Here is a 50569-nt window from a genome sequence, read left to right on the forward strand (position 1 = left end):
CTTGGCCGGCAGCCACCGGCCAAGGCGCTAAGTCGCTTCCATCGCACAAATCATGCTCGTGCAGATACAAGGGGTGAACTCTCTCGTGGGACGTCAGTGGCTCCGTTCAGCCGCAAGCTTCTTGCGATACTCGAGCGCAGGCAGCCCGCCCCAGCCCCAATTGTCGGTGTCGACTTCCTCGATCACGACGAAGGTCGATTCCATGGGCTTGCCGAGCACATCGCGCAGCAGCTCGCTGGCACCCTTGATCAGCGCGGCCTTCTGTTCCGGCGTGGTGGACGACGCACCCGGCGCCGTCCCCTCACGCGTGACCTGGATGGTGACGATAGGCATCACACTCACCTGTCCCTAATGCCCGGCGCTCTGGCCGCCGTCGACATGCAGGATCTCGCCGGTGACGAAGCCCGCGCCTTCCAGGAACAGCACGGCATCGGCGATGTCCTTCATCTCGCCCATCCGCCCGACCGGATGCAGCTTGGCGAGGTAGTCGTGCGTCTCGGGCGCGTGCATCGGGGTCTTGATCACGCCGGGCGCCACCGCATTCACGCGGATGCCCTTGGCGGCGTATTCGATCGCGAGCGACTTGGTTGCGGCGGCCAGACCGCCCTTGGTCAGCGAGGCCAGTACCGAGGGTACGTTGCTGTTGGCATGATCGACCAGGCTGGTCGTGATCTGCACGATGTGCCCGGATCCCTGCTTCACCATCTCCTTGGCGACGCGACGGGTGATGTAGAAGAAGCCGTTGAGATTGGTCGCCAGCACCGCGGCGTAATCCTGGTCGGTGTGATCGGTGAACGGCTTGGCGACGAAGATGCCGGCATTGTTGACCAGCGTGTCGATACGGCCGAAGCGCCCAAGCGCCTGCTTGACGATGCGCTCGGCAACCTCGGGATCGCCGATGTCGCCCGGCACAGTCAGGATGTCCGAGTCCGACGATGGCTTGATGCTGCGGGAATTGGCGACGACGCGCCAATTGCGGTCGCGATAGCCCTTCACGATCGCCTCGCCGAGGCCCTGCGACGCGCCGGTGATGATGGCAACTTTCTGCTCTGCACCCATGATTTCTCTCCATCCGTTGCTGAAGCGACCCAGCGCCGCTTCGATGGAGAGCAAACTAGATACATCCGCTTTCCGCGCGAATGCCCGCTATTCGGCAGACACTCTTCCGCGGCGCGAACGACTGAGCATCGCCGGGAAAAGTCCGAAGCGGCCTTCCGGCGCGACAAACGCGCAACGCTTGCGCGGAGATCATGCTCAAACAGGAAATCAGACCGCGATGACGATTCAGCTTCGTCGCGTCAGCTTCGCCGCGCTTTGGCATTGGCCTTGCTGGCCTCGCGCGACAGCCGCTCGAAGTAGCGTTTCAGCCGCGGGCCGGCGAAATCGACGAAGGCGCGCACCTTCGGCACGTCGAAGCGGCCCTGCGGCGCCAGGAGATGCACCGGCAACGGCGGGGGTTCGTCACCGGCGAGCAGGATCTGCAGCCGTCCGTCGCGGATTTCCTCGGCGATATGATACGAGAACAGCCGCGTGACGCCGTAGCCCTCGCCGGCCGACGCAACCGCCGCCCGCACAGTGTTGACGACCAGCCGTGGCGTGAACTGGACCGCGCGCGCGATCTTCGACTTCGCGGCCGGCGGAAAACTCCAGGAGTCCAGCCCGAAATGCGTCATCGCGATGATCTGCTGTTTCGCCAGATCGGCCGGCTCGCGGATCACCGGATGCTGCGCAAGATACCCTGGCGAGGCCGCGACCACGCGGCGCACCTCGCCGAGCTTGATCGCGATGAAATTGGAATCGGCGAGATGAGCGATGCGCAACGCAACGTCGACGCCCTCGTCGATCAGGTTGACCGTGCGATCGAGCATCACGAGGCGCACGGTCACCGCCGGATGTTCGATCATGAAGGCATCGAGCACTGGCCGCAGCACGTCCTCGCCCACGACAATGGGCGCAGTGATGGTCAGCGTGCCGTGCGGCGCGGCCCGCTCACCGCCGGCCGAGATGTCGGCTTCATCGAGTTCGCTCAGGATGCGCCGGCACGCCGACGCATAGCGCTCACCGGCGTCGCTCAGCTTCAGCGAACGCGTGGTACGATGAAGCAGCTCAGCGCCCACGTGATGCTCAAGGAACGCGATCGCCCGGCTGACCGCCGCCGGCGAGCGCCGCAGCTTCCGCCCCGCGCCGGCAAGGCTGCCCTCGTCGACCGCGGCGACGAAGACCTTCATGGCGTCGATGCGGTCCATCGATCCTCCCGCTTCGCAGCAGCTGCTAACCTTTCACATCATATTGCTTGCTGAGGTGGTCGCCGATCTGCACCAGCATCGCGACGCATTCGGGATAGCCGGGCTTCGCCACCGTGGCCTCATTGGCGCTGGCGCGGAACTCCCAGCTGTCGCCGTCGCGCAGCACCGAGATGTCCATGCCGTCGGGGCAATCGGCATGTACCTTCAACTCGGCACGCGCCATCGCGATGAGTTCGGCTTCGGTCTTGATCGGCTTGCTCATGTGACGACGTCCTCCCAGCTGGCGACTTCAGCCATGGTTGCCGATTTGACGGCAGGATGTCGAGAGGACGCAGGCGATCACGGGCTGTTGCAATTGACAAATTGCGGGTCTGCGGCGAACATTCAGCCCGGGTCGATACCACCCGCCGCTTGCACCCCGCCCGGGGACGGTGAACGTATCAAGCCATGTTTCAGGCTTCCTTTGCCCGCGCGAACGGGTCAGCAACGCAAGCCCCTGACGCTTTCCGTTCGTCGATGCAAAGGACCATTCCATGCGCGACTTCCGTGATGCCAAGGCCATGGCGCAGACGCTGCGCGAAGCCCTCGGCGCCAAATCGATCCCCCTCACCCAAAGCGACAGCCTGGAGCTGATCGCCAGGTTGTTCGGCCAGCGTGACTGGAACACGCTGGCGGCGCGAATCCAGGCGGCCGGCGCAGCGTCTGACGTGGCGGCTCCCGTCCCGCAGCCGCCGCCGGATGCCGTGCGGCAAGAGATCGCAGTCGCGACGGCGGTTCTCGATCGTTATGCCGGATACTACCAGCTCAGCGAGCAGGCCGTCCTCAGCGTGACGCGCGACGGCCAGCACCTTTCCATCCAGCTCACCGGCCAGCGTGCCGTGCCGTTCTTTGCTGAAAGCCGGACCGAGTTTTTCGCCAAGGAGGTCAACGCGCAGATCAGCTTCGTCACCGGCGCCGATGGTCAGGTCACGTCGCTGATCCTGCATCAAAACGGCGACAAGCTGATGCCACGGATCGACGCCGCGGCCGCGCAGCAGATCGCCACCCGCACGACCGAGCGCGTGAAAAATCAATCGGCAGCCCCGGGGACTGAAGCTGCGCTGCACCGCCTGTTCGAATCGGTGACATCAGGGCACCCTAACTACGACGACATGACCCCCGCGCTCGCCGCAGCGACCCGCGAGCACCTGCCGAACATGCAGCGCAGCTTCGAGGATTGGGGCGCGATCGAGTCCACGCGTTTCCTCGGCGTCGGGGCCCAAGGCGAGGATGTCTACAGCGTGAGGCATGAGAACGGCGCGTCGCATTGGCGCATCGCGCTCGACGCCAAGGGAGTCATTTCGACCGCGTGGGTGTCACCAGGGCCGTAAGGCCGGCACCGCTAGCTAGGGCGACGCGCTGGCGCGGCGCTCGCCCTTGATCGCCGGCAGCGCGCCCACCGGCGCGGCCTTCGGCATGTCGGGCACCGATCCGGTCGACACCGGATCGGGCAGCGGCGCGCGAGCGGTGGCGTCGGGGAAGCGGGTCTTCATCTCGCGGATGAAGCCGTCCAGCGTGTCGACGCTTGCGGCCATCCGCGCGATCTGGGCGAACTCCGCGCTCGAAGTCGCGACCGGCTTGCTGGCCGCGTCGAACGCGAGCTTGTCGGCATCGCCGGACATCAGCGGCGCGTATTTCTCGCGGAACCGGGATAGCCCGATGGCGTCCTCGGCGAGCGCGTAGCCGACCACGGCGCGGATGACGTCGGCCTTCTCGCTCGGATTGAGCGGAGTGAAGTCGCGCCAGCGATCGCCGTAATAGAGCTCGATCTGCTCGGACGATTCGCGCCAGTGCCGCGAGGCCCAGTAGATGTCGGAGCGCAGCCGGATCGCCTCGCGCCCGGTGATGTTCGAGATGATGTCGAGCGCGAGGTCGTGCCGCCCGACGTCGCTCTGCGCGCGCGCTTCGAGCAGCAGCCGCTGCTGGCGCAGTTCGCCGGAGAGGTCCGCGATCCGGGTCGAGCGCAGCGCGCCGATGGCGCGGTCGGGCTTGCGGTTCATCAGATAGACCATCGCAAGCCGCGCGGCGACCTGCGCACGCGCCGCGCCTTCCAGCCGCTTGTCGACCTGGTATTGCAGGAGGTCGGCGGCCTGGTCGAGCAGATCGACGCCGACGAGGCGGTCGGCGAGACGGCGGATCATCTCGTCGCCACGGCGACCGATCGGCGTCAGTTCGCGATATTCATAGAATGTGCCGAGTGCATCGATCGGCGCCATCTCGTCGCCCTTGGGGCCGAGATAAAGCTGCACGAACAGCGCCGAGGCGGCGTCCTGCGCCTGCCGTGATTCCGGTGCGTTCGGCTGCAGCCGGGTCGCGGCACGCGTCACCGCGAAGGCGTCGGCGTAACGCGCGGTCTCGGCATAGATCTTCGACAGCACATAGAGCGTCTTCAATTCGATATTGTCGCCGCGCCACAGCATCGACAACAGCTCGAGTTCCTTCAGCACATCGTCGCGGCCAAGCTCGCCGCGCTTCTGCTTGAGCAGCGTCTCGAGCAGCTTGCCCTCGGCGGCGGCCTGGCGGTCGGCCGAATTGGCGGCGAAGCGGTAGGCGTCGAGCGCATCCTTTTCCTGGCCGAGCGCTTCGGCGAGCCGGCCGCGCAGCACCGCGACCGCGGGCTTGAGCTCGTCGGGGACGCCGACCACGTCGAGATCGCTCTTGCGCCGCGCGGCGCCGGCATAATCCTTGACCTCGAGCGAGGCCTTCATCGAATCCATCGTGACGATGCGCTGCAGGTCGGGTGGCAGCGTCGCGACCGAGAACTCGGCATTCTTGAATTTTTCGCGCGCCTCGGCCCATTTGCCTTCGCGGGCGAACGCCAGCCCCTTCCACAATTGGGAATCGTAGCCGTTGCCGATCACGGGATTGGCGAGATCCTTCAGGCCGCGTTCGGGGTGGCCGATCAGGATGCTGGCGACCGCGTGCACCATCACCACCGACGCCGTCTCGCTGCCACGCTTGCTCTCGGACAGGATCAGGTTGGCGACACCATGGGCTTCCTGGTACATGCCGCGCGCCATGTAGAACTCGGCGAGATCGAGCCGCGCCTGCGGCAGCTGTTCGGCATTGGCCGTCGAAGCCGCCGCAATCAGGCCGTCGAGCTGCTTGAGGAAATTCTCCGACTGGTTCTTGCGCCACTCGTCCGGATCGAACAGCGGCTTCACCGCCGCGGTCGCGCGCTCGGCGGCGACATCGGCCGACGACAGCGTCAGGCCGCCGGGCCGGCCCAGCATCACCCTGTCGGCGCCGACCTCGGCCTTGACGTCGTCGGCGTTCGGATGAACCACGACGCCGTGGATCGATTCCAGCAGCGAGAGCTCGACAAAATCCTGCCGCTTGATGATGCCGCGGGTCGGCGGCGGCGAGGTCACCACCCAGAGCGTATCGCCGGCATCGGGATCGACCAGTTTGTGGAGCTGGCCGGGATTGGCGAGCGGCACGCTGACATTGGCAAGCGACGGCTCGCTGATGTTGCGCACCACCGACAGCGGCAATGGCGGCTTCTGCACACGGTCGGCAAAGGTCAGCGTCCAGCTCACGCCGCGCGAGCGGTCGTCGCTTTCGAGCGACGGCATCTGCGGCCGGTTGAGGCGGAAGCGCACCGCCTGCCCCTTCTCCAGCGCGATCCGGCTGACATCGGCTATCAGCGAGCCGCCCTTGGCGCGGATCGGATCGACATCGATCGCCTCCGGTGTATCGAACACCATCCACACCGTGTCGGCGCGGCGGAACAGTGCCGCCGGCGTCGGGCCGGGGAATGAGAACGCCACGCGAAGGCCGTCGCTGTCGCGCTGGGCGTCGACCGAGGACTTGGCACTGGACTTGGCGCCGGCGCGGGCTTCAGCAGCCTGCGATGGCGCAGCAGTGGGCTTCGGCGTCTCCATCGCCGGCGCCGCCGCGATGGCGGGCGCAGGCTTCGGCGCTTCGCTGACGGGCGCCTTGTTCTGCTCTGCCGCGACACCTGCGCCGCCCTCGCGCGGCACGGACGGTGCAGTCGCGTTCTCGGCGTCGGCCGCCGGTGCAGCCGCGATCTTCGGAAGTTCCGGACCGGGTAGCTCCGATCTCGGCTGCTCGGTTTTCGCGGGCGCGGCGGCCGGTTGTTCGGTCGTGGCCTGCTCGGGCTTGACCGGCTCGGGCTGCGCCGGCTCAGACCTGATCTGCTCGGATGTGGCCTGCTCGGCTTTCGGCGGCTCCGCTTTGGGTTGATCGGGCCGGATCTCGATCTTGGCCTGCCGCGCGATGCTTTCCGATGTCACCGGCGCGATCGCCGCTGCGCCCTTCTTGCCACGCGGCGTCGGCAACAACGAACTCAGCGAGGGTTTTGCCGCCGGCTGCTGCTCGCTCTGCTGGAAAGCGACATCGACGATGTAGTTCTTCTCGTCGCGGAACGAATGCACGTCGACATCGCCGATCAAGGTCACATCGACCGCCGAGGTGTCCGTATCGGCCCGCGAGCTGATCGACGCGACGTTCGGCGGGGCGGCGACCTTGGCATCGGCAAGGTCGAAGCTCAGGACCGAGTTGAAGGACAGCGTCAGCTTCTGCTCGTTCAGCACCGAGGAGACGCTGACCCCGTCCGGAACCTCGAACACGAAGCGGACGAAGGTCGGCTGCACCAGGGCGCGAACGCGGATCGGCGGCTTCTTCTTGGCGGCATCGGCGGCGCGCTGGATGCGCAGCAAGCGCTCGGCGGCGCGGGCGCGCTCCGCCAGTTCGCGGATCACGTCCTGCGGCAGCGACGGCGGCGGGCCGGTCCAGCCGTCGGGCAGGAAGTCGATGAAGATGCGCTCGCCGGCGGTCATGGTGTTGACGGTAACGCGGCGCGCCAGCGACAGGCGGATCGCCGAGCCGTCCGGATCGCGGCGCGCGGCGCCGACATAATCCGGCACCGCATCGCCCAGCTTCTCGACCGAAATATCAACCGGACGCTTGAAGCGGATCACGATGATCGAACCGGCGGTCGTGACCTCCGACTCGACATCCTCCTTCAGCTTCAGCACCAGCCTTGCATAGCCGTTCGCGGCCGAGAATGTCGCCTCGCCCGGCACCGGGTCGTCGGCATGCGCCACCGTCGAAAATGTGAGGGTCGTCAGAGCAAGGCCGGTGGCGAGCAGGCATAGACGCGCGGTCCGCGCCCAGGCGCGGCCTAGCGACCATGTTCCAGCGGCAGCCGTTCGCGCCATCTCGAAACGTTTTCTCGGGACCTCAGCCATACCAGCGCGAAGCGCCCTCGCCCACGCGCCCCGATCTTGGATCGGGCGGCGTTAAGGAGCTGTTAACGTAAACCTATCGACCGCATTTTCGGGGGCGCGGCGTATGCGCCTGGTTCCGCATTCGCTCACCCGATTGCCGAGCGGCCGATCGCGCTGATCTCAGATCCAGAATTAACTCTCCGAAGCAGCCCGGGAATGCCCGGCCTTGCCTGGCCCGGAAACGCAATGATAAATTCGACTATTGATTGATTTAAGCTCTTTTCAAACCAAAGTTATGAACGACGTCGCACGCCGGAATGCTTTTGCAGGAGACGACCCGGCGCAGGCAATTGCCTGTGCTCTCCTGATCTCTTTTGCGGTCTTGCCGTTCGTGAGTGGTAACGGCGAGGGCCCCGGGTTCGATTTTTCATGTTTTTGGGGCGCGGGCACGTTGGCGCTCGATGGCCACGCGGCCGCGGCCTACGACTGGGAGCAACTGCATCAGCAGCTTCTCCTTCGGATGCCGCCGATCGATCAACTCCGCTATCCCTACGATCAGATTCCACTGCCGTTCTTTTATCCGCCAGTGTTTCTCCTGGTCCTGGCGCCCCTCGCACTGCTGCCGTTTCCGACCGCGTTTTGGGTTTGGAGCGCGGCAAAACTGTCGTGCTGGCTCCTTGTCATCTACGCCATCCGGCCACGCCCTGGCGCCCTGCTGCTGGCGCTCGCGACCCCGCCAGTCTTCTATGATGTGTTTCACGGCCAAACCGGGCTGCTTGCCTCAGCGCTGCTCGGTGGCGTCCTGCTGACGCTGGACAGGCGCCCGCTCCTCAGTGGCTTTCTGATCGCGCTGCTCGTCTTCAAACCTCAATTCGGTGTCCTTCTTCCCTTCGTGTTGATCGCGACCAGGCGTTGGAACGTCATCATCAGCGCAGCTTTGGCAACGCTGGCTCTCACGCTGCTCACCGGAGCGAGCTTCGGCTGGGATACGTTCAAGGCATTCGTCGAAGGGGCAACGACTGTTTCGACGCGGCTTCAGGCTGGTGGAGGGGTCGCCTGGTACAATCTGTCGAGTGTTTATGGCCTGCTGCGGGTTGCCGGCCTTGGTTACGGACTGGCTTGGTCGCTCCATATGGCCGTCGCGGCAGCCGCGCTGGTTTGGGTGGTCGTGCTATGGCGCCGCAACGTCAGCTTCGCCCTTCAAGCAGCCAGCCTGCTTGCGGCAACGCCGCTGATGTCTCCCTACTTCGTCATCTACGATCTTCCGATCCTGGCGATGGCGCTAGTCTTCCTGATGAAGGCTGACCTCGATCAGGGCTCGCCGGTCGCCAATCGGCGAGCCATCCGTATCGGTCTCAGCGTCATCGTCGTATTAGGCTACGCTTTCCCGTTCGTGCTCGTACCCGTTGGTCCGTTCATGTGCGCAACGGTGATCGCGATCGTCTGGATGAAATGCAGGCAACCTGATCTGAGGCCGGATCCGGCTTACGGCTGAAGCTGCCGAGACACCAGGCAATTGACGGGCCCCTCGATCAGGCCCCGTCAATTCGTCTTCGGCGCAAGCATCTTGCCTTCGATCTTGGGGAGATCGTCTGTCGATGCCGACTTGTCGCCGCCGGCGCGGCGGGCGAGTTCGACCGTGAGCCGCTCGGCGGCTTCGGGCTGCATCAAGCCCAGGATGTCGGACATCTTGCGCGGCTGGATCTGCGAGGCGATCTGGTAGAGCACGTTCATCTCCAGGCGATCGAACACCTTGGCAGCGTCCTTCGGCTTCATGTTCTCGTACATGGTGACGATGCCCTTGAAGCGCGCGGCGTCAGCTTCCGCCTTGGCCGCAGCGTCGGCGTTCGCCTTGGCATCGTTGGCCCTGGCCTCCTCGACCTTGGCCTCGATGCGCTTCTCAGCGGCCTTCAGCAGGCTCTCGCGGATCTCGACCTCGCGGGCGCGCGTCTCGAGCTCCTGGCGGCGTGACTGCAACCGTTCCAGGATCGCGCGTTCGGACGCCGACACCGGCGCCGGCGCATCCAGATTAACCACCACGCCGTCGGGCTTGGACGGCTCCGCGGCCGGCGCCGCCGGCTTCGGGGCCTCTTCCTTCTTGTCGTCCTTCTTGGCGTCCTTGTTCTCGACCGATCCCGTGATGTCGCCGGGATCGGGCCTGTTCTTGCTGTCGACGACCGCCTTGCCGGCGCCGGGGAAGTTGAAATTCTGCTGCGCCCAGGACGGGCCGGCCGGACTGGCCGGCGGCGAGTCGTCGGCAAACACGTAACCGCCATCGAGCACAAGGCCCGCGACCTTCAGCACCATCAGGCCGAAGATCGCGACCAGCACCACGGGCATCACTCTGATGTCACGAAGCAACTTCATGCAGCGAGGCCGCCCGCCCTCCTGCGCTCGGTGAAGGCTTCAGCCGCCGCGGCAACCGCGCGTGCGGCGGAAACCCTCGGCGCCGGCGCCACCGGGGCGGCGGGCGCGGCTGGCTGCGCCGGTGCGCGCGCGGGCTCCGGCGGCCGCGCGGCCGCCGCGATCTTGGACAGGCGGCGAACCACGCCGTCGCCTTCGGCGAGCTGGGTCTTCAGCAGCGCCGACATCTGCGTCGCCGCATCGAGCTGGTTGCCGAGGTTCTCGTTGACGTCGCGCACCGCGTGCTTCAACCCGCCGATCGCCCGCTCGGCGATCTCGGTCGCGGTGATCAATTCGGCGATCGTCGCCTTCAGCGAATGCTCGTCCGCCTTCAGCCGCTGCAGGCGCTTGTTGAGCAGCCAGCAATAGCCGATGGTCAACATCAGCAGCACGGCCACCAGACTCTCGATCGCTAGTCCAAGCACATGACTCATGGTGCCTCCATCATCTTGGTCCGCTCGTCCGCCTTCTCGAACATCGCGAAGGTGGTTTGGGGTTTACGCAAATTCTTGGTGACGCGGATCGCGACACGGTCGCCGACGCGGCCCATGCGGCCTTCCGTCAGGGTGACGTTGCCGCAACGCACCGAGACCAGCGCGTCGGAGCGGATGTCCAGCGGCAGCGTGTCGCCGACCTTGAGCTTCATCAGCTCCTTCAGCGGGATGTCGGCCTCGTACAGCACTGCATCGACCGAGATCTCGGCCTGCGCCACTTCGGTCGCGAAATGACCTTCCCAGATCGGGTCGCGGCCGAATTTTTCGCCCATGAACATCTGCAACAGCACGTTGCGGATCGGTTCGATGGTGGCGTAGGGCAGCAGCAATTCGACATTGCCGCCGCGGTCTTCCATGTCGATGCGCAGGCGGACCAGGATCGCGGCGTTGGCCGGGCGGCTGATCGCGGCAAAGCGCGGATTGGTCTCGAGCCGGTCGATCGTGAAGGTCACCGGCGACAGCGGCCGGAACGCCTGCTCGGCATCCGACAGCACCACCTCGACCAGCCGCTTCACCAGATTGGTCTCGATCGTGGTGTAGGGCCGGCCCTCGATCTTGAGTTGGGTCTGGCCGCGGCGGCCGCCGAGCAGCACGTCGATCATCGAATAGATCAGATTGGAGTCGACCATCGCGAGGCCAAAATTCTCCCACTCCTCCGCCTTGAACACCGAGAGCACCGCCGGCAGCGGGATCGAGTTCATGTAGTCTCCGAACCGCACCGAGGTGATGCGGTCGAGCGAGACCTCGACGTTGTCGGAGGTGAAATTGCGCAACGATGTCGTCATCAACCGCACCAGGCGGTCGAACACGATTTCGAGCATCGGCAGACGCTCGTAGGACACCATCGCGGAATCGATGATGGCGCGGATGCCGGAATGGTCGTCGAGGCTGACGTCGCCCACCGTGAAGCCGAGGAGATTGTCGATCTCCTCCTGCGACAGCACGCGCTCGCCATTGGTGCTCTTGCTGCCGAAGTCGCGGCTGCCGTCCTCAACCATGGCGGCCCATTGCAGCGCCATGTTCTCGGTGAGCTCGTTCTTGGCAGCTTCCGCCGCAGCCGCCGCGGGATCCTCGGAATCGAGCGAGGCTTCCCATTGGGCCGCAATGGCGTCCTGGTCCATCTGGTCGTTGCCGGCCATGGCTTTACATCCACCCCGTCACTGGATCACGACTTCCTTGAACAGCACCGCGTTGACCTGGTTGGGCGCCACCGCGAGGTTGACGCGCTTGGTCAGCTCCTCCTTGAGGCGGAACAGGCCGGCCGAGCCGTTGAGGTCGCTCGGGCGCAGCTCGCGCATATAGGTCTGGAACAGATCGGTGACGCGCGGCAGCGCCGGCTTGATCGCCTCGACCTGCTTCTCTTCCTTGATCTCGAGCACGAGCTTCAGCTTGAGATATTGCACGCGTTCGCCGGGTGCGCCGACCAGGTTGACCAGCATGTCCGGCACGTCGACGAAGCTCGGCGGCTTCGGCGGCGGCGCTTCGGCGTGCTGCTCCTCGCCGTGGCCGCGCATGAAGAAGAACCATCCGCCCGCGCCCGCGCCGAGCACGACGAGGAAGCCGACGACGGCAATGATCAGCTTGAGCTTGCCCTTCTTCGGAGCGGCCGCGCCTTCGCCGCTATCCGTCTTTTCCTCGTCCGCCATCGTCCGCCCGCTTCAACAGAAGGATGCGAACGCGATTTGCCCCAGCTTTGGCCTGAAGACGCGATACAAATGCCGCCGGCGCACACGCGCCCCAATGCCGTCAACGCTAAGGTAATAATGGTTAACGGAAGCTTAGGATTTACCATCCACTAGGAAAAAACTGCCGGGCAAACATGGTCAACAAGACCTTTCTGCCGCCCTCCGCGCCCCCGGCTAGACGCCTAATCCACTCAAATACCTCAACATTTCAAGTTGGCACGGCTTTCGCTGAGAGGACGACGTGACCAGCGGGTTTGGGAGAACCCAATGGTTACTGACGGGTCCGGCGTGAGGGTTTGGGAGAACCCTGCATTCGGATCACCTCACAGGGGAGAACCGCCGATGCAGAATACGCTTCTGGTCGGACTATCGAAGCAGATGGTGCTGGAACGGCAGATGGATGTCGTTTCCAACAACATCGCGAACATGACCACCAACGGCTACAAGGCCGACCGATCGCTGTTCCAGGAGTATCTCTCCTCGAACGCGCATGAGGACAATTTCGCGGCTCGCGACCGCCGCATCTCGTTCGTGCAGGACCGCGCGACCTTCCACGACTTCTCGCAGGGTCCGACCGAAGAGACCAAGAACCCGCTCGACGTCGCGATCGACGGCAACGCCTTCCTGGTGGTGCAGACGCCGGCCGGCGAGCGCTACACCCGCGAAGGCAATCTTCAGATCAACAACCGCGGCCAGCTGGTCACCGCCTCCGGCTACCAGGTGCTCGGCACCTCCGGCCCGATCACGTTTCAGCAGACCGATCACGACGTCAACATCGCCCCCGACGGCAACATTTCCGTGCTCGAGGGCACGTCCCGCCTCGACTCGATCCGCGGCAAGCTGCGCCTCGTCTCGTTCGCGCAGGCCCAGCGCCTGCTCAAGGAAGGCTCCAATCTCTACGCGCCCGGCGAAGGCGCGCAGCCGCTGCCGGACACCAAGTCCCAAATCCGCCAGGGCTTCATCGAGAAGTCGAACGTCAATTCCGTCGTCGAGATGAGCCGCATGATCGAGATCACGCGGACCTACACCCAAATCGCCTCCCTGCTGCAGCAGCAGAGCGACCTGCACAAATCGGCGATCGAGAAGCTCGCCGACGTGCCGAACTGATCCGGGGGATTGACCGATGCGCGCACTTTATACCGCAGCGACCGGAATGGCGGCACAGGAACTCAGCGTTCAGGTGATCTCCAACAACATCGCGAACCTGCGCACCACCGGCTTCAAGAAGCAGCGCGCCGCGTTCCAGGACCTGATCTACGACCATGTGCGCCGGGTCGGCGCGCAGGCTTCCGACCAGAATACCATCATGCCGATGGGCATCGACCTCGGCGGCGGCGTGAAGACCGTCGGCACACCGCGCATGATGACCCAGGGCACGCTGTCGCCCACCGGCAACGATCTCGACATCGCGATCCGCGGCGAGGGCTTCTTCAAGATCCTGATGCCGGACGGCGCCTTCACCTACACCCGCGACGGTTCGTTCCAGATGGACAACCAGGGCCGCATCGTCAACGCGCAGGGCAATCTGGTGCAGCCGACGATCACGATCCCGCAGAACGCATCCGGCCTCACCATCAATGCGCAGGGCCAGGTCTCGGTGACGCTGCCGGGCCAGACCGCATCGACCAACATCGGCACGATCGGCCTGACCCGCTTCATCAACAAGGCCGGGCTGATGCCGATCGGCGACAACCTGTTCCAGGAAACGCCGGCCTCCGGCCAGCCCCAGGACGGCACCGCCAACACCGACGGCTATGGCGACATGCAGCAGAGCAACCTCGAACAGGCGAATGTCGAGGTGGTCTCGGAAATCTCCGACCTGATCGCGGCGCAGCGCGCCTACGAGATGAACTCGAAGGTGGTCTCCGCCGCCGACCAGATGATGCAGTCGACCTCTAACCTGTTCCGCTGAGGATGATGTCGATGATCGCCCGCTCACTCCTGATCGCCGCCGCACTTCTCACCGCCTCGATGAGTTCGGCTGCCGCGCAAAGCCGCAGCGAGACCATCGCGGCGCCGACGCTGCGCGCCAGCATCACGGTCGCGGACGACATCGTGCGGGTCGGCGATCTCATCGACAATGCCGGCAGCGCCGGCAGTGTCGCGGTCTACCGCGCGCCGGATCTCGGCACCACGGGCACGCTGCCGGTCGCGCAGGTGCTCAACGTGCTGCGTGCGCACCAGGTGATCGGCGTCGACACCCGCGAGCTGAAGGAGATCACGGTCACGCGGCTGGCGCGCACCATCGACAGCAAGGAGATCGAGCAGCAGCTGTCGCGCGCGCTGGAGGGCCGCCACGGCCTCGGCCGGGCCGGCAACATCGCACTGACCTTCGACCGCGATCCCGGCGATATCAGACTGGAGGCGACCAACACCGGCGCGATGCAGCCGATCGCCGTGCGCTACGACCCGCGCTCGACGCGCTTCGACGTCACCTTCGAGATCAGCAACGATTCCGGCGCGGCGCCGTACAAGCTGCGCCTCACCGGTACCGCGATCGAGACCATCGAGGCCGCCGTGCTGACCCGCAATGTCGAACGCGGCGACGTGCTGAAGGCCTCCGACGTGATGATCGAACGCCGTCCGAAGGCCGACATCGGCAACGACGCGGCGACGCGCGACGGCACCATCGGCATGCAGATGCGTCGCCAGCTCCGCGCCGGCCAGGCACTGCGCGTCGCCGACATGGCGAAACCCGATCTCGTCACCCGCGACCAGAACGTCATGCTGATCTACCGCACCGCCGGCATCTATCTCACCATCCGCGGCAAGGCGATGGACGGTGGCGCCGAGGGCGACGTCGTCAGCGTGATGAACTTGCAGTCCAAGCGCGCCGTCTCCGGCGTCGTCACCGGCCGCGGCGAGGTCTCGATCTCGGTCGCGACCCCGCGTGCGGCACCGAGCGCCGACGCCACTTCTTCAGATTCCGCTCCCGTCAAGCTGAGTTCAGTCGCACCAAACGCCGAGTAAAGTTCATGTCCCAGTACCGTATCAACCGCCTCATCCTGACCGGTGCGCTGTTCGCACTCGGAACGATCGCCAGCGGTTGCTCGTCGATCGACCGTCTCTCCCAGATCGGCGAGCAGCCGAAGCTGACGTCGATCGACAATCCGACGACGCAGCCCGGCTACAAGCCGGTGCAGATGCCGATGCCGAAGCCCGAGGTCGCCTCCTACAGCCCGAACTCGCTGTGGCGCAGCGGCTCCCGCGCCTTCTTCAAGGACCAGCGCGCCGCGCGCGTCGGCGACCTGCTGACCATCACGGTGAACTTCACCGACAAGGCGGCGATCGCCAACGAGACCCAGCGCAGCCGCACCAATTCGGAAGACTCCGGGGTCACCAACTTCCTGGGCTCGCAGACCATCACGCAAGCCAACAAGATCCTGCCCGGAAAGATCCTGACCGCCGAGTCCACGGCGTCCAGCGACGGCAAGGGCTCGGTGAATCGGCAGGAAGCGCTGCAGACCAGCGTCGCCGCGGTCGTCACCCAGGTGTTGCCGAACGGCAATCTGGTGGTCGAGGGCAAGCAGGAGATCCGGGTCAACTTCGAAATCCGCGAGCTGATCGTGGCCGGCATCGTGCGCCCGGAGGACATCCAGAGCGACAACACCATCGACTCCTCGAAGATCGCCCAGGCCCGCATCGCCTATGGCGGCCGCGGCCAGATCACCGACGTGCAACAGCCGCGCTACGGCCAGCAGGTTCTCGACGTGCTCCTGCCCTTCTAGCCGCATGATCCCGAAGGTCTCGGATCAGGATCATGCCTGAGTAAGACTTTCACGAGCTCCCACATCTCGTCGCGAACCTAGGCGCGGCGCGGTGTACCAACACGGCCCTCGCCAGCTCCCCTGGTGAGGGCCGTGGCATTTGGAGCGCGTCAAGACAAACCAAGAGCCTCGTTCCAATTCAATCGGAACGGAGAGGCTCTTGTGACCGGTCGCATGCACTCGCGCTGTTTTCGCGCACCAGTCCGATACCGCCTCGCGAAAGTCGTGCGATCGCCTTCTCGGTTCGTTAACCGTCACAGCAGCGCGCAGTGGCAGTCCCGGCGCTTGCAACGTAGCAAGAGGACAACGCAGGGTTTTCTGTTTGTATGACGGTCATGCAAAGAGACGGGCAATATGCGGCGTGGTTCCGGACGCCGCGCGGCGAAGGCACCGGAATAGTCCAGCTCGCAAATGGCAGGATCAGCGGCGGCGACGCCATGTTCACCTATGGCGGCTCCTATCAGCTCGATGAGAACCGCTTCACCGCGGTGCTGACGACGCGCCGATATGCCGAAGGCCCGTTCACCACGGTGTTCGGCTGCGACGAGGTCGAGGCCGAGCTGACCGGCTCGTTCAGCGGCAATCGCGCGGTGTGCATGGGAACGGCCAAGCAGGCCCCCGGCGTGGTGTTCGAGGCCACGCTGTTTCTGCAGCAACCGGAGGCCGCGCCAACGCCGCCGCCGAAATCCGCGCCGGCTTCTGCCGGCCTCGCAAGGCTGCCAAGGCCCACCGTCAGCCGCCGCGCGCCGAATCCGTTCGCGGGCAAGCGCTTCGTCTGATCCGTCCCCTTCCCGATGGCGTCCGCGCCCGAGCCGGCGTACGATCATCCCTGCGCGTCACGCGCAGCTCGATCGATCCAGCCGGAAGGAGCAAGCCATGTATGCCGCCATCCGTCAGGCCAAGGCAAAGACCGGCACCGCCGAAGAACTCGCGCGCCGGATCAAGGAAGGCGCGATCCCGATCATCAGCGATGTCGAAGGCTTCATGGCCTATTACGTGGTCTATGCCGGCGACGACACCGTCACCGCGATCAGTGTCTTCAACAATCATGCCGGCGCCGAGGAAGCCAATCGCCGCGCACTGGCCTGGATCGACGACAATCTCGGTCCCTTGCTGGTCGGCCAGGCCACCGCTGTTGCAGGTCCAGTGATCGTGCATACGAAGGCATGATGGCTGCAACGGGTTGCTGGTCCAGTGATCGTGCATACGATGGCGTAACGGCCGCTCCTCCGGCCAACTTCACCCGGCAGAACTTTCCCGCGGCACGTCAGGCGCGCGCCGCATCGTCGCGATCTGCCTGAAAACACCGAGCTGACGCGTGGCACGCCATTTGCTCCGCGATTGCAGCATCGCAACGGGGATCGCTCAACGACAATTCGGGAGCGGCGGCGTTGCGCCGGAATTGGCCGTCAGCAGCGCCGAGATCGCGTCCGTGTCGGACGAAGTGGCGAGCCAGGTTCTGATCATCTTGACGGATAGCCTTAAGGGAGAATTGAGAGTTTGCCGCTCACATGCGTACCACAACGCACTAGAATGGTTCGCACCGCAAACGGCACGCACGGGATAAGGAAAGGCGGTCGTCTTGATGGACGGATCATTCTGGCGAGGCTTTCTGTTCGGCGGAGCAGTCGCGCTGATTTTGCCGCTCCTGTTTGCCCACGCCATGTCGGATCATTCGACACAAGTCGGTCAGGCCATAGCGTTGCTCATCATGTTCGCGCCCGGCACCGTGCTTCCGCCTCTCATGTTCGTCGGGGCCCTGGCCGGCGGGTGCGTTTTCAGAGCAGTCTCCGCGATCAAGGAACGATCGTCGAACAGATGACAGGCCAGGTCCTGCCCTGCGCGGCCTCAGCGCGCGAGCCGGCGGCTAACACTCAATCGCGGCTCACGGCTTCTTCTTCGCGGCTGCGCCAGCGCCCGCGGCTTTCTTCGCCGACTTCTTCGCTGATTTCTTCGACTTGGCTTGGTTGAGCTCGATCGCGGCGCGGATCAGGGCCTTCAACGCGGGGGCGTTGATCTTGTCGCCTTCGAACAGGTCGATCGCGCGCCGCACATTGCCTTCGAAGCCGGTGTTGAACAGCTTGTCGGGGTCCGGGAGCTGCGCGCCGTACATGAAGGTCAGTTTCACCTTGCCCTTGTGCGCGTTGCCGACCGCGATGATGCCGTCGCGCGACCACACCGGGCTGCCCATCCACTTCCACTCCTCGATGATGCCGGGATCGGCGGCGAGGATGCTCTTGCGCAGGCTGGCGAGCGTCTTGCCGCGCCAGTCGGTGAGATCCTCGATCATCCGGTCGATACGTTCCGATGCCGTCATTGCTGCCTCGCGTTGCCTCGGCTGCCTCAATCAATCATACTTGCGATGCCGAGGTCGATCCCCCGAGCCGGCGCCGCGGCGCCAGATAGGGCAACGCGAACAGATACAGGCCGCTGAGCAGCATCAGGATCAGCGGGAACAGTGCCAGCAGACCGATCCAGGTCGCCTGCTGCTGCAGGACCATCGCGATGATGTTGATGATGACGGCGACCGTGAAGACGATCGAGAGCCAGCGATGCGATTGCCTGATGAAGTTGTTCCAGTTCAATGTGACCTCCTGTTGGGGGATATTGTAAGTACGATCGTCATTGCGAGCGAAGCGAAGCAATCCATCACTCCGCACGCGCTGACGCATGGATTGCTTCGTCGCTATCGCTCCTCGCAATGACGGGGATGGACTAGCGAACATCTCAGTCACAGCTGATGGACGACATGATGAGTGTCAGCCTTCGCGCACCAGCAGCTGATCGAGCTTCTCGAGGAACTGCTTCCACCCGGCATGGGCGCCGCCATAGGCCTGCTTCTGATGCGGCTGGAAGCCGGACTGCTCGACGCGCAGATGGGTGCCACGCGGCGTCGGGGTCAGCGTGAAGACCACCACGCTCTCGAGATTGTAGGCGGCATCCTCATGCGCGAAATTCCAGGTGTAGGACAGCGTCTTGTGCGGCTCGATGGCGAGCACCTTGCAGTCCAGCACGCCGCCCCACTCGCCGCGCAGATTGAAGCTGTGCCCGACCTCGGGCTTGAAGTCGTTCTTCATCAGCCACTCCTCCATCAGATGCGGTTGGGTCAGCGCGCGCCAGAGCTTTTCCGGCGGATGAGGAAATTCGCGTTCGACGATCGCCGAGCGCGTCTCAGGGGTGGTGTTGTTCATTGGTCCATCCTTTTGAGGAGATCTTCGAGGTGGTCGAACCGGTTCTGCCAGAAGCCGGCCATCTGGCTGGTCCAGTCGATCAGCGGCGCCAGCGCACCGAGTTGCGCGCTGTAGTGTGTCTGCCGTCCTTCATGGCGATCGCGCACGAGGCCGGCCTGCTTCAGCACGCCGAGATGCTTTGACACCGCCGGCTGAGAAATCCTCGCCCGCGCCGTCAGCGCGCTGACGGTCTGCTCACCCTCGCGGCACAGGCGCTCGAAGATCGCCCGGCGGGTCGGGTCTGCGAGGGTTCGAAACAGCACGTCGTGAGCGTCTGGCATTTTGCGATCCATAACCCGTTGGTTATGGATAAACGTATAACCGGCCAGCTATGGATTAGTCAACAGGGAACTTGCAGACACGATTTGAGCGGGAATTTCATGCCGTTCAGTAGCTCAACCCACCGGCCCTCCCTTGCTCACATAACCCAATGGTTATTTACGACCGCGAATGGGTTGTGGATCGCAGGATGGGTGCGATCGGCACCCGGCTTTCCCTGCGCCCTCTTCGATGAGAGGGCGAAACGAAATGCAAAGCTCGGGCAATCATGTCGCGAGACCGCGAAGCTGCGTGCCCATCCTCAGCTGTCATCGCCCGGCTCGACCGGGCGATCCAGTACGCCGCGGCCCATCGGCTCAACAACGACTGCCTCTGGAATACTGGATCATCCACTTTCGCGGGTGATGACACCGCGTGTTTGACATCTTGAATCGAGAACCATCGCCATCGTCGTCCTGGGTTTCGCCAGGACGACGACGTGGACGTCGCGGCCCCGAGCGCGTCAACGCACGCCGTTGCGAAGACCCAGCGCATCACCTACACATATCGCGCGGATGCGGTCCTTGTTCACGGAGAACCTTGATGTGCCAGCTCTGCGACGTCACACCTCCCGGCCGGACTTCCCGGCGCCACTTCCTCGCCGCCGCGGCGTGCACCGCCGCCAGCCTCGCCTTCGCACCGCCGATATCAGCCAAGGAGACAAAGCCGCCGCCGAAGCCGCAGAACGTGCTGCCGCCGGACGCCGCGCTCGACCGGCTGGTGAAGGGCAATCTCCGCTATGTCGAGGGCGTGTCGCGGCGGCATGATTTCAAGCACGAGCGCGAGGCGCTGGCCGGCGGACAGAATCCGTTCGCCGGCATCCTGAGCTGCGCGGATTCCCGCATCGCACCGGAATACGCTTTCGATACCGGCCGCGGCGATCTGTTCGTCTGCCGCGTCGCCGGCAATTTCGCCAGCGACGAGATGATCGCCAGCCTTGAATATGCGTCATCGGTGCTCGGCGTGCCGCTGTTCATGGTGCTCGGCCACGACAGCTGCGGGGCGGTCGATGCTGCGATCAAGTCGCTGAAGGACAACACCACCCTGCCCGGCCATCTGCCCTCGCTGGTCACTGCGATCGGCCCGGCGGTGAAGGCGACCGAGGGCAAGCCCGGCGACCACCTCGCCAACGCCATCAGGCAAAACGTCATCGACAATGTCGCGAAGCTCAAGACGGCGACGCCGATCCTCAACGCCGCGGTCGATCAGGGCAAGCTCAGGATTGTCGGCGCGGTCTATCGGCTGACCGACGGCAAGGTCGAGCTGGTCACGGACGGCAAGCGGCCGGCGACTTGAACCTCGACGCGGCCTGCGACCACAGAAGCCAAGAACGACATCGCGTGAGCGAGATGGAGAAGGCGGATGTGGCGCCGGCGCGGACGGATGGCTGGAGTGCTGCTGCTGGTCGCGGCCTCGTTCCCGGCACGCGCCGGCGTCGAGCCCTGCAACACCGCGCAGAAGCGGATCGAAATGACCGCGTTGCTGCGCCGTGCCGCGGAGGACCGGCCGGTCAACATCACCTTCGCAACCCGGGCCGATGGCGTGAAGCTGCCCGCCGCCGTGATCGAGCAATACCCCGAGGAGATCACGATCATCCTGCAGCACGAATTCGATCGGCTTGTGGTCAGGGATGACGGCTTCGAGGTCGGCGTCTGGTTCAATCGCAAATATGCCAGGCTGGCCGTGCCGTTCGACGCGGTCCGAAGCCTGTGGGACGGCAAGGTCCTGATGTGCACCAACGATCAACTGTAGGAAACAGTGACGTGACGTCCCGACGCTGAGAGCACGCAAGATCGCTCCGTGCACTCAGTGTCGTCCCTGCGAAAGCAGGGACCCATAACCACGAATGCTGATTGTTGCGCATCGCCGGAACGACGAGCCCCGTTCACAACAACGGCCGCGGCGCGTCCCGGCTCCCGTGCACAATTGCGCACGAGGCGGGGACGACATCTTTTTGTGGGGACGGGCTCGTCAATCCAACGTCACCTCAGGTGAACGTCGCTTCCACCTTGCCGAGCCCGTCGAGCTCCATCACGACCACATCACCCGCCTTCAGCCACACCGTCTTGACCAGGCTGCCGGTCATGACGATCTGGCCGGCATGCAGGCCACGCCCCTCGGCGGCCAGATGATTGGCAAGCCAGGCGAGCGCGTTGTGGGGATGACCGAGCACGTCGGCACCGGTGCCGCGGCCCTCCTCCTTGCCATTGACCATCGCGCGTCCCACGATCTCGCGCAGATCGGGCGCGGTGATGCGCGGCACGGCTTCGCCGAGCACGCAGCCGGCGGCGAAGAAATCGTCGGCGATCAATGTCGGCGCACCGAGCGTCTCCCATTTGACGTAACGGTCGTCGACGATCTCGATCGCGGGATGGTAGGCCTCGATCGCTTCCGCGACCCATTCGGCGGTGAACGGCGCTTCGCTCGCAGCCAGATTGCGCGCCAGCCTCACCGCGATCTCGCATTCGACGCCGACATGGACGAAATCGGCCGCCGGCAGCTGCACGCCGCTGTCATGCACCACCTTCTCGAACACGCCGCCGCCACAGGGATGCGGGATGTTGATGTACTCCTGCATCACGGCGCTGGTGCAGCCGATCTTGTAGCCGACGAGGCTGCCGACCTGCGGCTGCAACAAATCGTGCAGCGCGTACTGCACCTGGTAGCCTTCGGCCTCGTCGAGCGGCACGACGTCCTTCGGAAGCGCCTTGAGCGGCGTGCGGTTGCGACGCGCGCTGGCAATCGCCTTAGCGGCCGCGAGGACCCGATCCATCTGCGCAGCCTCCCTGTTGGTCACGGTGGCGCGGTGGCGCCTTCCGTCTGCTCACGGCAATTCAGCACTCGCCGACGCGTCTGGCAAGCACGCCGGACGGGAGAGGCAGTCAGGCCTTGACCAGGCCGAGCCTGATCAGGCTCTCGGCGGTCGCGAGGATCATCTCCTCATTGCCGCGCGGCCGCCAGCCGAGCAGGTTCTGCGCCTTGGCGCTGGTCGAGCGGCGCACCTTGCCGAGCAGCGGCAGGGCGGCGCGGGCCAGCGGATTGCGCCGCGCGGCGAGCCGCATCATCCAGTCCGGCGCCTGGAACCGGGGCACGCGCCGCGCCTTGCTGCCGAGCTTCCGGCGCAGCAGGCGGGCCACCTGCAGCACCGACATGGTCTCGCCGGCGACCGCGAGGAACCGCTCACCCTTGGCCTTGGGCGAGGTCATGGCGCGCAGATGCAGGTCGGCGACATCGCGCACGTCGACGAGGCCGAAATGGATCCGAGGCACCGCCGGCATCACGCCGTCGAGCAGCGCCTTGATGATGCCGATCGACTCGGAGAAGTCGGGACCGAGCGCCGGGCCGAACACGGCGGTGGGATTGACCACGGCAAGCTCGAGGCCGCCTCCTTCGCGCGCGACGAAATCCCAGGCGGCGCGCTCGGCCAGCGTCTTGGATTTCGGATAGGCCTGCACGTCGGGGCCATCGAGATTGGTCCAGACGGTCTCATCGAACGGCTTGGCTTGCGGCGGATGGCCGTAGCCGATCGCCGCAAACGACGAGGTGACGACGACGCGCTTGACGCCGGCGTCGCGCGCCGCGCGCAACACCCGCAGCGTGCCTTCCCGCGCCGGAATGATCAGCTCGTTCTCGTCCTCGGGCACGTTGGAGCCGAGCGGCGATGCGACATGCAGCACGTAATCGCAACCGCTGGCCGCCTCGCGCCAGCCGTCGTCTCTCAGCAGGTCCGCGGTGACGAAGCCGACCTGGTCGGCCGTATCGGCGCCCCCCTCGCGCAGCATCGCGATCACGTCCTTGCTGCGGTCCGGATTGCGCACCGTGGTTCGCACCACGTGCCCGTCGGCCAGCAGTTGCAGAATGGTATGCACGCCGATGAAACCCGTTCCGCCCGTGACCAACACCGTGCTCATGTCCTCGCCCTTTCCATGGTTCGGCGGGGTCGGACGTCGCACCGCCCACCCTGCACAGGCCGCATCTGGTCACTATCTCTGTTCGAGCAAGTAGAATGAAAATCGAGACCGGTATGGAAAACAATACCACGGATATTTGTGACGTCGGTGACTGCGACAGCTGCCCAACCGACCCGACCTTGCTGATCGACTCCAAGCAGGCGATCCACGCGCTCAGCGGCAAGTGGAAGCTCGAGATCCTGTTCACACTGATGCATGGCGGCGTGCGGTTCGGCGCGCTGCGCCGCGCACTCGTGCCGATCACCCAGCATATGCTCACTGCACAGCTGCGCGAGCTCGAGCATGATGGCTTGGTGGCGCGCAAGGTGCTCGCCGAGAAGCCGCTGCAGGTCGAATACGAGCTGACGGATTCGGCCTGGGGCCTGACGCCGGCGTTCCGCGAATTGCTGGCGTGGTCGAAGACCTACGGCCTGCGCCGCAGTGCGCTGGCAAGCGAGGCGACAGTCGGAGCCGAACTGACCTGAATATCGTCTCGCCTTCAGATCGACGTGCGATCAGCGCATACCAAGCGCCTGCCGGATCGCGATCTCGACCGGCGAGTACGCACCATCGTCGCGCTCGAGCCGATACGGCTCGCCGGCTGGGCCATGAAGCGCGGCCGCTTTCCCCGATGGATCTGCGCGGCATGGACGAGGAACGGATGGCACAGATAGACCGTGCCCGCCTCGCCCGTCGCCAGCGCGACCTCGCAGTCGGCACCCATTTGCTCGAGGTTCATCCGCGCGCGCCCGGCGATTTGCGCGTCGCTCAGCGCACGCGCGTCGTCTCGACTAATCATGATTGTCTCTCAAACTGTCGCCAGCCATCGATGGTCCGCGCTGCGCGGAACCTGACCGGCCCATTCGGTTCACTGGAACCCGGCCAAGCGGAGCTTGCCGCGCGATCAGCGCTTCCTTGTGGAAGCGTGTTTCCCGTCGGAAACGGGATCAGCCCAGGAAGAAGACCGATGCGATGTTGAGAGTGCGTGTCATCATGGCGGCGCGAACCTATAACCGGTGCGCGCCGGAATCAATCTGTGGTGGCCGGCCGCCACTATTCGTCGCGATAGACCTTCTCGCGCTTCTCGTGGCGTTCCTGCGCCTCCACCGACAGCGTTGCGATCGGGCGGGCTTCGAGCCGCTTCAGCGAGATCGGGTCACCGGTCTCTTCGCAATAGCCGTAAGTGTTGTCTTCGATGCGCTGGAGCGCCGCGTCGATCTTCGAGATCAGCTTGCGCTGACGGTCGCGGGCACGGAGTTCGATCGCGCGGTCGGTTTCCGAGGAAGCTCGGTCCGCGAGGTCGGGGTGATTGACGTTCTCTTCCTGCAACGTCTGCAGCGTGACCTTCGATTCGCGGAGGATCTCATCCTTCCAGGCCAGCAGCTTGGCGCGGAAATAGTCGCGCTGCCGCTCATTCATGAAAGGCTCTTTTTCAGTCGGCCGGTAGTTCTTCAGCTTTTCCAAAGGCAGCCATGTCCCTGTCAGGCGGAGGGAACAGGACCCCTCCGCGCGGCGCCTTATATAGCCACGTCATGTGACAGACAATATCTGCCACCGCGAAAGGCGGGCCGCCCCCAAGGCCTTGCACAGGCAAACTTATCCGCCCTGCCCGGGGGCCGCCCCGCCCCCCTCAATAGCCGACCGTGAAACGCTGTCGGATATGGGCCGGGCGCTCGATTTCGTCGGCGAGTGCAACTGCGAAATCCTCGAACGAGATCGAGCTTTTGCCGTCGGCAGCGGTCAAAAGCTGGTCGGTCCCGAGCCGGAACTTGCCGGTCCGCTCGCCCGCCACGAACAGCGCCGAGGGCGACAGAAAGGTCCAGTTCAGCTCCTTTTCCTGACGCAGCAGGTCAAGGAATTCGGCCCCCTTCGAGGCCTCGGCCTTGTACTGGGGCGGAAAGTTCGGGGTCGTCACCAGGCGAACGCCCGGGGCCACTTCCAGGCTGCCGGCGCCGCCGACCACCAGATAGCGGCCGACCCCGGAGGCCTTGGCCGCCCCGATCAGCTTGAGGGGGTCGCTGACCGAGAAATGGACGGAACTGATCGCGGCATCGTGGCCGGCCCACAGCGCGGCGAGGCCCGCTTGGTCGTTCACGTCCCCCTTCCGGGCGGTGACACCCGGCAGGGTTGCGATCTTCTCCGGGTTGCGGGCGATGGCAGTGACGGCATGGCCGCGGCGGGCCAGTTCCGCGGTCAGGCGCGAGCCAGCCTGGCCGGACGCACCGGCGATGGCGATCTTCATCTCAAGTCTCCGATTGCTAGTTTCCAATGGTGACTAGATAGCCAAATGGATGTAAGTGTGAAGAAGGCACTCTTGTCTCACCTGATTACGCCGGAGTAACCCGATGAAAGCCGCCAGCCTGAAGCCGGACGCCTATGCCGCCAATTGCCCGACGCGCCAGATCCTCGACCGGGTCGGCGACAAATGGGCGGTGCTGATCCTGCTGCTGCTGCGCGGCGAGCCTATGCGCTTCAACCAGCTCCGACGCGCCATCGAAGGCATCTCGCAGAAGATGCTGTCGCAGGTGTTGAAGAGCCTGGAGCGTGACGGGCTGCTACGCCGCCGGGCGATCGCAACCGTCCCGGTCACCGTGGAGTATTCGATCACGCCGCTCGGCTCGACGCTCGCCGAGGCGGTCGATCCGCTGCGCGACTGGGCCGAACAGAATCTGAAGGAGGTGCTGGCCGCGCAACGCCGCTACGACCAGCAGCGCAAGGCGCTGGCGGCGTAAGGCAGATTACTTGATCGAGAAAGAGCCTAGTATTGCCCGGCCTTGGCGAGCTCGACTTCGACGCGCAGTTCGATCTCGCCGAGCACGGCATCGAGGCCAGGATCGCCGGAGGATTCCTTCAGGCTCGCCGCGGCATCGCGCAGGCGGTTCACGGTGGAGGAATCGAAATTGCCGGACAGCAGTCCGAGCTTGAGCGCGTCGAGCACGTCGAGTGCGCCCTTGCCGCGGGCCACCGAGCGCTTGCGGCGTTCGGTCGGGTCTTCGACGCCCTGCAGCGCGAGCAGTGCATCGAGGCTGGCGGCGGCCTTCGGCGCAGCAGTGGAGCGAACCTCCTCCTGCGCGGTCGTCGCGTCCGGCAGCGAGAAGCCGCTCGACGAGGTGCGCCGCGTGGAGCTGGTGGACGTGCCAAGCGTGGTGCCGTTCGGTCCGTAGATGCGCATCAGGGTGATCCCGCAGGCCTGTATTCCGCAAGCATCGCCGTTTTATGGTTAACGATGCGTAAATGACCCGGCAATTTCTGCCGCCGCACGGCAGTTTCGCGCTCCCTGGCCAACCCCAGCCAAACGGGAGCCCGAAAATTTCGGTAAATATATCAGTACATTGCCTCAACGAAACGAAGTGGCACGCAGCTCGCATGGTTAATGGCGGATCGCCGTCATGGGAGTGTCGCGTGATCCGCCAGTGAGTTTGAGGGGAGCATCGGGATGCCCGGCATCCGCATCGTAAGCTTATTCGGGTTGGCCTGCGCCGCGCTGCTGGCGCTGGCGGCTTCCGCCATGCCCGCGGCCGCGACGTCGCGGATCAAGGACCTCGCCAATATCGAGGGCGTGCGGCAGAACCAGCTGATCGGCTACGGCCTCGTGGTCGGCCTCAACGGCACCGGCGACACGCTCAACAACATCCCCTTCACCAAGCAATCGCTGCAAGCGATGCTCGAGCGCATGGGCGTCAATATCCGCGGCGCCACCATCCGTACCGGTAACGTCGCCGCCGTGATGGTCACCGGCAACCTGCCGGCATTCGGCACCCAGGGCACGCGCATGGACGTCACCGTGTCCGCACTCGGCGACGCCAAGAACCTGCAGGGCGGCACCCTGCTCGTCACCCCCCTGCTCGGCGCGGATGGCAATGTCTACGCGGTGGCACAGGGATCGGTTGCGGTCGCCGGCTTCGCGGCCGAAGGCGCCGCTGCCAGCGTCGTCCGTGGCGTGCCGACCGTTGGCCGAATTGCCAACGGCGCCATCATCGAACGCGAGATCGAGTTCGCGCTCAATCGCCTGCCCAACGTGCGGCTCGCGCTGCGCAACGCCGATTTCACCACCGCCAAGCGGATCGCCGCCGCGGTCAACGACTATCTCGGCGTCAAAACCGCCGAGCCGCTCGATCCGTCCACGGTGCAGCTCTCGATCCCGCCGGAGTTCAAGGGCAACGTCGTCGCCTTCCTGACCGAGATCGAACAGTTGCAGGTCGACCCCGATCTCGTGGCGAGGATCGTGATCGACGAGCGCTCCGGGATCATCGTGATGGGCCGCGACGTTCGCGTCGCGACCGTCGCGGTGGCCCAGGGCAACCTCACCGTGACGATCTCGGAAGCCCCGCAGGTCAGCCAGCCCAATCCGCTGTCGCGCGGCCGAACGGTCGTGACACCGCGCACCAGCGTCGGCGTCAGCGAGGACGGCAAGAAATTTGCGCTCGTCAGAAACGGCGTCTCGCTGCAACAGCTCGTCGACGGCCTCAACGGCCTCGGCATCGGACCGCGCGACCTCATCAGCATCCTGCAGGCGATCAAGGCCGCCGGCGCGATCGAAGCCGACATCGAGGTGATGTGATGGCGAGCCTGATCAACAGCACCACCGGCAGCATGCCGAACAAGGCGCTGATGCCGATGTTCAACGGCCGCCCCGATCCGGTGCTGCAGGACGCGATGAAGAAGGTCACGCCGCAGCAGGTCACCAAGGCGAAGGCGACCGCGACCGATTTCGAATCGATGTTCCTCAACACGATGTTCTCGCAGATGACGACCGGCCTGAAGGGCGAAGGCCCCTACGGCGACACGGTCGGCACCGGGCCGTGGCGCTCGATGCTGACCGACGAGTATTCGAAGAATTTCGCCAAGTCCGGCGGCGTCGGCATTTCCAACGAAGTGTTCCGCTCGCTGATCCTGCAGCAGGCGAACAAGAGCTAAGGAGCAGCGCGATGAACCAGCGTCCACAGCACCGGTCAGCCGCCCCCGCCGCGCGGGGTGCGACGTCGACGCCTCCCGACGTCGCGCGTCTTGCCAACGAGCTGACCGAGGTGATGAGCGCGCTGCTCGTCGTCGTCGAGCAGGAGACCGAGTTCGTCCGCGCCGGAAAGATCCGCGAGGGCATGCAGCTCGAGGCGCAGAAGTCGGAGCTGTCGCGGCGCTACATGCTCGCGGTCGAGCATCTGAAGTCGATGCAGAAGATGCTGTCGCAGACCGACCCCGAACTGCTGGCGACGCTGCGGCGTCATCACGAGACGTTCCGCGCGATGCTGCAAGTCAATTTGACGGTGCTCGCGACCGCGCATGCCGTCTCCGAAGGCATCGTGCGCGGCGTCAACGCCGAGGTGCAGCGCCGCAACATCCCGAACACCTACACCGCGAACGGACAGCGCGCCGCGCCAGGTCCGCGCAACATGACGCCGATCGCCGTCAGCCGCACGCTCTGACGCGCACAAGCCGACAATTTAGCTCAATTCGACACGCTTCCGGCAGCGCGGCATTCAGCGTGTTCCCTAACACCCTATTGAGAGGTTCCCCGTAGAGTTGCGGATCGTGAGGGGTTGGGATTTGACTCAAGCAAACTAGTGCCTGTGCACTACGAGGCTGCCATGAGTACAGATTTCAACATCAAGCCGGTGGGGGCACCGGTTGCAGCGCCGATGATCACTCCGGTGAGCGATACGGCGCAGAAGGCGGTGAAGACCGAATTGCCCGCGAGCCAGAGCGTCACCGCTCCGGAGCCGAGCGTGCGCGTCACGATCGACCCGAACGCCGTCAATGCGTCCATTTCAAATCAGGCGCCATCGGTCACCGACCAGGTCATCATCGATCGCGACGCACGCGCCGTGGTCTACCAGGTGGTCGACAATCGCACCAACCTGGTGGTGAGGCAGTTTCCCGAAGAAGCCGTATTGCGCCGCCGCGCCTATTTCCACGCGCTCGATCTCAGCAAGGACGCGCCGACGCGGGCGCGCGCAACCGACCGCCGCGCCTAGACGCCAGCGAACGATCCCTCACTTCTGGGTGGCGTAGGCCTTGTCGAGATAGGTCGATCCGGTGGCCGGATCGGTGACGACATTGGCGATCAGCGCGGTCCCCTGCTGCACCAGCGAGAACTTGGTATCGCCGATCCGGAACGCGCTGTCCTTGATCAGCACGTCCTGATATTTGTTGGTGCCGTCGCTCTGATAGTGGACCTTGGCGCGGAAGCCCTCGACGTTCGACACCGAGATGTTGAACGACTTGTTGTTGGCGTACTTGCCGCTCCAGCTGCCCTGATAGAGGTTCGGATCGACCGCCACATAGGGCGTCTTCGACGGCACCGTGAGGCCGGCAGCCTTGTAGTTGGCGGACAGGATGCTCAACACATCGGCCATGCCGAGAGCTCCGTTGCGAACCCGATCAGCCGCGACCCGAGAGGCCGGCGGCGATGTTGCAGTTGATGTCGATCAGCGACTTCAGCTTCGCCGGGTCCGGATTCATCTGGATGTCGATGGTCTGCTTCATCACGAACACGCTGATGTTGGCAATGTTCTGACGCACCTCGAGCGGCTGCGGATTGTCGTCGCCCTCTGCCGCGCTGAGGAAGATCGACCACAACCGGCGATTGAACAGCAATGCATGATCGAGCGCCTTGTCGAGGCCGTTCCAGTTCGCCTGGACTTCCTGCAGCTGCCGCGCGGCCTTCAAGAGCGCCTGCGCTTCGATTTCACGGGGGGACGCCGTCGTCGTTGAGGTACGAGCGTAGGCCTGGGCTGCATTCGACATTAATGACCTCGATGGGATGCGGATTTCTCGAGCCGCGGAGACGCAATTCTAGCGCTCGATATCTATGCATCCGGCGCCTTTAAATATGGTTAGCGGACGTTACGAAATGCGCCGTTCTTACGGCATGGACAGATACCGTAATATCCCGGAGACAAACGAGAAACGGCGGGGTTGCCCCCGCCGTTCCTGAATCCAAGGTTTGGCGCGCTTAGCGCAGCAGCTGCAGCACGCTCTGCTGGCTCTGGTTGGCGAGCGCGAGCGCCGAGACCGCGATCGACTGGCGGGTCGACAGCGCCTGGCTGTTGGCCGCTTCCTCGTTGGTATCGGCCAGCGTCAGGTTCGACGAACCGGTCTGCAGCACGTTGATCAGGTTCTTCGAGAAGTCCTGACGGATCTGCACGATCGAGAGATTCGAACCCAGCGTCGAGGCTTCGCTGCGCAGCGAGGAGCTCGCCGTGCTCAGCGAGGCGATGACATTGTTCGCCGAGTTGTTGTCGAGGAAGTCGGTGCCCGCGGTCAGCGATTTCAGGCCGAGGCCTGCGGCATCGAACTTGACGCCGGTGATGCTGAGCGTGGACTTGCCGGTCTCGTTGAAGGTCAGCTTCAGGCTGTCGCCGCTCAACAGGTTGATGCCGTTGAACGATGAATCCTGCGCCGTGGTCGTGATCTGCGAGATGGTGTTGTTGTACTGCTGCACCAGGGCCGCACGCGCCGACTGCGACGCCGTGTCGGCAACCGGAGCCGTGCCGGCTGCGCTGAACGTCGCGGTGCCGCCGCCGGTGTTGGTGAAGGTCGTCGCACCGATCGTCGAGGACGCCGCGTCATTGGTCGTGGTGATGACGAGCTTGTTGGAGCTGTCGAGGCTCGCCGTCAGGTTGCTGGCCGACAGCGCCGTGTTCAGCTGCGCCAGCGACGAGCTGGCCCCGAAGGTGAAGGAGAAGGCGGGCTGACCGGCCGAGGCCGCGATCGCCAGCACGTCGCCGCTCTTGATCGTGGTGCCGTCAACGAGGTTGGCGGACGTGCCGCCGAGCGCCGCGTTCGAGGTGACCGACGACCTGGTGGTGTAGCCCGTCGGGCTCTGCAGCACCTGGTTGGCAATCGACTTCGCGGTATCGACCAGCTTCTGCAGCGAGGTGATGCCGGTGTTGGCAGCCTGCAGCACCTGCACACCGTTGCCGATGCCGTCGAGCAGGTTGTTGATGTCGCTGGCGCGGTTGTCGAGCGACTGGGCGGTGAAGAAGTTGGTCGGGTTGTCGAGCGCCGTGTTGACCTTCTTGCCGGTGGCAAGGCGGTTCTGCGTGGTGGAGAGCAGATCGGCGGTGGACTGGAGGGAGAGGAGGTTCTGGCGAACGGAGGAGGAGAGAATGATACCGGACATTTTCATACCTTTCTGGTGTGAAACTGAGGACAAAACCGCGCCAGTCCTTTCTGACCGCGCGGATGGCCCATCCTGCGTTCGCGCCCGCGAAGGAAATAGAAATCTCCAGAACGGCATTTGATTCAAATGCCGAAGAATAAAATTGTCGCCGCTGCGCGAAGTTCGCCGCGAAAACTACTGAGACGATTGCCTAATCCGGCCGAATGCCGGCGCCTGCGCCGGCTCGTCATTCACCAAGCGTTAACCATCATGGGAAAGGATCGCTGTCGTATCGGCCCCGGGCCGCGACGGCGGCTGCTAAGCAGTGCCGAGCACAACTTCGTTCCGCTAGCGACGACATCACGCGACTGCCCGGCAAAGGAGAACGGTCATGGCCCTGAAGGTCGAACTCAAACCGAACGAGCGCATCATCGTCGGCAGTTGCGTGATCACCAACACCGATCAGCGTGCCCGCCTCTTGATCGACGGCGACCGCATCCCGATCTTGCGCGAGAAGGATATCCTGACGCCGGAGACCGCGGACACGCCGGCGAAGCTGATCTATCTCGCCGTGCAGCTGATGTATCTGTCGCCGGATCCGATGGCGCACCACCCGACTTATTTCAGCCTGGTGCGCGACATCATCACCGCGATGCCGAGCGCCTGGCCCTTCATTGAAAGCGTCAACAACTTCATCCTCAATGGCGACCTGTATCACGCGTTGAAGGAATCCAAGAAGCTGATCGCGCATGAGGAGAAGCTGCTTGAGAGCGCGCGCGGCGAGCAGAAGAGCAGTCAGGACGATACCCGTAAGAGCGCGTAGAGCTCCTCGTTTTGACGCGTTGTCTTCACGCGAACCGGCGTCCACTTCGCTTGAAAACGCTCTGGCCTTCGCCTGAACGAAAAAGGCCTCCGCGAGGAGGCCTTTTTGCTGGCTGGAGATGGGTGGCGGACAATTAGCCGATCGGCAGATATTTCAGCAGCGTGGTCTGATAGAGCATCGACGTGGTCTGATACGACGCCTGCAGACTGGTCTGCAGCGCCAGGATCTTGGTTGCGACCTCGTCCTGATTGACGCCCTCGACCGAGTCGAGCATCGTTTCCGCCATGCTCTTGAGCTGGGTCTGGCGATCGGTGGCCGCCTTGGTCGCCGTCTGCGCGCCGGCGAACTCGGCCTGCACGTCCTGGATCTGCTGCTGGCCGTTCTGCGGCGCGAGGTTCGCGCCGACGCGCTGCGCCAACGCGGTCACCTGCCCGCTCGCATTCGGATTGCTGGCGTTGGTGGTGACCGCCGCATACACCGCGACGTTCTGCAGCAAGTAACGGAACGCCTGCTCGTTGGCGCGCGCGCCATATTGCACGGTGATCGACTGATCGACCTGCGCGACTGCGGTGCCGCGCGCCGATCCCGGGCCGTTTTCGCCTGTGTACCAGTACACGGTGTTGGCGGGGGTGCCCGCGACCAGGCTGGTCGCCGTGTTGAACGGCGGTCCCCCGACCCTGAGTGGTGCCGGGCTCGCAGTCGTGTTGTTGGCGATGCCGAGCGCGCCGAGCGCCGCCGTGTTGGAGCTCGAGATCGAGAGGCTCGCGCCGTCGGCGCCATGCAGGGTGATGACGCCATTGCTGATGGTCGACGGGTTCTTGGTGCCGCTGATCTGGTCGATCTTCACCATCAGCGTCTGCACGCTGTCGGTGACATTGATCTGGTTGCCGGTGGCACCCGAGGCAACGAACGTGATCGGGGTCCCGTTCACCGTGATGGTGTCACCGGATGCGAAGCTCGTCGACAGCGAGTCGGTGCCGGCTGCCCCCGACAGCGCCGTGGCACCTGAGATCGGCGCCGGCGGCGTGTTGTGGTTGTTGACGGCGGCGCCCGAGACGGTCGCGACCGGATTGAAGAAGTTGTTCGACGCCGCGACCGCGGAGGCTGCGACCAGCGACGTGTCGCTCAAGGTCTTGATCGACGACGTCAGCGTCGACTGCAGATTGGCCGTCGTCGCCGTGGTGTCGGCGCCGATCAGGAACGAACCGGCCGGCGGCGGGTTGGTGGTCGTCGCCGTGAGCTCGATCGCCTCGGTGGTGCCGTCGGGCAGCGTGAAGTTGAACTTGATCTTGTCGCCATCCTTCGGATTGACGGCGCCGAGATCGACCGATTCCGACTTCGGGGTGCCGGTCGGCTGCGTCACGGTGGCGCCGGTCAATGACGACTGCACCGACAGCAGCTTCAGGCCGAACGGCGAGCCGTCCTCGGCAACGCTCGTCACCGTGGTGGTCGCCGGCGGCGACGAGACGCTCAGGCGTCCCATCATGCTGGCGCCCTGATCGGCCTGCTTGCGCTCGTTGATGAGCTGGGTGAGGCCGGCCTGGGTTGCCGTGCCCTTCAGCATCGTGTCGGCCGACACCGTGGCCGGCGTATCCATGGCACGGCCGGAGAACAAGTAGCGGTCGCCCGACTGGCTATTCAGCATCGCAACCGCGTTGGCGAACGCGGCCTGCGCCGTGATCTGGCCCGAGGTCTGGCCGCTGTCGTTGAGCGTCAACGTAGCGGTCGTCGAGGCGTTCTTCACCTGGGTGCCGACGTCGGACAGACCTTGCAGGCTGAGGTTGGCGACGTTCAGGCGGGTGTTGAGATTGGTGGCGGTGTCGGAGAACGCATTGATGCCGCTGATCTGCGCACGCAGGCTGAGTGCGAAGCCGCGATCGAGCCCCTGCCCCGCATAGGTCGTCGACACCTTGCCCGTCGCAAGCTGCGTCGTCAGGTCATTGAGCTGACTGCGCAGGTTGAGGATCGTGGTGCCGATATAGGAAGTTCTGCCGCTTACGCCGTCGATCGACATGTTACCCTCACGTGAGCTGCAGCAGCGCGTCGTACATCTGCTTGATCGACGACATCACGCGCGCATTGGCCGAATAGGCGTTCTGGAGCGAGAGCAGATGCGCCATCTCCTCGTCCATGTTGACGCCGGAGGTCGAGTCCATCTTGGTTTGCAGTGTATTCAACACGACGTCCTGACCATCGGCCAGTTGCTTGGCCGCCGTCGCCGATTCACCCTGCTGACTGATGAACTGCTTGGCAAAGTTCAACAGCGTGCCGGTGAACGGCGCGCCCGACGTGCCGAGGCCGGTCTTCGGCGAATAGCTGTACGACGCGTTCGACAGCTGGTTCAGAATGAGGTTGGCGCGCGTGGTATCTCCGGCCGGCGTCTGCGGATTGGTCGAGTACACGACCATGCGCGAGGGATCGCCGACCAGCGCGGTGTTGACGCTGATGCGCGCGGCAAGGCCGGTCGACTGCGAGCCGTTCGCGGTGATCGCGCCGGTGTAGAGCCCGCCATTGTCGGTGAACAGCGGAAGCTGCGGATCGCCCGACGTCAGCGACGAGACGGTTGACGTGACCGAGGCCGCGGTCACGTCGGCCTTGTTGGCGGCGCCGTCGTCGAGCACGCGCAGTGTCGACCCGGACGGATTGGAGAACTGCAGGCCGGCTCCGCCGAGCGCACCGTTGAGCTGCGACAGCACCGAACTCATGCCGCCGGAAAAATCCACGCCCAGCACCTCGTCGTTCGGATCGACGGTTGCGGTGTTGCTGAGCGGCAGCACGCTCGGATCGTCGACGCGGACGATCGACAGGTTGTGCGTGAGGCCGGTGGTGTTGTCCTTGTAGGAGACGTGGATGGTGTTGCCGCTCTGCAGCCCCGAGAGATCGAGGTCGAATCCGGACTGCGCCCCCGCCGTCGCCGCCGTGCCCGCGGTCGTCTTGTCCGACAGCGCGCTCGACATCGCGGCGGCGAACTGGTCGATCTGCGTCTGGGCCTGCGCCAGCGTGTTGTCGCGCAGCTCAAGATAGGCGGCGATCTTGCCTGATCGGATCGAGTTGGTCGACACCATGTCATAGGTGCCGCCATGCGGGAACGTGATGGTGATGGTGCCGACGGTGCTCTTGGTTGGGTCGGAGTTGTACTGCGTGTTGGGCGTCATCGTGCCCTGGGCGTTGAAGCTGAGCGTCGCGGCTTCGGTGCCGACCAGCTGGACGCCGGAATTGGTGAACACGGTCACCTGGTTCTGGCTGTTGGTGACGGTGCGGATGTCCATCAGCTGCGAAAGCTGGGTGACGTAACGATCGCGCTGATCGAGCAATGCCGCGGTCGAGGCGTCGGTCGTGCCGGCATTGGCCGCGAGCTGCACATTGAGGCGCGCGATCTGCTGCATGGCATTGTTGGCGGTGCCGACGGAGTCGCTGATGCCGGCCTCGGCGTTGGCGCGCAACGTCTGGATTCCCTGCGAGGTCGCGTTGAGCTGCTGCGCCATCGATTGCGCGGCATTGACGACGCCGATGCGGGCCGACTGCGAGTCCGGGCTGGTCGACAGCCCCTGCAACGCGGTCAGGAACTTGTTGTAGGCATCCTCGATCGTGCCGGTGGAGTCGGGATTGCCGTAGACGCCCTGCAGATTAGCAAGGAAGCTCGAGCGGACATCGGCGTAGGACGCGCCCGACGTCTCGGTGCGAAGCTGGGTCTGCAGGAATTCGTCGAGCTGGCGGTTGACGCCGGTGATGAGGACGCTCGATCCGAACTGGCCGGTGGTGCCGGTATCCTGGTTCAGCGTCTTCCTGACGTAGCCGGGCGTCTCCGCGTTGGCGACGTTCGACGACACGAGCGAGAGCGAGGCCTGCGTGGCGCGCAGGCCCGACATCGCGGTGGAAAGGGCTTGGCTCAAACCCATGCTGTGTACTCGCCTTTACTGCTTCACACGTGCATCGTCGATGCGATCAGCGCACCACGTTCAGGAGATCCTGCACCATCGAGTTGGTCGTCGTGATCACCTTGGTATTGGCCGAATAGGCCTGCTGGGTCACGATCAGCTTGGTGAACTCGTCGGCAATGTCGGTGTTCGAGCTTTCGAGCGAGGAGCCGACAATGGTGCTGCCGCCCTTGCCGAACAGCGCGCCACCGGATTCGTCGGTCGCCTCGAACGCGCCGCCGTCGATGCGCTTGAGGAAGTTGGTGCCGTTGAAGGTCGCCACCGAGATTTCGGCGAGGTCGATGTTGCGGCCGTTGGTGTAGTTGCCGACGATACGGCCGTTGGTCGAGACGCTGACCGACTGCAGCTGGCCAGCCGGGAAGCCGTCCTGCTGGATCTGGTTGACCTGGACGTTGCCGTTGGCGTCCGCGAACTGGGTCACGCCGCCGGAGCCGAAATTGATCACGGGGTTGCCGAGCGACACGCCGTTGACGACGGCGTTGTTGAGCGTCACCGAGGAGATCGCCGGCGACATCTGGCCGTTCGCCGCGAAGGTAAAATTGACGTTGGCGTTCTGCCAGGAGACCTGTGTGCCGGTCGCGTTCGGATTGACCTGGTAGAACAGGTTCCAGCTGTCGGTATGCCCGGCGCCCAGCGAGGAGCTGTCGGACTTGGCCCAGCGGAATTGCAGGTTCACCGGCGCACCCGACACGTCATAGGCCGTAACGGCGCCGCCCGAGACGGATTCGTTCAGGAAGGTCGAGTTGTCGTTGCCGACGACCTGGCCGGTGCCCACGGTGCCGCCGCCGCCGCGGGTCGCGACCGCCGAGCCGGTGAAGCCGAGCGCCGCGAGGGCGGTCGAGTTCGAGCTCGTCACGTTGAGATCCGCTGCGGTGCCGGAGTGCAGCGTGATCTTGCCGCCGCTGATCGTCGATGGCGTTGCGGTACCGGTGATCGCGTCGATCTTGGCGAGCAGCGTTCCGATGCTGTCGGTGACGTTGAGCTGGTTGCCGGTCGCGCCCGAAGCCACGAAGGTGATGACGGTGCCGTTCACCGTGATCGTATCGGCGGGCACGACGGGCGGACCGGCCGAGCCGGCGCTGAAGCTGGCGTTGATCGAGTCGCTGCCGGCAGCGCCCGAAAGCAGGGTCGCGGCGGTGTTGGCCACCGACGGCGTCGCCTTGTTGTTCTGCGCAGTGCCGGTGACAGAGGAATCGGTGTACGGCGCGGCCGGCGTGCCCAGCACCAGCGGGTTATGTCCGGCGCTGAACGCGCCCGGCCGGATCAGCTCGGAGCCCGGAACCGAGGTGTCGTGCGCGGTGGTCAGGGGGTAGGACGCAAGGTTGGCGCGATAGTCGATCTTGGTGGTCTGCTGCGCCGGCAGGAAGTCGTTCTTGAAGCGCAACGTTTGCGGCGAGGAGCCAGAGGGGTTGCCTGTGGTCGGGTCGATCGGCACGCCCTCGAGATAATAGCCGGCGCCGTTGACGAGATAACCGTCCTTGTTGAGCTGGAAATCGCCGCGGCGGGTGTAGCGGTCGACGCCGTCGAACACCGGCGAGCCGTCGGTGAAGCCGCCGGGCTTCTGCACCGCGAAGAAACCGTTGCCGTTGATCGCCATGAAGGTCGCGACCGACGCCGACTGCACGTCGCCCTGCACCGAGTTGGTCGAGCGCGACTGCGCGGTGACGCCGCCGGCGAGCTGCGCGGTCAGCGCGGTCTGCGGGACGAGGTCGAGGAAGGAGGTATCGATGCGCTTGAAGGCCGTGGTCTGCGAGTTGGCGATGTTGCCGGAGATGTTCTCAAGCGCGTACGACCCTGCGCGCAAGCCACCGACCGCCGTCGTAAGTGCGCCGAAGATACCCATGACATGTTCTCCAATTCGATTCCCGGCGGCTGGCAATCAGCAGATGGCCGCATCGGCGGAGCATGTCGCAAAGGTCGTGCCAGGAAACGAATCGTAACAAAATCATGCGCTTGAAAAAAAAGCCCCGGCCGTTTAACCGGGGCACAATTGCCGGGCAGGCAACAATTGCCGGGAGGGAGCGCAGTTCTGAGCACGCTCCCGCTTTTGTTTTGCCGCGTTTTCTTGACGCGAACCGGTACCCACTTCGCTTGAAAACGCTATTAGGTCGCCGACGGCGCCGCCGGGTGGAACACCAGCGCAAAGCCGTCCATGCAGTAGCGCAGCCCGGTCGGCTTCGGGCCGTCGTCGAAGACATGGCCGAGATGGCCGCCGCAGCGGCGGCAATGCACCTCGGTGCGCAGCATCCCGAAGGTGCGGTCCGACGTGGTGCCGACCGCGTTGTCCAGCGGCTTCCAGAAGCTCGGCCAGCCGGTGCCGCTCTCATACTTGGTCTCGGACGAGAACAGCGGCAGGTCGCAGCCGGCGCAGGCGAAGGTGCCCTTGCGGTGCTCCTTGAGCAGCGGGCTCGATCCCGGCCGCTCGGTGCCCTGGTTGCGCAGGATCTCGTATTGCTGCGGCGTCAGCTGCGCCTTCCATTCGGCGTCGGTCTTCTCGATCTCGAATTTCTCGGCGGCCTGCGCCGGCGAGGCGCGCAGCCAGCGGAACGCAGCGAAGCTCAGCAGGCTGGCGACGGAAGCAAGCAGGATGCGGCGATCGATCATCAATCATCTCCGATGCGGGGGCCAAAGCAGGCCGAACAGGCTCGCCAACAGATACGAACCCCGCTGCAGGACGTTACATCCGCCCGTCGGAGATCCGCTCACTTTCTTGCGAGGCGTGAGGATACCGCTCCTCGCCATCCTCGATCTGCCGGGGTGGCGCGGGCGGCGGCACCGGCCGTACCACGGCCCCCGGCGGACGGCGGGGTGCCGGCCCCCGGGTTCCCGCCTTGAGATTGGCCTCGGCGAGCCGTGCCTCGCGGGCCTGCTCCCGCGCACGTGCTCCCTCGCGGTAGCGCGCCAGCACGCCGGCCGCGGATGCTGCGCCCCGCGCCCACAGGCCGACGAAATGACCGGCGACGCGGCCGGTGGTGCCGCCGGCCCAGACCAGCTCGAACGGCGAAAACAACCGCCAGCGGTCGTCGCCCCAAAGGATGCTGCGCGCGATCAACTGGCCCGCGAGCGCCGAGGTGTTGAGCCCCTGCCGGCCGAAGCCGCTCGCCACCCACAGGCCCCTGCGCAACTGGCCGATCTGCGGCATGCCATGCACGGTGACGCCGACCGCGCCGCCGAACGTGTCTGCGATCGCGGGCTTGCCAAGTTGCGGAAACACCGTGGCGATGCGGCGCTGCACCGCCGCACCGAATCGCTTCGGCCGCGCATCCCAGGTCGTTTCGGGACTGGCCCACAACAGGCGATCGCCATCGACGACGCGGAAATGATCGATGCCGTCGCTGTCGACGACCGAGCCGGAAAAGGCGATCGCCTCGGCCAGCCGTTCCCCGAGCGGTTCGGTCAACGCCGCGTAACGCCACACCGGCAGCAGCGTATCGGACAGGCGCTTCAGCGGCGCACCGAGATGGATATTGCCGGCGAGGACAATGTGGTTGGCACGCAAGCGCGCCGTCGGCGTCACGATGCGCTTGCGGATGCCGGAAAAATCGATGCTGACGACCGGCGTCTCCTCGAAGATCCGCACCCCCGCCCGCACAGCCAGCGCGGCGAGACCGTGGACATATTTGCGGCCGTCGATCTGCAACGCCTTCGGATAGTAGATGCCGTGGAAATAGCGGCCGGTCCTGAGCACGCTGCGCACGCGGTCCACCTGCCAGCCCTCGACTTCGGTCGCAAATTCCTCGCCCAGCGTCTGCAAGCGGCTGATCAGCGCCTCGCCGACATCGACATTGGAGACTTCCAGCGCGCCGTCGCTTGGGCTGATGCCCGGGATCAAATCCTCGGTGGCCGTGGCGCGAACATAGTCGGCGCCCTCCTTCGACAGCGCCCACAATTCGCGGGCATCATCGAGGCCGACGCGCTCGATCACATCTGCGATCGGCAGGCCGAAGCCCGGCACCACGGTGCCGAGATGATGGCCGGAAGCGTTCCAGCCGACCTGGCGCCCTTCGAGCACGGCGACACTGGCCCCGAGCCGCGCCGCCTCGCGGGCCACGGTCAGGCCGGCCAGCCCCGCCCCGACCACGCAGATGTCGACGTCGAGGTCGAACGCCAGGCGGTCGCGGAACGGCGAGGACGCCGCGTCGGGGCCGTCTGCCGCACTTGTGGAAGTCTCGCTCATGTCGTTTCTTACGAACCGCAACGGCGCTTGTCACCTTGTCCAGGGCATGAGCCTGTAGAATTAATTCGACCAGACCGAATCGAGATGGAAGTTCATGCGCCGTTTGCTGCTGCTGCGTCACGCCAAGACCGAACACGACGCGCCCTCGGGGCACGACCAGGATCGCCGTCTCGACGAGCGCGGCCACCGCGATGCGGCGGAGATCGGCGGCTGGATCGCGCGCCACCCGCCTTTGCCCAATCTGGCGCTGGTGTCGCCGGCGGTCCGCACCACGCAGACCTGGGAGATCGTGCGCGAGGCGCTGAAGGGCGCCGGATCTGCGCCGAAAGTCGACGTCGTGCCGGAACTCTACGGCGCCGATCCGGCGCAGCTGCTCACCGCGATCCGGATGGCCTCGGTTACCGATCCGAAGCGGCTGATGCTGATCGGCCATAATCCCGGCATGCATGAGCTGGCGCTGACGCTGACCGGCAGCGGCGACGAGGCGGCGAAGCGCGCGCTCGCCGACAACCTGCCGACCTCGGGTCTCGCCGTCTTCGACTTCGCGACCGACGACTGGAACGACGTCTCCTTCCGGCGCGGCAAGCTCGTCCTGTTCGTCAGCCCTAAACTGTTGAAGCAGGCCTCGCGCGGCTGACGCGGGCGGACACCGCCGCTCCGCCATGCTATATTGACGATCGCGCGACAGGGGGACCGGTTCGCGTCGACCACGAGCTACCGAAGAAAAAGAAGGCGCGCGTCCTGGCACCGGGACCAAACGGCTCCAGACCAATCGCGGACAGGAGGCGCTGATGTACAAGTCCATTCTCGTGCCGATCGACCTCGCCGATACCGATCTGGCGAAGCCTGCGATCGCAACCGCAGCGACGCTGTCGCAAACCTGGAACGGCGCGGTGCGCCTGCTCAACGTGCTGCCGATGACGCCGGTGATGCTCGCCGAATACGTTCCGGCGGATTTCGACAGCCAGCAGCGTGAAACATCGGAAGAAGCGCTTGCGATCGTGGCGCGCGAATCCGGCATCGCACCCGGGCGCATCTCGGGCGTGGTCCGCCAGGGCGGCATCTATCACGAGATCCTCGAGGAGGCCGCGACCATGAAGGCCGACCTGATCGTGATGACCTCGCACCGCCCGGCGATGCGCACCTACTTCCTCGGCTCGAATGCCGGACACGTGGTGCGCTACGCCAAATGCTCGGTGCTGGTGGTCCGGCACTAGCCGGCTGCGTTAGGGGGCCGCCGCAGGCGGCTCCGCCAAAATATCGAAAACAACCCCATGCAAAGTAGCGGGCCGCTGCCGCCGTTCGACCAGGCAACTTGAAACGCCGGGCAAATCAGGGACATTCTTCCAATATTCGGAAATTTCGCCGGTCCGCGCTTCATTCATCTCCACAGACCGACGAGCGGCCAATAGGTGAACATGAACAGTATCATGATACCGTACATGATCGCCGCGAGCGGCAAACCAAGCTTCATCATGTCGCGTGTCGTGAAGCCGCCGGCACCGTAGGCGATCATGGCTGGAGCCGACGTCACCGGGATGATGGAAAGACATTGGGCAATGAGCGCGACACCGAGAACGATTCCGACTATCGGCAAATCCTGATTGTGCAGCGAGACGAGGAAGCCGATGATCGCCGGCGTGATGGCGGTCAGACAAGACGTGATGCTGGTGAAGCAGAAGCGTACGAAGAAAACGACCACGAAGATCGTCAACGCCAGCACCGTGACCGAGAGGCGTCCCATCCCGGATTCGACGAACGCCACCTTGGACAACCATGCCGCACCGCCCGTCCTGGTGAACATATCCGCCATCGAAATTCCCGCACCGAACAGCAGGATCGAATTCCAGTCGATCCGCTTGTAAAGGTCGTTGCAGGTGGTCACGCCGACACCGGGCAGCACGAGCAAGAGGACGCAGAGCACCGATATGGCGGACGCCTCGACGTGGTGAACCTTGTCTGTAGCCCAAAGCAGGATTGTCAGCACCATGATGAACGAAGCCCGCTTCTCTGCCGTCGACATCGGTCCCAACTCCGCGATTCGCGCGGTAATGTAGTCCCGGCCTCCGGGCAATTCGGCAAACTCAAACTTGAAGAGCCTGGTCGTCAGAAAGTAGAGACCAACCGAAAAAACGAGCGTGTAAGGAAAGAGGTAGATCAGCCAGTCGAGATAACCGACCTGAGGCTGACCAGCCCCGGTCAGGAAATTGACCATCACCGGATTGGGCGCGGCTCCGGTGAGGACGCCCACACCGGTCACCGACGGCAGGATACCTGCCATGAGGAGCATGGCCTTTCCAATCTGACTGTTGCGTGGAACGCCAAACGCCTCGATCAGCCCGATCACGATCGGAACGAGCGTTGCCGCACGTGCGATCACCGAGGGAATGAAGAAGGTGAGCGCAAACGCCGTCAGAATGATGCCCAGCATGATCGCACGGGTGCTTGCGCCCACCAGTTCGAGGATCAGATAGGCGACCCGCTTTTCGAGCCCGGTGCCGGTAATCGCCGCCGCCATGGCGAGACCCGCTGCGACGAATAGCCAGCCGCTGTTCGAGAAGCCGCTGAGCGCGAGCGGAACGGCCTTCGCCGTTCCAAGGATGCTGCCCGCGTCACCTGCCGCGGGCGAAAAGCCGAGCGCCAGGATCAGCAGGAAGACCAGCGCGACCGCGCTGACCCCGTAGGGGATCGCCTCGGTGATCCACATCAGCACGACGAAGGCCATCACGGCGATGACGCGTTGTCCCGCCAGCGAGAGACCGGCCGGGGACGGCGCCATGACGATAGCCATCATGATCGCGATGCCGATCAGCACGGTCAGGAGCTTCCTTGTGCTCGCCCCCGCAGTTTCGGACGCAGCATGGGCCAGCGTCGACATGCGTATCCTCCATTTTTGATTTTTAGGTCACCGACGTAATTGCCGGTGCTTTTCATCGCGCAGCGGACTTGCTCAGCCGCCAACGGGTCCAAGCACCACGACGCCATCCGCGGCTCGCACGCCTTGGCCCGCCGCTAAGATGAACACGGGGTTGACTTCGGCCTCGATCAGGCGCTCGCCGAGTTGTGCCGCCATCAGCGAAAAAGCCACGATAGTCGATACAAGTGCGTCGATATCCGCCTTTGGACGGCCCCGAAATCCGTCGAGCAGCGGCCAAGTGATGAGGTCATGCACCATCGAGAGCGCCTCGTCCCGGCTCAATCCGCCCTGCGGCGGCAAAAGCCGCATGGTCGTGTCCTTGAAGAGTTCTGCCGTGACACCGCCCATGCCGAGCAGAATTGCCGTGCCCAACGCATCGCGATGCATACCAAGGATCAGTTCGGCGCCTCCCGTAACCATCTCCTGTACCAGGAAGCGGCGCGGTCGCTGGCCCGTTGCCGCTTTCACGTCGTCTGCCATGGCGTTCAGACGGGAACCGATCGTGTCGGGTGTCAGATTGACGGCGACACCACCGACATCGCTCTTGTGCGTGATTTCGCTGGAGAGAATTTTCAGTACCACCTTTCCACCGAGTTCGCGCGCCGCAGATTGCGCCTCGTTCGATGTCTCGACGATCCGCTCATTTACCGCGGGGATGCCGAAGCGTGCGAATAGCGCCTTGGCCTCGGCCTCGTCGAGTGAGCCCTGGGAAAGATCGCTGATGTGGACCTGGCGTTCGGGCGATGACGCAAATTCAGCCGGCGTCGACCGGGCCGCCAGCAGCAATCCGGAAAACGCCGAGGCGCAGCTTTCGGCTGACGTATAGGCCGGCACGCCGCGTGCGGTGAGAGCCGCGCCGACGTTCGGCGCGTGCGGGCTGACATAGGCAATGACCGGCTTGTCCGACTCCGGCAAGCAGTCGTGGACGGCATCCGCCAGCAGCGCCGGCGATCCCACAGCGGACGACCCAGCGATAACCACGAGGGCATCATATGAAGGGCTGGCGAGCAAGGCGCTGATCGCACCCCGCAGGACATCAGGATGCAAGCCGGCCAAGGTCAAGTCGACCGGATTGCGGTCAAGATTGGCATGGGATCCTGATTGCAGCGATGCGAGCCGAGCGGCGGTCGCCGCATCGGGCGCAGGCGTCTCGAAACCGGCGACACCGAGACTGTCGGAGACGATTGTTCCGGCTCCGCCCGTGGAGGTGAGGATCGCCACGCGCTTTCCGCTGAGCTTCCGCCCCGCGGCTAGAGCGGCCGGAATATCGAGCAACTCCTCGAATGTCTTCGCCCGGATTACGCCAAGTTGCCTGAACAGCGCATCGTACATGCGATCCGAGCCAGCCAGCGCGCCGGTGTGCGACACCGCCGCCTTGGCGCCGGCCTCGGAACGGCCGATCTTGAAAGCCACCACCGGCTTGCCTGCCGCGCGCGCCTTTTGCACAGCTTCGCGGAAACGGGAAGGATGCCGGATCGCCTCGACATACAAGGCGATCACCCTGGTTGCTTCGTCTGCGGCAAGAAACTCTATGAAGTCCGAAAGCTCGAGATCCGCTTCATTGCTGGTGGACACCAGCTTCGACAATCCAATTCCGCGCGCCGCGGCGCGAGAAAGCAGCGCGCCAAGGATTCCGCCGCTCTGCGAGACGAGCCCGATCGAGCCCACAGGGAAATGGTCCATTGCCAGGGCGCCCGAAGCCGACAGCACAATGTTGTCGGTCAAGTTGACGAGTCCGATCGTGTTCGGGCCAAGAACCCGCATCGGGCCAGCAGCTTGCAAGAGCTCTTTCTGACGCAGAGCCCCCTCCTCGCCAGTCTCGGCATAGCCGCTGGCAAGGACGATTGCTGCGGCGGCGCCTCTTTTGGCGAGCTCCCGCACGGCCAGATGCGCGCGCTCGGCGCCCAGGAGGACGATCCCGACGTCGGGCACAGCAGGGAGTGCCTCGACATCGCGATAACAGGTGAGTCCACCGATGCGGTCCACCTTCGGGTTGACAGGGTAGATCCCGCCCGAAAAGCCGTGTTTTTGCAGGAACGACACCGGCCGCCCCGAGGTCTTGCCCGGATCGGCCGAGGCGCCGATAACGGCAATGCTGCGCGGCCTGATGAGGCGTGCGATGGCGTTCACGGCATCACTCCTTCGCGGATGATTTTGCGAGGAAAGCCATCACCGCTTCGCGATGCTCGGCGCTGGTGTAACAGATGGCCTGCGCCTGGCTGCCGAGATCGAAAATCTCGTGCGCCGAACGCTCGAAAGACTGGTTGAGAATTTTCTTGCTCAGCGCCAGCGCCGTCGGCGATCCCTTCGCGAGTTCGACCGCCCAGGCCTTCGCGGCGCTGAGAAGCTCGCCGGAAGCCACCTTTCGATCGAGAATGCCGAGGGCGAGGGCCTCGTCTGCTTCGACCACCCGCCCGGTGAAAATAAGCTCCTTGGCTCTGGGTAGTCCGACCCGGCGCGGCAGAAAATAGGAGCCGCCGCCGTCGGGGATCAGCCCGCGCTTGATGTAGGACCAGGTGAACTTCGAATACTCCGATCCGATCAGGAAGTCGCATGCGAGCGCGGTGTCGGCGCCCAGACCGGCAGCCGCGCCGTTCACGGCGGCGATGGTCGGCTTGGGCAGGTTGAGCAGCATGGACTGGATACGATGGACGCCCTGCTGGCGGCTCCAACCATTGAACGCGACCTCGCCGTGCGGAGCTTCCAGGCGCCGCTTCATGCCACTGATATCGCCGCCTGCGCAAAATGCGCTGCCACGTCCGGTTAGCACCAGTGCCCGGATCGCGTTGTCGCTCGTGACCGTCTGGAGCGCATCCACGAATTCCGAGCGCATGTCATCGCTCATGGCATTGCGGCGGTCGGGCCTGTTGAAGGCGATGTTGGCGACACCTGCGTCGACTGAGAACTCGATGAGTTTAAAGGTCATGTGCAAGCCTTGGACTGGTTTGGTGCTGCGTGCGGATCTTCATGGCGGAGGAGGCATCACTGCGAAGGCGCCGGCTGATGCCGGCCCGTACATCCCGGCACTCCTGCGCGGGAAACCAACGATGTATCGATTTCAAGCCGGCTCTATCCTGTCGACATCGACGAACCGGAGCAGCCGGAAGTTACACAACAGGAATGTCAGACATTGCGTTTCGTGCTCCCGAGGTGCTTCGCGCTGTTTTATTGCTTGCCTGAATACTGAACTGTCATAGAAAGGGCCATCCCCGATTTCCACTTAGTGGAATTAGGCGAGGAGGGACGGTATGGCTTCGGCTCGTCAATATGCCGGCGGCGCGAACGGAAACCGATCGCTGGAGCGTGGCATCGAGATTTTGCGGGCGTTCCGGCCCGGCGTCGATACGCTCGGCAATGGCGAAATCGCCGAACGAACCCGCCTCCCCCGCTCCACGGTGAGTCGGCTGACCAAGACACTGGTTAAATTCGGCATGCTCGACGAAGTCCCTATCGAGCGAAACTATCGGCTTGCCGCTGCCGTTCTCAGCCTTGGTCATGCCTTCCGCATGGGATCACCGGTGCTCAGGGTGCTCGGTCCGTTGATGCGGGCTGAATCGACGCGACGCAGGCTGAATGTCGGTCTCGCATCCGGCGATCGCACCATGATGGTCTATCTGGAATCCATTCGCTACAATCCGCGACCGACATTGCGCAGCATCGTGGCAGGCCAACAGGTGCCGATGGAACTGACCTCGCTCGGGCGTGCCTATCTGGCGGCGATTCCGGACGCTGCCCGCGACAGGCTGATAGGGCAATTCAAGCGACGCAACGCCGCCGTTGCGAAGACGCTGAACGCCGACGTCCAGAAGTCGATCCGCGCGGTCAAGCGCTACGGGTATTGTGCGGTCTCCTGGCAGCCCGGCGTGCTCGCTGTCGCCACACCGATCGTCCTGGACGGCCTGCCGGTCTACGCTCTCAACATGAGCATGCAAGACATCGAGCCGAGCGAAGCATTGAGCGCGGAAATGGGCGAATACCTCATGGCCTTTGCGGACCGATGCAAGCATGCGCTCTCTGGCCCAAGGGACGAACTCTTTCAGGCTTGAATCCGCGATGACGATTCAACCAAATCTCATCGCGCTTTAGAGGCGATTACGTTTGGCTGTGTGCGGAACGCCTCGCGCTCGATCGAGGCGGCCACCAGCGGCGCTTGGTCGGGCTGCGATCGGCGGCGAGAAAACGGAGCCCTGCACCAGGTCGCAATCGAGGCTGCCGAGCACGTCCACTTCGGCCGGCAACTCGGCGCCCTCGGCCACGACGGTCATGCCAAAGCCCGTGCGACGGCGCGATGGTGCCGCCGAGCAGCTTGCGCTTCTCCGCCGCGGAGCAGCTTAGCGGATCCGCACCAGCTCCAGGTCGAGATCGCCGGTGACGGCGGTCTCGATGTGGCAGCGCGAGATTCCGATGTCGCGCAGCGTCCGGTCATCGAGCTGGCGCAGCGTCTTGATCGCCTCGCGGCGCACCCAATAGGTCGCGAGCGCATCGCCCCACCCGCGGAGCAATCGGAGCAATCCGCCCAACATACTGGACCGCACGGGCGCTGCGGCGGCTGAGGATATCGTCGTCATTGTCATCTCCTTCGACGCCCAAAAGGCAAAGCTATACCGTTGACACAAATGCTGTTTCAGCACCTGCGCCGTCACGACCTCGGATTGCTTGCGCGCTCCTCGGTGCAATCATGGGCTTGTTCCCCCTTAAATGATCCGGTACATTGCTCGGAGCAAGTAAAACATTGCTCTCGGTGCAATAATGTCGCGATTTGAGTATCTGAAGTTGGCGGATGCGGTGGCCGCCGAGATCGCCAGCGGCGCGCTGAAGGCCGGCGACCGCCTGCCGCCGCAGCGCCATTTCGCCTATGACCGCAACATCGCCGTCTCGACGGCGAGCCGGGTCTACACCGAGCTGTTGCGGCGCGGGCTGGTGGTCGGCGAAGTCGGCCGCGGCACCTTCGTGTCGGGCGAGGCGCGCCGTGGCATCGCCGCTCCGACCGAGCCGCGCGGCGCCCGCATCGACCTCGAATTCAACTATCCTCTGCTGCCGCACCAGGCGACGATGATCGCCAAGAGCCTGGAAGGGCTAGAGCGGCCCGAGGTGCTCGAGGGTGCGCTGCGGCCGGCGACCAGTTTCGGCACGCGGGCGGCGCGGACGATCTCCTCGGAATTCCTGGCGCGCAAGAGCTGGGTGCCGAATCCCGACCAGATCGTGTTCACCGCCAACGGCCGGCAATGCATCGCTGCGGCGCTTGCCGCCGTCGTGCCGCCCGGCGGTCGCTGCGGCGTCGAGGCGCTGACCTACCCGTTCGTGAAGGGCATTGCCGCGCGGCTCGGCATCACGCTGGTGCCGCTCGCGATGGACGAGCACGGCGTGCGCCCGGACGCGGTGCAGAAGGCGCACCGCGAGGCGCATCTGTCCGCAATCTACGTCCAGCCGACGATCCAGAACCCGCTCAGCATCACGATGCCGGCCGAGCGCCGCGCCGAGCTGTTGCGCGTGATCGAGAAGCTCGGCCTCGTCGTCATCGAGGACGGTGTCTATGGATTCCTCGACGACGAGGTGCCGCTGGCCGCGCTCGCGCCCGACAGCTGCATCGTGCTCGACAGCCTGTCGAAGAAGGTCGCGCCCGGTCTCGCGCTCGGCTTCATCGTCTCGCCGCCGCGGCTGCGCGAGAGCATCATGGCCGCGGTGCGCTCGGGCGGCTGGACGGCGTCGGGCTACGCCTTCGCCGCGGGGCAGCGCCTGATGGCCGACGGCACCGCCGCCGAACTGTCACGGCTGAAGCGAATCGACGCCGGCCGCCGCCAGCAGATCGCGGCGAAGCATCTGGCCAATTTCGAGATCCAGACCAACCCGAAGTCCTATCATCTCTGGCTGACCCTGCCGCCGCATTGGCGCTCGCAGACCCTGGTTGCGGCCGCGGCACGCCGCGACATCGCGCTGACGCCGTCGACGACCTTCGCCGCCACGCCGGGGCACGCGCCCAACGCGGTGCGGCTTGCGCTTGCCGCGCCGCCGATGGAGCAGCTCGACCTCGGCCTGCGGACACTGGCGGGAATGCTGAGCGCGACCGAAGAGGATTTCGACTCGACGGAGTGACGCCGCGCCGAGCAACCGGCCTTCTTGATCTCCGGCTGCCTTAGTTTGCTTCAGCGCCCCCTGTAAGTCCCCCGTCAGGCACCGGCAGTAGCATCGCGCGCAGGAGGCTCTGATGCGCAGCCTGCTGACGGGGTATTTCATGATCTTCGGGTTTCCCATTCAGAACTGGGTGCCCCCGACATTTGCGGCGCTGTTGGCCTGGATCGCGTTTTCACGCCGGCTGTTCAAGTAATCAGCGACGAGCGACCGGCTCGCGGCGCAGCAGTTCAGAATTGGTTGGCGCTCGCGATCGCTGCACTTGCAGCGGCCTGTTCCTGTGGTCGGCGCGCTAGAAACCACACGCAGCATACGTCTTTCTGACGAGACGAAAATGCGCGCCCTCGGCCACGAAGTCCACATCCAGGCACTGGTTGCCTCGGCGGTACTCCCCGATCACGCCGCACTGCAGATATTCGAGGTTGATCCGCCAGCGCTTCTCTTGCGGCGAGTAGGTCGCGAAGTCGTGCTGCGCGACCGGCGTGCCCTTGCAGATTCCGGCAACATATTGCCGTACATCGAGGGGCAGGTTGTCGACGTGGCTATGATCCAGCGGATCGTGTTTGTTGCCGACGCTGCCCTTCGAAAGAACCGGAGAGATGCTCAAGAGCGCGAGGCACAGAGCCAGAAACGGGGTCCGGATTGTCATCTGACACTCCAGCTAAAAGCAAATCAGACGGCAATGTTACAGCGTGTTGCTTACAGCCCGCTTACAGTCCGGCCGGCGAGAACCTACAGATTCGCCGTTCAGACAACCGGCCACTGCGCGATGAATCCCCTCGCCATGTACGGCTCGATCTTGTCCCACTCGGCCAGGACGCGGCGGCGAAACTCGGGGACGGTGTGCCAAAGCGCACGCGGGACGGCAAAGCTATCCACCGTCACCAGCATCTTCTCGACCTCCGGCCAGTGCCGCTGCAGCGTCATGGGATAACGCCGCGCGGTCCAGCTATTGCCGAGGCAGATCACGCTCCTGATATTGGCGAGCCCCAACGCCGTGTCGATCACCGGCAGCGAGAAGATCACGTTCTCGCCGGTGTTCTGCGCGCGATGCTCCTCGAGGATCCGCTCCGACGGCACGCCGCCCGCAACCATCGCGGCCTTGATGATCTCGCACTCCGAGCGGCCATCGCCCGGCGTGATGCCGCCGCTCACGATCG

General features: G+C 64.7%; 55 protein-coding genes and 1 pseudogene. 22 read left to right on the forward strand and 34 right to left on the reverse strand.

Annotated features, from left to right (window positions below; all coding sequences use genetic code 11):
* Positions 1-93: 93 nt before the first annotated feature.
* From QMZ05_RS23320 to QMZ05_RS23335, 4 genes are all read right to left on the reverse strand, one after another.
* Positions 94-333 (reverse strand): 4-oxalocrotonate tautomerase family protein, encoded by a 240-nt coding sequence (locus tag QMZ05_RS23320; protein ID WP_353702864.1) that lies wholly within the window; start codon positions 331-333, stop codon positions 94-96.
* 15 nt (positions 334-348) lie between these two features.
* On the reverse strand, positions 349-1059 hold the full coding sequence (locus tag QMZ05_RS23325; RefSeq protein ID WP_353702865.1) for an SDR family oxidoreductase: 711 nt from the start codon (positions 1057-1059) through the stop codon (positions 349-351).
* Between the two features lie 239 nt (positions 1060-1298).
* Positions 1299-2246, reverse strand: a complete 948-nt coding sequence (locus QMZ05_RS23330) for a LysR family transcriptional regulator (protein WP_353702866.1) — start codon at positions 2244-2246, stop codon at positions 1299-1301.
* A 25-nt stretch (positions 2247-2271) separates the two neighbouring features.
* Positions 2272-2508: a hypothetical protein gene (locus QMZ05_RS23335; RefSeq protein WP_353702867.1), complete on the reverse strand. Its 237-nt coding sequence runs from the start codon at positions 2506-2508 to the stop codon at positions 2272-2274.
* A gap of 271 nt (positions 2509-2779) precedes the next feature.
* Between QMZ05_RS23335 and QMZ05_RS23340 the strand changes: the two genes are divergently transcribed.
* Positions 2780-3616, forward strand: coding sequence for a glyoxalase superfamily protein (locus QMZ05_RS23340; protein WP_353702868.1), 837 nt, complete (start codon positions 2780-2782; stop codon positions 3614-3616).
* A gap of 15 nt (positions 3617-3631) precedes the next feature.
* Here the strand turns inward: QMZ05_RS23340 and QMZ05_RS23345 are convergent, their stop codons facing one another.
* Positions 3632-7468: a tetratricopeptide repeat protein gene (locus QMZ05_RS23345; protein WP_353702869.1), complete on the reverse strand. Its 3837-nt coding sequence runs from the start codon at positions 7466-7468 to the stop codon at positions 3632-3634.
* A gap of 304 nt (positions 7469-7772) precedes the next feature.
* Between QMZ05_RS23345 and QMZ05_RS23350 the strand changes: the two genes are divergently transcribed.
* On the forward strand, positions 7773-8972 hold the full coding sequence (locus QMZ05_RS23350; RefSeq protein ID WP_353702870.1) for a glycosyltransferase family 87 protein: 1200 nt from the start codon (positions 7773-7775) through the stop codon (positions 8970-8972).
* Positions 8973-9019: 47 nt separating this feature from the next.
* Here the strand turns inward: QMZ05_RS23350 and QMZ05_RS23355 are convergent, their stop codons facing one another.
* Genes QMZ05_RS23355 through fliL form a run of 4 tightly spaced genes read right to left on the reverse strand, consistent with a single transcriptional unit; the run spans position 9020 to position 12020 of the window.
* On the reverse strand, positions 9020-9844 hold the full coding sequence (locus tag QMZ05_RS23355; protein WP_353702871.1) for a flagellar protein FlbB: 825 nt from the start codon (positions 9842-9844) through the stop codon (positions 9020-9022).
* A complete protein-coding gene (locus QMZ05_RS23360) occupies positions 9841-10314 on the reverse strand; it encodes a DUF6468 domain-containing protein (RefSeq protein WP_353702872.1) in 474 nt (157 codons plus the stop codon). Before QMZ05_RS23360 ends, QMZ05_RS23355 begins: the two co-directional genes overlap by 4 nt.
* Positions 10311-11513, reverse strand: a complete 1203-nt coding sequence (gene fliM / locus QMZ05_RS23365; protein WP_353702873.1) for a flagellar motor switch protein FliM — start codon at positions 11511-11513, stop codon at positions 10311-10313. The genes QMZ05_RS23360 and fliM overlap by 4 nt, the downstream gene beginning before the upstream one ends.
* Before the next feature lie 18 nt (positions 11514-11531).
* Positions 11532-12020, reverse strand: a complete 489-nt coding sequence (gene fliL / locus QMZ05_RS23370; protein ID WP_050424161.1) for a flagellar basal body-associated protein FliL — start codon at positions 12018-12020, stop codon at positions 11532-11534.
* A gap of 381 nt (positions 12021-12401) precedes the next feature.
* Here fliL and flgF point away from each other — a divergent pair, with 381 nt between their 5' ends.
* The 7 genes from flgF to QMZ05_RS23405 all read left to right on the forward strand — a co-directional run bounded on the left by flgF (position 12402) and on the right by QMZ05_RS23405 (position 17648).
* Positions 12402-13166 carry a flagellar basal-body rod protein FlgF gene (flgF, locus tag QMZ05_RS23375; protein ID WP_353702874.1) on the forward strand — a complete coding sequence of 255 codons (765 nt, stop codon included), beginning with the start codon at positions 12402-12404 and terminating at the stop codon, positions 13164-13166.
* 16 nt (positions 13167-13182) lie between these two features.
* Positions 13183-13971 (forward strand): flagellar basal-body rod protein FlgG, encoded by a 789-nt coding sequence (flgG, locus tag QMZ05_RS23380; protein ID WP_353702875.1) that lies wholly within the window; start codon positions 13183-13185, stop codon positions 13969-13971.
* A 2-nt stretch (positions 13972-13973) separates the two neighbouring features.
* Positions 13974-15029, forward strand: a complete 1056-nt coding sequence (gene flgA / locus QMZ05_RS23385; RefSeq protein ID WP_353702876.1) for a flagellar basal body P-ring formation chaperone FlgA — start codon at positions 13974-13976, stop codon at positions 15027-15029.
* Between the two features lie 5 nt (positions 15030-15034).
* Positions 15035-15787: a flagellar basal body L-ring protein FlgH gene (gene flgH, locus QMZ05_RS23390; protein WP_353702877.1), complete on the forward strand. Its 753-nt coding sequence runs from the start codon at positions 15035-15037 to the stop codon at positions 15785-15787.
* Between the two features lie 374 nt (positions 15788-16161).
* The gene (locus tag QMZ05_RS23395) at positions 16162-16605 is read left to right on the forward strand and encodes a hypothetical protein (protein WP_353702905.1); all 444 of its coding nucleotides are present in this window, start codon (positions 16162-16164) and stop codon (positions 16603-16605) included.
* 97 nt (positions 16606-16702) lie between these two features.
* Positions 16703-16996, forward strand: coding sequence for a hypothetical protein (locus QMZ05_RS23400; protein WP_021077961.1), 294 nt, complete (start codon positions 16703-16705; stop codon positions 16994-16996).
* 415 nt (positions 16997-17411) lie between these two features.
* Positions 17412-17648 (forward strand): hypothetical protein, encoded by a 237-nt coding sequence (locus QMZ05_RS23405; protein ID WP_353702878.1) that lies wholly within the window; start codon positions 17412-17414, stop codon positions 17646-17648.
* A 63-nt stretch (positions 17649-17711) separates the two neighbouring features.
* Here QMZ05_RS23405 and QMZ05_RS23410 read toward each other — a convergent pair whose 3' ends face one another.
* The 4 genes from QMZ05_RS23410 to QMZ05_RS23425 all read right to left on the reverse strand — a co-directional run bounded on the left by QMZ05_RS23410 (position 17712) and on the right by QMZ05_RS23425 (position 19337).
* Positions 17712-18143 carry a DUF1801 domain-containing protein gene (locus QMZ05_RS23410; RefSeq protein ID WP_353702879.1) on the reverse strand — a complete coding sequence of 144 codons (432 nt, stop codon included), beginning with the start codon at positions 18141-18143 and terminating at the stop codon, positions 17712-17714.
* 34 nt (positions 18144-18177) lie between these two features.
* On the reverse strand, positions 18178-18411 hold the full coding sequence (locus tag QMZ05_RS23415; RefSeq protein WP_353702880.1) for a hypothetical protein: 234 nt from the start codon (positions 18409-18411) through the stop codon (positions 18178-18180).
* Positions 18412-18585: 174 nt separating this feature from the next.
* Positions 18586-19017: an SRPBCC domain-containing protein gene (locus QMZ05_RS23420; protein WP_353702881.1), complete on the reverse strand. Its 432-nt coding sequence runs from the start codon at positions 19015-19017 to the stop codon at positions 18586-18588.
* Complete coding sequence (locus tag QMZ05_RS23425) at positions 19014-19337, reverse strand: metalloregulator ArsR/SmtB family transcription factor (RefSeq protein ID WP_074129070.1); 324 nt, start codon at positions 19335-19337, stop codon at positions 19014-19016. The genes QMZ05_RS23420 and QMZ05_RS23425 overlap by 4 nt, the downstream gene beginning before the upstream one ends.
* A 580-nt stretch (positions 19338-19917) precedes the next feature.
* On the opposite strand from QMZ05_RS23425, the gene QMZ05_RS23430 reads away from it, so the two are divergent.
* Positions 19918-20670, forward strand: a complete 753-nt coding sequence (locus QMZ05_RS23430; RefSeq protein ID WP_353702882.1) for a carbonic anhydrase — start codon at positions 19918-19920, stop codon at positions 20668-20670.
* Between the two features lie 66 nt (positions 20671-20736).
* Entirely contained in the window at positions 20737-21126 is a 390-nt protein-coding gene (locus QMZ05_RS23435; RefSeq protein WP_146987957.1) for a ClpXP protease specificity-enhancing factor SspB, read from the forward strand.
* A gap of 235 nt (positions 21127-21361) precedes the next feature.
* On the opposite strand, the gene QMZ05_RS23440 is transcribed toward QMZ05_RS23435, so the two are convergent.
* Both QMZ05_RS23440 and QMZ05_RS23445 read right to left on the reverse strand, forming a co-directional pair.
* The gene (locus QMZ05_RS23440; protein WP_353702883.1) at positions 21362-22147 is read right to left on the reverse strand and encodes a fumarylacetoacetate hydrolase family protein; all 786 of its coding nucleotides are present in this window, start codon (positions 22145-22147) and stop codon (positions 21362-21364) included.
* Positions 22148-22256: 109 nt separating this feature from the next.
* The gene (locus QMZ05_RS23445) at positions 22257-23285 is read right to left on the reverse strand and encodes an aldehyde reductase (protein WP_353702884.1); all 1029 of its coding nucleotides are present in this window, start codon (positions 23283-23285) and stop codon (positions 22257-22259) included.
* Between the two features lie 113 nt (positions 23286-23398).
* Here QMZ05_RS23445 and QMZ05_RS23450 point away from each other — a divergent pair, with 113 nt between their 5' ends.
* A complete protein-coding gene (locus tag QMZ05_RS23450; RefSeq protein ID WP_353702885.1) occupies positions 23399-23809 on the forward strand; it encodes a helix-turn-helix domain-containing protein in 411 nt (136 codons plus the stop codon).
* A 30-nt stretch (positions 23810-23839) separates the two neighbouring features.
* On the opposite strand, the pseudogene QMZ05_RS23455 reads toward QMZ05_RS23450, so the two are convergent.
* The 3 genes and pseudogenes from QMZ05_RS23455 to QMZ05_RS23465 form a co-directional block, all read right to left on the reverse strand.
* Positions 23840-24114 (reverse strand): annotated as a pseudogene (locus tag QMZ05_RS23455) (phytanoyl-CoA dioxygenase); the annotation flags it as partial.
* A gap of 263 nt (positions 24115-24377) precedes the next feature.
* Complete coding sequence (dksA, locus tag QMZ05_RS23460) at positions 24378-24743, reverse strand: RNA polymerase-binding protein DksA (protein WP_021077973.1); 366 nt, start codon at positions 24741-24743, stop codon at positions 24378-24380.
* A gap of 211 nt (positions 24744-24954) precedes the next feature.
* Positions 24955-25566: an NAD(P)-dependent oxidoreductase gene (locus QMZ05_RS23465; RefSeq protein ID WP_353702886.1), complete on the reverse strand. Its 612-nt coding sequence runs from the start codon at positions 25564-25566 to the stop codon at positions 24955-24957.
* Between the two features lie 103 nt (positions 25567-25669).
* Here QMZ05_RS23465 and QMZ05_RS23470 point away from each other — a divergent pair, with 103 nt between their 5' ends.
* A complete protein-coding gene (locus tag QMZ05_RS23470) occupies positions 25670-26056 on the forward strand; it encodes a helix-turn-helix domain-containing protein (RefSeq protein ID WP_279705601.1) in 387 nt (128 codons plus the stop codon).
* Positions 26057-26082: 26 nt separating this feature from the next.
* Here QMZ05_RS23470 and QMZ05_RS23475 read toward each other — a convergent pair whose 3' ends face one another.
* Positions 26083-26496: a flagellar assembly protein FliX gene (locus tag QMZ05_RS23475; RefSeq protein ID WP_028337694.1), complete on the reverse strand. Its 414-nt coding sequence runs from the start codon at positions 26494-26496 to the stop codon at positions 26083-26085.
* Between the two features lie 264 nt (positions 26497-26760).
* Here QMZ05_RS23475 and flgI point away from each other — a divergent pair, with 264 nt between their 5' ends.
* The 4 genes from flgI (at position 26761) to QMZ05_RS23495 (ending at position 29296) form a co-directional block, all read left to right on the forward strand.
* Complete coding sequence (gene flgI / locus QMZ05_RS23480) at positions 26761-27885, forward strand: flagellar basal body P-ring protein FlgI (protein WP_353702887.1); 1125 nt, start codon at positions 26761-26763, stop codon at positions 27883-27885.
* A gap of 32 nt (positions 27886-27917) precedes the next feature.
* Entirely contained in the window at positions 27918-28241 is a 324-nt protein-coding gene (gene flgJ / locus QMZ05_RS23485; RefSeq protein WP_353702906.1) for a flagellar assembly peptidoglycan hydrolase FlgJ, read from the forward strand.
* 11 nt (positions 28242-28252) lie between these two features.
* The gene (locus QMZ05_RS23490) at positions 28253-28747 is read left to right on the forward strand and encodes a hypothetical protein (RefSeq protein ID WP_353702888.1); all 495 of its coding nucleotides are present in this window, start codon (positions 28253-28255) and stop codon (positions 28745-28747) included.
* A 162-nt stretch (positions 28748-28909) separates the two neighbouring features.
* Positions 28910-29296 (forward strand): hypothetical protein, encoded by a 387-nt coding sequence (locus tag QMZ05_RS23495; protein WP_074131709.1) that lies wholly within the window; start codon positions 28910-28912, stop codon positions 29294-29296.
* Between the two features lie 18 nt (positions 29297-29314).
* Here QMZ05_RS23495 and QMZ05_RS23500 read toward each other — a convergent pair whose 3' ends face one another.
* The 3 genes from QMZ05_RS23500 to QMZ05_RS23510 all read right to left on the reverse strand — a co-directional run bounded on the left by QMZ05_RS23500 (position 29315) and on the right by QMZ05_RS23510 (position 31446).
* On the reverse strand, positions 29315-29677 hold the full coding sequence (locus QMZ05_RS23500) for a hypothetical protein (RefSeq protein WP_353702889.1): 363 nt from the start codon (positions 29675-29677) through the stop codon (positions 29315-29317).
* 25 nt (positions 29678-29702) lie between these two features.
* Positions 29703-30068: a flagellar biosynthesis regulator FlaF gene (flaF, locus tag QMZ05_RS23505; protein ID WP_029085370.1), complete on the reverse strand. Its 366-nt coding sequence runs from the start codon at positions 30066-30068 to the stop codon at positions 29703-29705.
* 208 nt (positions 30069-30276) lie between these two features.
* Entirely contained in the window at positions 30277-31446 is a 1170-nt protein-coding gene (locus tag QMZ05_RS23510; protein WP_353702890.1) for a flagellin, read from the reverse strand.
* Between the two features lie 370 nt (positions 31447-31816).
* On the opposite strand from QMZ05_RS23510, the gene flbT reads away from it, so the two are divergent.
* Positions 31817-32248, forward strand: coding sequence for a flagellar biosynthesis repressor FlbT (flbT, locus tag QMZ05_RS23515; RefSeq protein WP_353702891.1), 432 nt, complete (start codon positions 31817-31819; stop codon positions 32246-32248).
* Positions 32249-32381: 133 nt separating this feature from the next.
* Here the strand turns inward: flbT and QMZ05_RS23520 are convergent, their stop codons facing one another.
* The 5 genes from QMZ05_RS23520 to QMZ05_RS23540 form a co-directional block, all read right to left on the reverse strand.
* A complete protein-coding gene (locus QMZ05_RS23520; protein ID WP_353702892.1) occupies positions 32382-34262 on the reverse strand; it encodes a flagellar protein in 1881 nt (626 codons plus the stop codon).
* 7 nt (positions 34263-34269) lie between these two features.
* Positions 34270-36147 (reverse strand): flagellar hook-associated protein FlgK, encoded by a 1878-nt coding sequence (gene flgK, locus QMZ05_RS23525; protein WP_353702893.1) that lies wholly within the window; start codon positions 36145-36147, stop codon positions 34270-34272.
* Positions 36148-36193: 46 nt separating this feature from the next.
* Complete coding sequence (locus QMZ05_RS23530; RefSeq protein WP_353702894.1) at positions 36194-38029, reverse strand: flagellar hook-basal body complex protein; 1836 nt, start codon at positions 38027-38029, stop codon at positions 36194-36196.
* 260 nt (positions 38030-38289) lie between these two features.
* Positions 38290-38790, reverse strand: coding sequence for a peptide-methionine (R)-S-oxide reductase MsrB (msrB, locus tag QMZ05_RS23535; protein WP_074131701.1), 501 nt, complete (start codon positions 38788-38790; stop codon positions 38290-38292).
* 73 nt (positions 38791-38863) lie between these two features.
* The gene (locus QMZ05_RS23540) at positions 38864-40363 is read right to left on the reverse strand and encodes an FAD-binding oxidoreductase (protein WP_353702895.1); all 1500 of its coding nucleotides are present in this window, start codon (positions 40361-40363) and stop codon (positions 38864-38866) included.
* 94 nt (positions 40364-40457) lie between these two features.
* Between QMZ05_RS23540 and QMZ05_RS23545 the strand changes: the two genes are divergently transcribed.
* Positions 40458-41000: a histidine phosphatase family protein gene (locus QMZ05_RS23545; protein ID WP_353702896.1), complete on the forward strand. Its 543-nt coding sequence runs from the start codon at positions 40458-40460 to the stop codon at positions 40998-41000.
* A 154-nt stretch (positions 41001-41154) separates the two neighbouring features.
* The gene (locus tag QMZ05_RS23550) at positions 41155-41580 is read left to right on the forward strand and encodes a universal stress protein (RefSeq protein ID WP_021077991.1); all 426 of its coding nucleotides are present in this window, start codon (positions 41155-41157) and stop codon (positions 41578-41580) included.
* 164 nt (positions 41581-41744) lie between these two features.
* Here QMZ05_RS23550 and QMZ05_RS23555 read toward each other — a convergent pair whose 3' ends face one another.
* From QMZ05_RS23555 to QMZ05_RS23565, 3 genes are all read right to left on the reverse strand, one after another.
* Positions 41745-43241, reverse strand: a complete 1497-nt coding sequence (locus QMZ05_RS23555; RefSeq protein ID WP_353702897.1) for a DASS family sodium-coupled anion symporter — start codon at positions 43239-43241, stop codon at positions 41745-41747.
* Positions 43242-43313: 72 nt separating this feature from the next.
* Positions 43314-45410: an acetate--CoA ligase family protein gene (locus tag QMZ05_RS23560; protein ID WP_353702898.1), complete on the reverse strand. Its 2097-nt coding sequence runs from the start codon at positions 45408-45410 to the stop codon at positions 43314-43316.
* Between the two features lie 4 nt (positions 45411-45414).
* On the reverse strand, positions 45415-46206 hold the full coding sequence (locus tag QMZ05_RS23565; protein WP_146987927.1) for an enoyl-CoA hydratase-related protein: 792 nt from the start codon (positions 46204-46206) through the stop codon (positions 45415-45417).
* A 322-nt stretch (positions 46207-46528) separates the two neighbouring features.
* On the opposite strand from QMZ05_RS23565, the gene QMZ05_RS23570 reads away from it, so the two are divergent.
* On the forward strand, positions 46529-47326 hold the full coding sequence (locus tag QMZ05_RS23570; protein WP_353702899.1) for a helix-turn-helix domain-containing protein: 798 nt from the start codon (positions 46529-46531) through the stop codon (positions 47324-47326).
* Positions 47327-47362: 36 nt separating this feature from the next.
* Here QMZ05_RS23570 and QMZ05_RS23575 read toward each other — a convergent pair whose 3' ends face one another.
* The gene (locus tag QMZ05_RS23575) at positions 47363-47545 is read right to left on the reverse strand and encodes a hypothetical protein (RefSeq protein WP_353702900.1); all 183 of its coding nucleotides are present in this window, start codon (positions 47543-47545) and stop codon (positions 47363-47365) included.
* A gap of 66 nt (positions 47546-47611) precedes the next feature.
* A complete protein-coding gene (locus tag QMZ05_RS23580; protein WP_353702901.1) occupies positions 47612-47848 on the reverse strand; it encodes a DUF1127 domain-containing protein in 237 nt (78 codons plus the stop codon).
* 181 nt (positions 47849-48029) lie between these two features.
* On the opposite strand from QMZ05_RS23580, the gene QMZ05_RS23585 reads away from it, so the two are divergent.
* Positions 48030-49373 (forward strand): PLP-dependent aminotransferase family protein, encoded by a 1344-nt coding sequence (locus tag QMZ05_RS23585; RefSeq protein ID WP_353702902.1) that lies wholly within the window; start codon positions 48030-48032, stop codon positions 49371-49373.
* A 328-nt stretch (positions 49374-49701) separates the two neighbouring features.
* On the opposite strand, the gene QMZ05_RS23590 is transcribed toward QMZ05_RS23585, so the two are convergent.
* Together QMZ05_RS23590 and QMZ05_RS23595 are read right to left on the reverse strand one after the other, a co-directional pair.
* Complete coding sequence (locus QMZ05_RS23590; protein WP_353702903.1) at positions 49702-50058, reverse strand: hypothetical protein; 357 nt, start codon at positions 50056-50058, stop codon at positions 49702-49704.
* 98 nt (positions 50059-50156) lie between these two features.
* A partial coding sequence (locus tag QMZ05_RS23595) for a YdcF family protein (RefSeq protein WP_353702904.1) occupies positions 50157-50569 on the reverse strand: 413 nt, incomplete at its 5' end.

The organism is Bradyrhizobium sp. INPA03-11B, assembly GCF_040446015.1.
Lineage (GTDB): Bacteria > Pseudomonadota > Alphaproteobacteria > Rhizobiales > Xanthobacteraceae > Bradyrhizobium > Bradyrhizobium macuxiense_A.

Bases quoted from the DNA above. Each gene is read 5' to 3' on its own strand.
- QMZ05_RS23320 (WP_353702864.1), bottom strand. From the start codon at position 333: ATGCCTATCGTCACCATCCAGGTCACGCGTGAGGGGACGGCGCCGGGT.
- QMZ05_RS23325 (WP_353702865.1), bottom strand. From the start codon at position 1,059: ATGGGTGCAGAGCAGAAAGTTGCCATCATCACCGGCGCGTCGCAGGGC.
- QMZ05_RS23330 (WP_353702866.1), bottom strand. From the start codon at position 2,246: ATGGACCGCATCGACGCCATGAAGGTCTTCGTCGCCGCGGTCGACGAG.
- QMZ05_RS23335 (WP_353702867.1), bottom strand. From the start codon at position 2,508: ATGAGCAAGCCGATCAAGACCGAAGCCGAACTCATCGCGATGGCGCGT.
- QMZ05_RS23340 (WP_353702868.1), top strand. From the start codon at position 2,780: ATGCGCGACTTCCGTGATGCCAAGGCCATGGCGCAGACGCTGCGCGAA.
- QMZ05_RS23345 (WP_353702869.1), bottom strand. From the start codon at position 7,468: ATGGCGCGAACGGCTGCCGCTGGAACATGGTCGCTAGGCCGCGCCTGG.
- QMZ05_RS23350 (WP_353702870.1), top strand. From the start codon at position 7,773: ATGAACGACGTCGCACGCCGGAATGCTTTTGCAGGAGACGACCCGGCG.
- QMZ05_RS23355 (WP_353702871.1), bottom strand. From the start codon at position 9,844: ATGAAGTTGCTTCGTGACATCAGAGTGATGCCCGTGGTGCTGGTCGCG.
- QMZ05_RS23360 (WP_353702872.1), bottom strand. From the start codon at position 10,314: ATGAGTCATGTGCTTGGACTAGCGATCGAGAGTCTGGTGGCCGTGCTG.
- fliM (WP_353702873.1), bottom strand. From the start codon at position 11,513: ATGGCCGGCAACGACCAGATGGACCAGGACGCCATTGCGGCCCAATGG.
- fliL (WP_050424161.1), bottom strand. From the start codon at position 12,020: ATGGCGGACGAGGAAAAGACGGATAGCGGCGAAGGCGCGGCCGCTCCG.
- flgF (WP_353702874.1), top strand. From the start codon at position 12,402: ATGCAGAATACGCTTCTGGTCGGACTATCGAAGCAGATGGTGCTGGAA.
- flgG (WP_353702875.1), top strand. From the start codon at position 13,183: ATGCGCGCACTTTATACCGCAGCGACCGGAATGGCGGCACAGGAACTC.
- flgA (WP_353702876.1), top strand. From the start codon at position 13,974: ATGATGTCGATGATCGCCCGCTCACTCCTGATCGCCGCCGCACTTCTC.
- flgH (WP_353702877.1), top strand. From the start codon at position 15,035: ATGTCCCAGTACCGTATCAACCGCCTCATCCTGACCGGTGCGCTGTTC.
- QMZ05_RS23395 (WP_353702905.1), top strand. From the start codon at position 16,162: ATGCAAAGAGACGGGCAATATGCGGCGTGGTTCCGGACGCCGCGCGGC.
- QMZ05_RS23400 (WP_021077961.1), top strand. From the start codon at position 16,703: ATGTATGCCGCCATCCGTCAGGCCAAGGCAAAGACCGGCACCGCCGAA.
- QMZ05_RS23405 (WP_353702878.1), top strand. From the start codon at position 17,412: ATGGACGGATCATTCTGGCGAGGCTTTCTGTTCGGCGGAGCAGTCGCG.
- QMZ05_RS23410 (WP_353702879.1), bottom strand. From the start codon at position 18,143: ATGACGGCATCGGAACGTATCGACCGGATGATCGAGGATCTCACCGAC.
- QMZ05_RS23420 (WP_353702881.1), bottom strand. From the start codon at position 19,017: ATGAACAACACCACCCCTGAGACGCGCTCGGCGATCGTCGAACGCGAA.
- QMZ05_RS23425 (WP_074129070.1), bottom strand. From the start codon at position 19,337: ATGCCAGACGCTCACGACGTGCTGTTTCGAACCCTCGCAGACCCGACC.
- QMZ05_RS23430 (WP_353702882.1), top strand. From the start codon at position 19,918: ATGTGCCAGCTCTGCGACGTCACACCTCCCGGCCGGACTTCCCGGCGC.
- QMZ05_RS23435 (WP_146987957.1), top strand. From the start codon at position 20,737: ATGTGGCGCCGGCGCGGACGGATGGCTGGAGTGCTGCTGCTGGTCGCG.
- QMZ05_RS23440 (WP_353702883.1), bottom strand. From the start codon at position 22,147: ATGGATCGGGTCCTCGCGGCCGCTAAGGCGATTGCCAGCGCGCGTCGC.
- QMZ05_RS23445 (WP_353702884.1), bottom strand. From the start codon at position 23,285: ATGAGCACGGTGTTGGTCACGGGCGGAACGGGTTTCATCGGCGTGCAT.
- QMZ05_RS23450 (WP_353702885.1), top strand. From the start codon at position 23,399: ATGGAAAACAATACCACGGATATTTGTGACGTCGGTGACTGCGACAGC.
- dksA (WP_021077973.1), bottom strand. From the start codon at position 24,743: ATGAATGAGCGGCAGCGCGACTATTTCCGCGCCAAGCTGCTGGCCTGG.
- QMZ05_RS23465 (WP_353702886.1), bottom strand. From the start codon at position 25,566: ATGAAGATCGCCATCGCCGGTGCGTCCGGCCAGGCTGGCTCGCGCCTG.
- QMZ05_RS23470 (WP_279705601.1), top strand. From the start codon at position 25,670: ATGAAAGCCGCCAGCCTGAAGCCGGACGCCTATGCCGCCAATTGCCCG.
- QMZ05_RS23475 (WP_028337694.1), bottom strand. From the start codon at position 26,496: ATGCGCATCTACGGACCGAACGGCACCACGCTTGGCACGTCCACCAGC.
- flgI (WP_353702887.1), top strand. From the start codon at position 26,761: ATGCCCGGCATCCGCATCGTAAGCTTATTCGGGTTGGCCTGCGCCGCG.
- flgJ (WP_353702906.1), top strand. From the start codon at position 27,918: ATGCCGAACAAGGCGCTGATGCCGATGTTCAACGGCCGCCCCGATCCG.
- QMZ05_RS23490 (WP_353702888.1), top strand. From the start codon at position 28,253: ATGAACCAGCGTCCACAGCACCGGTCAGCCGCCCCCGCCGCGCGGGGT.
- QMZ05_RS23495 (WP_074131709.1), top strand. From the start codon at position 28,910: ATGAGTACAGATTTCAACATCAAGCCGGTGGGGGCACCGGTTGCAGCG.
- QMZ05_RS23500 (WP_353702889.1), bottom strand. From the start codon at position 29,677: ATGGCCGATGTGTTGAGCATCCTGTCCGCCAACTACAAGGCTGCCGGC.
- flaF (WP_029085370.1), bottom strand. From the start codon at position 30,068: ATGTCGAATGCAGCCCAGGCCTACGCTCGTACCTCAACGACGACGGCG.
- QMZ05_RS23510 (WP_353702890.1), bottom strand. From the start codon at position 31,446: ATGTCCGGTATCATTCTCTCCTCCTCCGTTCGCCAGAACCTCCTCTCC.
- flbT (WP_353702891.1), top strand. From the start codon at position 31,817: ATGGCCCTGAAGGTCGAACTCAAACCGAACGAGCGCATCATCGTCGGC.
- QMZ05_RS23520 (WP_353702892.1), bottom strand. From the start codon at position 34,262: ATGTCGATCGACGGCGTAAGCGGCAGAACTTCCTATATCGGCACCACG.
- flgK (WP_353702893.1), bottom strand. From the start codon at position 36,147: ATGGGTTTGAGCCAAGCCCTTTCCACCGCGATGTCGGGCCTGCGCGCC.
- QMZ05_RS23530 (WP_353702894.1), bottom strand. From the start codon at position 38,029: ATGGGTATCTTCGGCGCACTTACGACGGCGGTCGGTGGCTTGCGCGCA.
- msrB (WP_074131701.1), bottom strand. From the start codon at position 38,790: ATGATCGATCGCCGCATCCTGCTTGCTTCCGTCGCCAGCCTGCTGAGC.
- QMZ05_RS23540 (WP_353702895.1), bottom strand. From the start codon at position 40,363: ATGAGCGAGACTTCCACAAGTGCGGCAGACGGCCCCGACGCGGCGTCC.
- QMZ05_RS23545 (WP_353702896.1), top strand. From the start codon at position 40,458: ATGCGCCGTTTGCTGCTGCTGCGTCACGCCAAGACCGAACACGACGCG.
- QMZ05_RS23550 (WP_021077991.1), top strand. From the start codon at position 41,155: ATGTACAAGTCCATTCTCGTGCCGATCGACCTCGCCGATACCGATCTG.
- QMZ05_RS23555 (WP_353702897.1), bottom strand. From the start codon at position 43,241: ATGTCGACGCTGGCCCATGCTGCGTCCGAAACTGCGGGGGCGAGCACA.
- QMZ05_RS23565 (WP_146987927.1), bottom strand. From the start codon at position 46,206: ATGACCTTTAAACTCATCGAGTTCTCAGTCGACGCAGGTGTCGCCAAC.
- QMZ05_RS23570 (WP_353702899.1), top strand. From the start codon at position 46,529: ATGGCTTCGGCTCGTCAATATGCCGGCGGCGCGAACGGAAACCGATCG.
- QMZ05_RS23575 (WP_353702900.1), bottom strand. From the start codon at position 47,545: ATGACCGTCGTGGCCGAGGGCGCCGAGTTGCCGGCCGAAGTGGACGTG.
- QMZ05_RS23580 (WP_353702901.1), bottom strand. From the start codon at position 47,848: ATGACGACGATATCCTCAGCCGCCGCAGCGCCCGTGCGGTCCAGTATG.
- QMZ05_RS23585 (WP_353702902.1), top strand. From the start codon at position 48,030: ATGTCGCGATTTGAGTATCTGAAGTTGGCGGATGCGGTGGCCGCCGAG.
- QMZ05_RS23590 (WP_353702903.1), bottom strand. From the start codon at position 50,058: ATGACAATCCGGACCCCGTTTCTGGCTCTGTGCCTCGCGCTCTTGAGC.